Below are 47,216 nucleotides of genomic sequence, written 5' to 3'. Positions count from 1 at the left end.
GACCGCGACGAGGGGGACGGGGAACGGGAACGGGGAGGGACCGGGCTGCGGGCGCCCGATCCCTCCCCGAGGCGGAGGCTAGGCCTCCTGGTCCTCACGGCGACGGCTGCGGGCGATCAGGAGCGAGCCGAGGCCGAGGGCGACAGCACCTCCCGAGAGCAGCAGCCAGGAGCCGGTCTCCACTCCGGTGGAGGGGAGGCCGCCGGGGCCGGTCGGTGCGGTGATCGGCGCGGCCGTGGCGGTCGGTCCGGCCGTCGGCACGACGGTGGGCTCCGGGGTCGACGTGGGCTCCGGGGTCGACGTGGGCTCGGGGGTCGACGTGGGCTCCGGGCTCACGGTCGACTCGGGCGTCGCGGTGGGCTCGGGCGTCGCCGTCGGCTCAGGCGTCGCCGTCGGCTCGGGAGTCGCGGTCGGCTCCGGTGAGCCGGTCGGCTCCGGCGTCGGCGTGGGCTCCGGGGTCCCCGGCAGCTCGACGGCGGCGCCCTCCGGCGCCACGGCGAGCAGCGCCCGGGCGACGTCGCTGAACGCTCCGACCGGGTGGTTGCGGAACACCGGCGAGGTGCCGAAGAGGAAGCCCTCGGTGCCCGACTCCGTCGAGAACGAGACGGCCGAGGCCTGCCCGGCCGCGTCGCTCCGGGACTGACCCTCGGAGTCGACCCAGTGCCCGGCGACGAACGTGCCGTCCTCCGAGTAGCTCTGCTCGACCGCGACGGACGCGTCGAAGCCGGCGAACCACAGTGCCGGCGAGACGAACGCGGTGTCCTGCGGGTAGTCGCCGAGGACTCCGCCGGCGGGCGTCTCGACCGAGACGATGCCGTTGGAGCCGCTGGTGCCTGTCTGCGCGGTCAGCTCGGCCAGGCCGAAGTCGGACACGAAGGCCGCTCCTGCGCCGCCGCGGCCGACGACGTCGCCGCCCGCTGCGAGGAACTCCTCGACGACGGTGCGGCCCACGGCCTGCTCCGGGGTGAAGGAGAGGGCGCGTCCCACGTAGAGCACGTCGGCGCCCTCGAGGGTCGCGGTGCCCGCGGTGAGCGCGGCCGCGTCGACGGCGACCGCGTCGGCGAAGCCGAGCTTGGCCAGCGCGTCGCGGTCCTCGTTCGTGCCGGAGTAGGCGACGCGGAGGGCGTCGAGCGCCTTCCCGTCCTCGGCGCGCACGCGGTCGGCGGTGGTCGCCGTGAAGTCGACGCCGACGGCGGCGGCGGCTCCCTCGGCGGCCGCGAGCCCGGCGGCGTCTGCACGGAGGGCGATCGTGCCGTCCTCGAACTGCTCGAGGGCGACGCCGTCGGCCAGCAGCGCGTTGACGGCCTGGTACTCCAGGACGCCGCGCGGCTCGAAGGCGAGGTAGTCGGCGCCTGCCGGGACGGAGCCGACCGGAGCCACGGCGGTCACCGGCTCCAGATCGACGGCCGGGAGGGCGTCGGTGGTGGAGCCGATCGCCTGCACGTCGGCGCCCCAGAGGAGCGAGAGGCTCCAGGCCGAGACGTCGTACATCTCGGGCACGCGGCTCGAGATGTCGCTGCCGTCGGCGAGGAGGACGTTGGCGAGGCCGCGGACCGACTGGTGCATGTCGACCAGGTAGGTGCCCGCGGGGTAGGAGACTCCTTCGACGCTCGTGGCGGCCGTGGTCCGCGACACCTCGACGCCGTGGGCGAGCAGCTGCGCGACGAGGGTCTCGGCGTCCGAGACGGAGCGCTGCGTGCCGTCGACGGGGATGACGTAGGCGCGCGGGTACTCGGTCGTGTAGACGTCGGTCTCGTCCCAGATCTCGGTCCACTCGGTCGGCACGCCCGCGGGCAGGTCGGCCGCGGAGACGTCGGCGGGGATCTCGACGGCGGGGGCGCCGGTGACGCCGCGCTCGAAGATGGCGACCTGGTTGCTCAGGAGCGCGTCGCGGTTGGCCTCGATGTAGTCGACGGAGGCGTCCATGACGATCCCGGCGACCTCGACGTCGATGTCCGCGTTGGCCTGGCCCTGGGCGATCTCCTCCGGAGTGCTGTTGGCCGTGCGGCCGAGCGGAAGCTCCACCGTGTTGGTGATCGCGCCCTGGAAGGCGACGTACTGCGGGGCGAAGATGGGGGGCCAGTCGTCCCAGCCCGCGCGGATGTCGCGGTAGGGGATGAGGATCTTCCCGGTGTTGTCCGTCGTGGCGCTGCCGTCCTCGGCGAGGTAGGTGTTGCCGGGCACGTCGGCCTCGACGACGCGGCGCTCGATCTCGAGCGCGGTCGCGTACGCGTGCGGGAGGAAGAGGTCGTACTCGTAGTTCTCGCCGTGCGGCGGGCCGCAGGGCTCGACCTGGAGGATCCCGGTGTAGCCGTGGATGTCGATGAAGTACGTGGGCTGGAGCACGCTCGAGAGGTCGCGGATCACGGCCGCCTCGCTGGTGGCTCCGGTGATCATGTCGCGGTTCGGGTCGTAGCCCGCGGCGACGGCGCGCTGGCCGAGGGCGCGGCCGTCGGGGTTGTTGGTGACGGTGAAGTAGAGGCGGTTGCCCTCGAGCAGCGCCTCGGTCTCCGCGTCCTCGGCGGTGGCGACGCCCTCGATGTACTCGAGGATCGCGTCGCTGCCCTCCCACTCGTTGCCGTGGATGTTGCCGTTGAACCAGACCGGCACCTTGTAGCCGTCCATCAGCTCGGCGTCGGCGGCCGCGGCGGCGGGCTCGTACTTGAGCCGGTCGCGCCACTCGGCCTGCTGCGCCGTCTCGGCCTCGGTCTCGGGGGCGGTGACGGTGACCAGGTAGATGTCGCGGCCGAGGCCGGACTTCCCGACCACCTGGGTCGAGACCCGGTCGGAGCGGGCGGCGAGCGCGTTCAGCTGCGGCGCGATGGCGTCGTAGGGGGTGACTCCGCGCAGGAGCGAGGCGTCGGTCGGGTCGACGGGCACCTCGGTCAGCGGGGTCTGCTGCGGGTAGCTGGTCGGCACCGCGATCAGAGCGGACGGCGGACGCACGATGTCCACGCGGGTGTAGTCGGCGGGTGCTGCGGTCGTGGCGGTCGCCGGCGGGGCGACCAGGAGACCGCCGGCGGCGAGCGCGAGCGCGGCGCATCCGGAGGCGAGGGCGGTTCGAGATCTCAAGCGGAGTTCTTCCCTTGTCGAGGCGTGACGGAACGGATCGGGCCCCCGTCGGCGTCTGTATCTCCGAATCGGATGTGAACCCTCTCAGGAAGATAGAGGCTCCATGTTTCCGTCACGTGTCGGCCGGGTCACCTCCGTGAGATGCCTCTTCGGTACGCCTCGCCCGGCGACTCGAGTGCCCGAGTGGCATCCGGCGAGAGGAGGAAGGAGGGCCCGGTCAGAGGAAGAGGGAGAGGACGAGCGTGGCGCCGAGCGCGAGGACGGAGGCGAGGGAGACGCCGACGGTCACGGACTTGAGGGCGCCGCGGACCGACTGGCCGAGGAAGCTCTGCAGCAGCCAGAAGGTGTTCGAGGTGACGTGGATGCAGAACAGCGCGCCGGACCCTGCGGCGAGTGCGATCAGCAGCGGGTCGAGGCCGAGTGTCGCGGCGACCGGTGCGACGACTCCGGCCGCCGTGATCGCCGAGAGGGTGACCGAGCCGACCGCGATGTGCAGCACGGCCGCCATCACCCAGACGAGCAGCAGCGGCGCGGTCGCCGAGGTCGAGAAGTAGCCCTTCAGGATCTCGCCGAGGTCGCCCTGCGCGATCACCGCGGCGAGCGCCCCGCCGACGCCGGTGAGCAGGAAGATCTGCCCGCCGTCCTGGAAGCCCTTGGCGACCGCCTTCTCCATCCGCGCGGTTCCCACGGTGGACCGGCCGACCACTCCGGTGCCGATCACGGCGAGGAGGAGCGCGATGACGGGGTTCCCGAGGAACTGCAGCACCGGCAGCTCGATCCCGGAGACGGTGAGCACCGCCTGCGCGGCGATGAGCAGGAGGGCGAGGAGCATGGGCGCGAAGAGGAGCAGGAGCGGGCGCTCGCGGGCGGCGTGGGCGTCCTGCGCTCCGGCGGGACCCGCCGCGTCCTCGACGGACGAGCCGGACGAGCCGCCCGATGCCGCTCCGGCTCCGCTCGAGGACGCCCCGCCGCTCCCCCGCGCTCCGAACGACGGCAGCCGTCCGACGTCCGCGGCGGGCGACGCCCCCACCGTCGCGAGCCCGGTCGTGTCGTCGCGCACGACCAGCTGCTCGTCGCGCGCCGGGTCCCAGAAGCCGAGGCGGAACGCGAGCGACATCAGCAGGATCGTGACCACGACCGTCGGCGCCACCACCGCGAATCCGCCGAGCATCATCACGCCCAGCGGCACGCCGAGCAGCCCCGCGAGCGCGACCGCGGCGAAGCCGGGCACCATCATCACGATGCCCGTCTCGAGCCCGACGGCGAAGGTCACGGCGACGATGCCGGTGCCCGCGCGCCCCAGCCGCGGCGCGATCCGGCGGGCGAGCGGGGCCGCGATCACGATCAGCGCGTCGACGAAGATCGTCTGCAGGTAGGTGGCGAAGGAGAGGCCCAGCGCGTAGGGGATCCCTCGGCGGCCGAAGACGCGCAGCAGGCCCTCGACGAGCCGGACGACGGCGCCCATCTCGTTGAGCATCGCGCCGATGAGCACGCCCCAGCCGATCAGGAGGCCCGCCTCCATCATCACCTCGCCGAAGCCGGTGGTCATCGTGGAGACGGTGTCGACGGGGCCGAGCCCGGTGAGCAGGCCGATCGCGGCGGCTCCGACGGCCAGCGCCAGCACCGGGTTGAACCGGAAGCGCACGATCGCGACGACGACCGCGACGATCACGAGAGCGACGACGCCCAGGGTGTACCACTCGGGCATGACGTCCTCCTCCGCCCGCGACTGCGCGTGCCGTCACACCCTAGGGGACCGCCGCGCACCCCCTCGCCCCCGCCGGCACGGGGCCCTAGCGTGGACGCATGGCACTGACGCTCCCCGAGCCCCGACTCCCCTCCCTCCTCGACTCCCCCGTCCTGCGCTGGGGGGTGATCGCGCCCGGCTCGATCGCCGGCTCGTTCGTCGAGGCGCTGCAAAAGCACACCCGGCAGCGCGTGGTCTCGGTGGGCTCCCGCTCGCTGGAGCGCGCGGAGCGGTTCGCGAGCCGGTTCGGGATCGAGCGGGCCTCGGCCGGCTACGAGGCCGTGGTCGAGGATCCGGAGGTCGACGTGGTCTACATCGCGTCCCCGCACTCGGAGCACGCCCGCCAGGCGCTGCTCGCCATCGCCGCGGGCAAGCACATCCTGGTCGAGAAGCCGTTCGCGCCGACCCCGGGCGAGGCCGAGATGATCGTGCACGCCGCGCGCGACGCCGGAGTCTTCGCGATGGAGGCGATGTGGATGCGCTACCTGCCGCACATGGACGTCGTGCGGCAGCTGCTCGCCGACGGGGCGGTCGGCGCGCCCGCCGTCGTCTCGGCCGACTTCGGCGCCGCCTTCGACTTCGACCCCTCCAGCCGCATCTTCGACCCGGCGCTCGCGGGCGGCGGCCTGCTGGACGTCGGCGTCTACGCCTCCTCCTTCGTCTCGATGGTGGCGGGCACCCCGCAGAGCACCGTCGTCGCCGGCAGCATGACCTCGACCGGCGTCGACGCGACCGCGACGATCGTCGGCAGCCACGCGCACGGGGTGCAGTCGGTCGCCACCTCGACCGTGCTGGCCGACACCCGCCACGCGGCGAGCGTCGCGGGGCGGGCGGGGCGGATCGACGTGCACCCGTCGTTCTGGACGCCGGGCGGCGTGACGCTCACCCGCGGCTCCGAGAACGGGTCGTGGATCGACGAGACGCCGCTCCAGGGCGGCGAGGGCCTCGCCTGGGAGGCGCTGCACGTCGCGCAGTACGTGACGGAGGGGCGCACCGAGTCGCCGCTGCACCCGCTCGACGAGGTGGTCGCCGTGGTGCGGACCCTCGACGACGCGCGCCGCCGGCTGGGCGTCTCGGTGTAGGGCGGGCGGCGGGAGACCGCCGTCCCGGCCCTCAGCCCGCCGGCAGCTCGACGCGGAAGCTCGTGCGCCCCGGCTCGGACGCGACGATGACGCGCCCGCCGTGGGCGTCGACGACCGCCGCCACGATCGCCAGGCCCAGCCCCGTCGATCCGGTCGTGCGCGCTCGGGAGGAGTCGCCGCGGGCGAAGCGCTCGAACAGCACCGGCACCAGCTCCGGCGCGATGCCCGGGCCGGAATCGGTGACCGTCACGACTGCGATCGGCCGCCCCTCCGACACCTCCTCGGCGAGCGCCGCCACGACCCGGGTGCCGGGGGGCGTGTGCACGGTCGCGTTCCGCAGCAGATTGGCGACCACCTGGTGCAGCCGGAAGCCGTCGCCGCGGATCTCGATCGGCTCCTCGGGGAGCTCGAGGTCCCACTCGTGGTCGGGGCCCGCGGCGTGCGCGTCCGACAGCGCCTCGATCACGAGCAGCGTCAGGTCGACGGGCTCCTTCTCGAGGTCGCGGCCCTCGTCGAGGCGGGCGAGCAGGAGGAGGTCCTCGACCAGCGAGGTCATCCGGGTGGCGGCGGACTCGATCCGGTCGAGGGAGTAGGCCGCCGACTCCGGCAGCTCGGTCCCGCCGCGCCGGGGCAGCTCCGCGTAGCCGCGGATCGCCGCGAGGGGAGTGCGCAGCTCGTGCGAGGCGTCGGCGACGAACTGCCGCACCTTGTCCTCGCTCGCCTGCCGCGACTCCAGAGCACCGGTGACGTGGTCGAGCATGCGGTTGAAGGCGGCGCCGACGCGCCCGACCTCGGTGCGGGTGTCGGCGTCCTCCTCCGGGACCCGCTCGACCAGCTCGACGGCGCCGCGGTCCAGCGGCAGCTCGGCCACGCGGGTCGCCGTCGCCTCCACCCGCTCCAAGGGCCGCAGTGCCACGCGGATGATCGCGGTGGCGACGAGGGCGACCAGCAGCATCGCCAGCAGCACCACCACGACGACCACCCAGGTGAGGGAGGCGAGCGTCTCGGCGACCTCGCCCAGGGGGACGCCGACGACGACGACGGAGCCCTCGACCGCCGCCGCGCGCACGCGGTAGGTCCCGAGGCTCCCGGGCAGCTCGATGGTCGCCTCCTCGCCCCCCGCGGCGACGGCCGCCGCGAGCACCGAGTCGGCCGGGTCCGAGAACTGCCGGCAGACCCCGTCGGCGTCGACGTAGGCGCCGATGAAGGAGCCGTCCGAGCCCTGGACGGCGGTGATGGTGCTGAGGTTCTGGCTCGGGCCGCCGCCGAAGGATCCGCTCGGGCAGGTCGTGGCCTGCTCGATCGCGCTCGACCCGCCGAAGCGGCTCGGCCCGTCGAAGTCCTGGAGGCGCGTGACCGACTGGCTGAGCGACGCGTCCGTGCTGCCGTAGAGGATCGAGCGGGCGGAGAGCACGCTGACCGCTCCCACGACGCCCGCCGTCACCGCGACGAGCGCGACCACGGCGACGACCATCCGCCGCCGCAGAGTCCACGGCGCGCGCCGGCCGCGGCGGGAGCTGCGGAGGGCGGAGCGGGTCGCGAAGTCGCCGAGCGACGGGCGGCCGGTGCGGCTCACTGGTCGGCGGGCTTCAGGAGGTAGCCGGCGCCGCGCACGGTGTGGATCATCGGCGAGCGGCCGGCGTCGATCTTCTTGCGCAGGTACGAGATGTAGATCTCGACCACGCTCGACTTGCCGCCGAAGTCGTACGACCAGACCCGGTCGAGGATCTGGGCCTTGCTGAGCACGCGGCGCGGATTGCGCATCAGGAAGCGCAGCAGCTCGAACTCGGTGGCGGTCAGCTCGATCTCGTCGCCGCCCCGGCGGACCTCGTGGCTGTCCTCGTTCAGCACCAGGTCCCCCACGACGACCTCGGGGTCGTCCGCGTCGTTGGCGAGCAGGGTGCTGCGGCGGATGAGTCCGCGCATCCGGGCGACCAGCTCCTCGAGGGAGAAGGGCTTGGTGACGTAGTCGTCGCCGCCGGCGGTGAGCCCGGCGATCCGGTCGTCGAGCGCGTCCTTCGCGGTGAGGAAGAGGACCGGGGTCTCGCTGCCGTCCGCGCGGACCCGCTGCAGGACCTGGAGGCCGTCGATGTCGGGGAGCATCACGTCGAGCACGATCACGTCGGGCCGGAACTCGCGGGTGATCGTGATCGCGGCGCGGCCCTCGGCGGCGGTGCGCACCTCCCAGCCCTCGTAGCGCAGAGCCATCTGGAGCAGGTCGGTGAGGGTGCTCTCGTCGTCGACGACGAGGACGCGGATCGGCGTCCCGTCGGCCCGCTTCAGGCGGGTGCGCTGCGCGGGGGCGAGGTGCTTCGAGGGGACCGGGGTGCTCATGACTCCAGTATCGGGAGTTCCCTATGGATCGGCTATGACCGGCCGATGCCGTCGCTGTGCGCTCCCGATGCGTCCTCCGCGGGATCGGCGTCGAGCTCCTCCGGAGCGATCGCCGCGGTGCGCGCATAGCCGCGGACCCGCCGGTCGATGAAGGTCGCCACCCAGAGCAGGACGCCGATCACGAGCAGCACCCCCGCGATGCCGTACTGGGCGGTGTCGCGTCCCGAGGTGATCGGCAGCACCAGGTAGACGCAGGCGATCGTGCCCAGCACCGGCAGCACGGTGGGGGTCCGGAAGTGACGGTGCTCGACCGGCTGCCGCCGCAGCACCAGCACGGAGACGTTGACGACGGCGAAGACCGCCAGCAGGAGGAGCGACGTGGTCCCGCCCAGGAGCACCGCGATGGGGTCGGAGGGGTCGCGCGACACGTAGGCGGTGAGGAGCAGGGCGATCACCGTCGTGAAGATGATCGCGGCCCACGGCGTGCGCCGTCCGCGCAGCACGTTCTGCAGGAACGGCGGCAGCACGCCCTGGCGGCTCATCCCGTAGAGCAGGCGGCTGGCCATCATCATGTTGATCAGCGCGCTGTTGGCCACGGCGAAGAGCGAGATGAAGGGCAGGAGCGTCGAGATCGGGAAGTCGGGCGCCGCGGCCTCGACGACCGTGACGAGCGGAGTGTCGTTGCCGGCCAGCTCCCCCACGGGGACGATCGCGACGGCGAGCGTGGACACGAGCACGTAGACCACGGCGGTGATGCCGAGACCCGTGAGCATCACGCGCGGGAAGATGCGGCTGGGCTCCTTCGTCTCCTCCGCCATGTTCACGGAGTCCTCGAATCCGACCATCGCGAAGAACGCCAAGGAGGTCGCGGTGCTCACCGCGAGCAGCAGCGACTTGTCCTCCGGCGCCTCGAACGCGACCACCCGCGAGAAGTCGGCCTGCCCGCCGAACACGGCGAAGAAGCACACGAAGATCACGAGCAGCAGGCCCGAGAGCTCGATCAGGGTGAGCACCACGTTCAGCCCGACGCTCTCGGCGACGCCCCGCAGGTTCACCAGGGCGATGCAGACCATGAACACCAGCGCGATGCTCAGCCGCGTCCCCGCGCCGTCCCCGAGCCCGAAGCCGATCGCGAAGTTGCTCGCGAAGGCGCCCGAGGCGGCGGAGGCCGAGGTGATCCCGCTCGCCATCACGGTGAAGCAGACGAGGAACGTGACGAAGTGGATCCCGAACGCCTTGTGCGCGTAGAGCGCGGCGCCCGCCGCCTGCGGGTACTTCGTCACCAGCTCCAGGTAGGAGCAGGCGGTGAGCGTGGCGACGACGAACGCGATCACGAAGGGGAGCCACGCGGCCCCGCCCACCTCGGCCGCGACCTGCCCGGTGAGGGCGTAGATCCCGGTCCCGAGGATGTCGCCGACCACGAACAGCAGCAGCAGCTTGGGGCCGAGCACCCGCTTGAGCTCGGGCGGGGCGGACGTCTCTCTCGTGGCGGTCATCGTCGGCCCCTCCCGTTGCGGATGAGCGCGAGCCTACGACCGCGGGCACCGCCCCGGGAAGAGCGGGCGCCCGGAGAGCAGGAGCCGACGACACCCACCACTCTGCCGTCGCGCCGTGCGCAGCGCAGCCTCCACCTCGCCGGCGGGAGGCTGCGCGAGGCCGGCTGACCGGATGCTGCCACGGCCGGAGCCTGCCCGGACGTCCCGTGGGCCCCCGACCCTCCGCCCCGCGCGGAGCCGGGGGTCCGCCGCATGTCCGGATGCTGCCGTGCCCGGATGCTGATCTGGTGCCGCCGACGGGCCTCCGCGAGGCTCGGAGGACCACGACGAGAGGACGCACCATGACCGCCACTGCACCCGCCGCCAGCCCGCACCTCGGCCCCGTCGCCGCCGGAGGCGCCCTCGCCTGGGCCGCGCTGGCCGCGCTCCTCCTGCTCGGGGAGCCGCACCCCGCGGCGGTCCTCCTGCTCGTGCTCGCGGCCGCCGCCGCGACCTCGCTGAGCGTCGTCGCCGTCGCCCGCCGGCAGCCCCCCGCCCGCCGTACCGGAGTCGTGATCGGTCTCCTCGCCCCCCTCCTCGCGAACGCCGGTCTCACTCCGCTCGCCGCGCTGGTCGGCCCGGCCGTGTTCGGAGCGGTAGCGCTGGTCCTCGCCGGTGAGCTCGCCGTCGTCGCGGTTCTCGCGCGGCGGCGCTGAGTGCGCGCCTCCTACACTCGGGAGGGTCGGGAGAACGGGGGGCCGCCGGTGCTGAGCGAGAACGCGATCGCGCTGTACCTGCACGCGTCCGTGCGCGGAGACTGGTCGCTCGAGAGCGCGTCGGACGAGCTCGGCGTCACCGTCGACGGCCTCCGCGAGGCGCGTGACGAGCTGATCGGGCTCCGGCTGCTCGCTCCGCTGCACGCGGGGGCGGAGTCGCTCGCCACGGCCGCACCGGACATCGCCCTGGCCGAGCTGATCGCCGACGACGAGCGGCGCCTCCTCGAGCTGCAGACCGGGATCACCCGCCGCCGCAGCGAGCTGATGGCCCTCGTCCCCGCCTACCGGAGCGCCCGCAGCGCCCTCGCCGCCGCGGAGCAGGTGGAGGTGATCGAGGACCCGGCGACCGTCCTCCGGCTGCTCCTCGACCTGCAGCGCGGAGCCTCGGAGGAGGTGCTGATCGCCGCTCCCGGCACCAGCAGCGTGGAGCGGCACGAGGCGAGCGACGCCGTCGACCGCGAGCTGCTCGGGCGCGGCATCGCGAGGCGGACGCTGTACCACGACCGCCGCCGCGACAACGCGGCCCTCCGGCGCTCGGTCGCGGAGCTCGAGCCGCTGGGCGCGCGGTTCCGGACCCTCCCGGTGCTGCCCTTCCGGCTGGTGGTCTTCGACCGCTCCCTCGCGATCGTCGCCCGCTCCCGCGACGAGGACGACCGCGCCGCCCTGGTCGTCCGCTCCCCCGAGCTCGCGGCGACCCTGGCGCGCGTGTTCGACGCGGCGTGGGAGTTCGCAGCGCCCCTGCACGCGGCAGGTGCCGAGGAGGAGCCCTCCCTCTCCGCGGTGCAGCGGTCGATCCTGCAGGGCCTCGCCGCCGGGCTCACCGACGAGGCGCTCGCGGCACGGCTGGACCTCAGCGTGCGCACCTGCCGTCGGCACATCGCCGGTCTCTTCGATCTGCTCGGCGCCGAGAGCCGCTTCCAGGCGGGCGCGCTCGCGGCCCGGCGGGGCTGGCTGCCGGTCCGGCCGCGCTGACGCAGGCCGTCGGCGAGCTCAGCGCCGCGGAGCCGGGCGCCGTCCGTCGAGGGCCCGCTCAGCCCGCGTGCGCTCCGAGGAACGCGAGCGCCCGCGGCCAGGCGTCGGTCGCCGCCTCGGCCTGGTAGGTCTGCTCGTTCGCGTCGTTGAAGAAGGCGTGGCCCGCTCCCTTGTAGACGACGACCTCGACGTCCTTGCCCTCGGTCGCCTCGCGGATGCGCGGCACCTGCTCGACGAGGGGAGCGTCCTGATCGCCCAGGAACGCCAGCACCGGCACCTGCAGCGCTCCGAGCTCCTCGGCGGACGCGGTGACGTGCCCGTAGAACGGCACGGCCGCCGCCAGCCGCGGCTCGGCCAGCGCGAGCGCCCACGAGAAGGTGCCGCCGTAGCAGAACCCGGTGACGGAGACGCTGGTCGCGCCCTCCTGGCGAAGGAGCCGCTCGACGAGGGCGCGGAGGATCGCGACGGTGCGCGTCGCGTGCTCCGGAGTGAAGACGGGGGCGAAGAAGGTGCGCAGCTCGACCTGGCGCGGCAGGCGCCGCACCGGGTGGTCGTAGTCGGCGCGCTGCTCCTCGTCGAGCTGCTCGAGCAGGCCGCTGTCGGCCAGGAGCTCGGGGGCGACGACGCTGTAGCCCTCGGCCGCGTAGCGGTCGGCGACCGAGCGGATGTGCCCGTCGACCCCCCAGACCTCGTGGATCAGGATCAGCGCCCGGCCGCCCTCCCCGCTGCGGTACACCGGTACGTCGTGCTCGGCCAGGGTCCAGGTCTCATCGCTCGTGGGCATGCTCGCACCCTAGCCCCGGACCCCGGGATCACGCGTCGTCAGAAGTCGTACTCGCAGTTGCGGAGGTTCGCCACGTCCTCGGTGAGCGTCGGCTCCCCGCCGAGCAGGAACGCGTAGTTCTTCGAGTTGGAGGCCAGGAAGCGCAGCGTCGAGTCGTGCACGCAGTCGCGCTCGGTCAGCAGCACGGACGAGCCCAGGGCCGCCGCCGTCGTCGCTCCCGAGAGGGCGTCGGCGAAGGAGGACCCCGCGGCGAGGAAGACGCTGTCCTGCAGCAGCGACTGGGGGTAGGCGCTGTTCAGCTCGACGCTGGTCTCGTAGCGGTCGCGGCCGGCGATCCTCGAGACCGAGGGGGCGAGGCCGCGACGCTCGAAGTCCGCCACGTACGCGTCCCGGATCGAGGGGTCGCCGCCGAGGAACTCCACGTGCTCCGGCGCCAGATCGCGCACCGCGGTCGCGGTCGCGGAGTCGGCGCCCGAGGTCGCACCGTCGACCAGCAGCACGGGCTGCGCACGCCAGCCGGCGATGGGCGCGGCCGACAGGGCGTCAGGGAAGTTCGTGCCGGTCGCGACGAACATGTTCGAGTAGGGGCCGGTGCCGAAGGCGTCCGCGACGATCCGGCGGGAGGTGTCGTAGCGGTCCGTCCCGCCGATGCGCTCGGTGCCGCCGACGATCGAGCGGATCGCGGACAGGACCCCGGGGCTCACGCTCAGCTCGCTGCCGACGACCACGACCCGCTCCGGGCGGAGGCGGCGGATCTCGTCGGAGACGACCCGCGGCAGGCGGTCGGGATCGGTGAGCAGGAGCGCGCCTCCGAGGGCGGCGGCGGCCGGGCCGGCGCTCAGCGCATCCGGCCAGTTCGCCCCGCTCGCCACGTAGAGCACCGGGATGCCCGGGGAGAAGTAGCCCGTCGCCTCCACCGAGGTCGCGTAGCGGTCCGATCCGGCGAGGCGGCCGGTGTACTGCTGGTAGTCGCTGCTCAGCGAGAGGTCGATCCCGGCGGCCGATCCGCCCACCGGGACGCGCACGTCGCCAGCGTCGCCCGAGCGGAGGACGTGGTCCCAGTAGCTGTCGTCGATCACGTCGTCGCGGCTCGACGCCCGGACGAGGTAGTCGCCGGGGACGACCTGCTGGAACGAGTACGGGTTGTCGCCGCCCGTGATCAGGTCGAGCTCGCCGGTGCGGAAGTAGCCGTCGGTTCCCGGGTCGCGGTACCAGATGTCGACGCGCTGGTCGCCCGCGACGCCGCTCAGGCGTCCCTCGAGCGAGCCCAGCCGTGCGGTGCGCAGCTGCACGCCGGCCGCCGGGGCCTGGAGCGGCTCGGCGCTGCGGGCGACGGCGCTGCCGCCGGACCAGAGGTCGGCGTACAGGTCGGCGTCGTCCTTGATCAGCAGGTAGTAGGTCTGCCCGGCGGTGAGCCCGTCGATGCTGAAGGTGAGGTCGCCGGCGACGGAGTGGTTCCCGAGGAGCCCCGCCTCGCTCGACCAGACCTCGACGTTCAGGAGGGCGCCGCGGGGAGTGGTGGTCGCGATCGAGCCGTCGGCCTCCTCGACCACGACACGGCCGCTGATCGACGCCGCAGCGCTCGCACGGGCGGCGCTCGGCGCCTCGTCCGGCACGGCGGGCAGGGGGGACTCGGCGCTGGGCTGCCAGAGAGGCTGCCCCTCGGGGAGCACGATCGAGCGGGGCGCGTCGGAGGCGGCGCCGAATGCGGCGACGGGGGCGGCCGACGGCGCGGCCGCCGATGCGGCGGAGGCGAGCGGGCTGGAGGTGATCGCCAGGGCGGCGACGAGGACCGCGGAGGCGGCGGACCTCAGAACGAGCGGGGACACGGCGGAGTGCCTGCTTCCAGGAGGAGGTCGCCCTGCGGCCGACCCGGCGGAGGGGATCGCGCTCATGCTAGCGGCGGCCCGCGCCCCGTCGTCCTCCCCGATCAGGGGTCAGGAGACGGGCGGCGCGACGAGGATGTCGTCCCACTCCAGAGCACGCTCGAACCGGAAGCCGTGCCGCTCGTAGAGGCGGCGGGCGTCGCTGCGCTTCAGCACGTCGAGCCGGAAGGGCAGACCCGGCCGCGCCTCCTCCGCCATCACCCGGCGCAGGACGGCGCCGCCGACTCCGCGTCCCTGTGCGTGCGGCGCCAGGTAGAAGTGCTCGATCCAGACCGCGTCCGGCTCGACCCGCGCGGCGATGCTCCCGGCGAAGGCGCCGTCGAGCTCGATCACCCGGGTGAGCTCGGGCCGGTAGCCGTCGAGGAAGCGGTGCCGCACGCGGTGCTCGTCGTAGCGGTCGAGCGTCTCGAGCGACGGGCGCATGACGACCGCGCGCAGCTCGGCGATCGCTGCGGCGTCCTCCGCGGTGGCGGGGCGGAGCGACCAGCCGGCGTCGTCGGCCACGGTCAGCGGCCGCGGGGCTTGCGGGTGCGCCGCACCGCCGGCGCGGACGCCTTGGCGCGGGCCGGCTTCTTCTTGCCGCCGCCGGCCCTCTCCGCCTTCTCGCGCGCCTCCCGCGCCTTCGCCTTGGCGGCCTTCGCCCGCGACTCGACCTTCGGCGTCGCGGCGGTTCCGCGCGTGGTGTTCGCGCTGCGGCCGCGGACGACTCCGATGAAGTCCTCGACGTCGTCGCCCTTGTCGTCCGTCACCCAGGCGAGGCGGACGGAGGAGGGAGCGACGCCGGTCACCGGCACCGCGGTGACGTCCTTGCGGCTGTGCACGCGCGCCACCGACTGCGGCACGATCAGCACGCCCACGCCGGCCGCGACCTGCTCGACCGCGTCGTCGAGGCCGGCCATGCGCGGCAGCGGGCGCCGGGAGCCGTCCGCGAGCTCCTCGGCGACCGCGGCCCACTCCGGCACGTCCTCCGGATCCTGGAGGAGGTGCTCGCCGGCCAGCTCGGCGACGTCGAGCTCCTCCGCAGCGGCCAGGACGTGCTCGCGGCCGACGACGGCGACGGGCTGCTCGTCGTAGAGGTGGATGGAGCTGAGGGCGGAGGAGGAGACGTCGCCGCGGACGAACGACAGCTGCGCGCGGCCGTCGAGCAGCGCCTGCTCCTGATCGCGCTCGGCGACGACGGTGATGCGCAGCGGGAGATCGGAGCGGCGCTGGCCCCAGACGCGGGTCCACTTGGTGGGGGTGACGCCGGGCACGAGGGCGACGGCGAGCACGGGGCCGGCGGGGACGGCGTCCTCGGCGTCGGAGTCGGCGGCGTCGGAGTCGGCGTCGTCGGAGTCGGCGTCGTCGGAGTCGGCGTCGTCGACGTCGCTGTCCTCGGAGTCGAGGTCGTCGGAGTCGCCGTCCTCGGAGTCGCCGTCGGTGTCGTCCGACTCGGTTCCGGCTCCGGCGCCGACCGCACCCGATCCGGCCGACGCGTCGACAGCCGCCGCGTCCGCCTCGCCCTCCGGACGCCCCTCCGCCTCGGGAGCGGCCTGCGGGTCGACGGTCTCGGGCTGCTCGCTCATCCCCTCAGGGTAGGTGGTCCGCGCCGCGCCGGTAGGGTTGCCGCATGGCCAAGGCGACACAGACGATGAAGGCTGCGACCGCGGCGAAGAAGCTGCAGGTCTACCTGCCCGCGACCCCGAAGGAGTTCCAGGAGTCGGCGATCACGCGCGAGCAGTACGACGAGCTCGCCGCGAACCCGCCCGCCTGGCTCGTGCAGCTGCGCGAGGAGGGGCCGCACCCCCGCTCCGTCATCGCCTCCCGGCTGAACGTCTCCATCTCGGGGCTCGCCCGCGGCGGCGTCACCGAGGCGCTGACCACTCCCGAGATCCAGGCCCTGCTCGACGAGGTCCCCGAGTGGCTGCGCGTCGAGCAGAACCGCTACGCGGAGGTCCGCCGCGAGCAGGCCCGCATCAAGTCCGAGCGCGCCGCCAAGGCCGCCGACTGATCGCTCTCCCGCCTGCGGGACCCCGATCCGGCGCGGGCGACGTGGCCTGCGGACCGGAGCGGGATCCCGCCGAGGAGAGCCGCGCGGCTACTGGTTCGAGAACGCGGCGTCGAACGACGCGGTCGGGGTCCTCCAGAGCAGCGAGCGGATGAAGCCGACGGCCTCCTTCGCGCCGTGGAGGCGGTCCATCCCGGCGTCCTCCCACTCGATGGAGATCGGGCCGGAGTAGCCGATCGACTCCAGCGCGCGGAACGCGTCCTCCCACGGGACGTCGCCGTGCCCCGTCGAGACGAAGTCCCAGCCGCGGCGCGGGTCGCCCCAGGGCAGGTGCGAGCCGAGCACGCCGGCGCGGCCGTTCTTCGGGCGCAGGCGGGTGTCCTTGCAGTCGACGTGGTAGATCCGGTCCTTGAAGTCGACGATGAAGCCGACCGGGTCGATGTCCTGCCACATCATGTGCGACGGGTCCCAGTTGAAGCCGAAGGCCGGGCGGTGCCCGATCGCCTCGAGGGTGCGCACGCTCGACCAGTAGTCGTAGGCGATCTCGGACGGGTGCACCTCGTGCGCGTAGACCACGCCGTTCGCGTCGAACTCGTCGAGGATCGGGTTCCAGCGGGTCGCGAAGTCCTCGTACCCTTCGTCGATCACGGAGGCCGGCACCGGCGGGAACTGCGCCACGTAGGGCCAGATCTTCGAGCCGGTGAAGCCGACGACCACGTTCACGCCGAGCTTGCGGGCGACCCGCGCCGAGCGCTTCATGTCCTCGGCGGCGCGCTGCCGCACCCCCTCCGCGTCGCCGTCGCCCCAGGTGTAGTCGCGCACGAGTGCCTTGTGGCGGAAGTCGATCGGGTCGTCGCAGACGGCCTGGCCGGTGAGGTGGTTCGAGATGGCGAAGACCTCGAGGCCGTAGCGGTCGAGGATCTCCAGACGCGAGGCGGCGTAGGCGTCGTCCTCGTCCGCGCGCTTGAGGTCGAGGTGGTCGCCCGAGGCCGCGATCTCGAGTCCGTCGTAGCCCCACTCGGCGGCGAGTCGGGCGACCTCCTCGAAGGGCAGATCGGCCCACTGCCCGGTGAACAGCGTCACGGGGTGGGTGGCGGGGTAGGTCTTCTCGCCGCTCATGCGGCGATCTCCGTCCGGTCGTCGGCGGCGGGCACGGTCACCCAGGCGCCTGTCTCGGCCGCGTCGAGCACGGCCTCGGTGATGCGCGCCGCGCGGAGGCCGTCGGCGAAGGTCGGCAGACCCTCCACGTCGGCGCCCGCCACGGCGGCGTAGGTGTCGCGGGCGAACGCCGTGAAGGCGTCCTGGTAGCCCATCGGATGACCGCTCGGCACGATCGAGAGCCGGGCCGCATCGGGCGCGAGGATCGAGGCGTCGCGCGGCACCAGCAGGGCGCTGTCGCGCCGGCCGACCCACAGCGTCTCGGGGAGCTCCTGCTCGAAGCGCAGCGACTCCTCCAGCCCGGACACCTCGAGCACCAGCTCGTTGCGGTGGCCCGCGGTGACCTGCGAGACGAGGAGCGTGCCGACGGCGCCGCCCTCGAGCCGGACGATCAGGCCGGCCACGTCCTCGGTGCTCACCGGGCGGCCGCCGCGCTCGGCGTGGACGGTGCTCGTGATCGCGGCGAGCGAGTCGATCCGGTCGCCGGTGACGAACTCCAGCAGGTCGACCAGGTGCGAGCCGATGTCGCCGAAGGCGCGCGAGCGGCCGCCGGCGGCCGGGTCGACGCGCCAGTTGTCGTCGGAGGCGCCCAGCAGCCAGTCCTGGAGGTAGCTCCCGCGGACCGTGACCAGACGGCCGGTCTCGCCGGAGGCGACGCGGGCACGGGCCTCGCGCACCATCGGGTGGAAGCGGTAGGCGAACGGGACGGTCGCCACCACGCCGGCGGAGGACGCGGCCGCAGCGAGCGACTCCGCCTCCCGAAGCGTCGCGGCGAGCGGCTTCTCGCAGACCACGTGCTTGCCCGCCTCGATCGCCGCGAGCGCGAGTGCGGCGTGCGTGGCGTTCGGGGTGCAGACGTGCACGAGGTCGATGCTCTCGTCCTCGATCAGGGCCCGGGCGTCCGGGTAGGCGCGCTCGACGCCGAGCTCGGCCGCCGCCCGCTCGCCCTTCTCCGGGGTGGAGGAGGCGACTCCGGCGAGCACCGCTCCGGCGCTGCGGGCCGCGCGGCTGTGCACGGCCGCCATGAAGCCGCCGCCGAGCACGCCGACGCGCAGGGGCGCGGGCATCAGGAGAGGGTCGCTTCGGTCGGGTCCCAGCTCTCGGGCAGTGCGGGGCGGGGCGTCACGGAGCTGGTGACGAGGACCTTCTCGCCGGTCTCGGCGGCCTCGAGGAGCGAGAGCATCACGTCGGTGACGTGGTACGCGAGGTCTCCGGAGGCGGCCTCGGGGCGGTCGGCCCGGATCGCGCGGGCGAGCTCGAGCACGCCGGTGCCGCGGGAGGCGGTCGAGCCGGTCGCCGCGATGACCTCCGGCTCGGCGGACCCGCGGCGGTGCAGGGAGATCTCTCCGTCGTGCTGGTTCGGGTCGGGGAGGACGAGGGTGCCCTCGGAGCCGTTGATCTCGACGAAGCCGGTGCGCGGCAGGCTCGACTCGAAGCTCCACACGCCCTGGGCCGAGGCCCCGGACTCGAAGCGGAGCAGCCCGCCGATGTGCGTCGGGATGGTCACCGGGAACTCGGTGCCCTCCTTCGGGCCGGAGCCCACCACGCGGGTGGCGCGGGCCTGGGACGAGACGGCGGTGACGCTCTCGACGGGGCCGAGGTTCTGCACGAGCGTGGTGATGTAGTACGGGCCCATGTCCAGCAGCGGTCCACCGCCCTCGGCGAAGAAGAACTCCGGGTTCGGGTGCCACGACTCGGGGCCGGGGCCCTGGAAGAGGGTGAGGGCCGAGAGCGGCGTGCCGATGGCTCCGCTCTCGATCACGCGCTGCGCCGTCTGGAGGCCCGCGCCCAGGAAGGTGTCGGGAGCGGTCGCGACGCGCAGCCCCTTCTCCTTGGCCAGCGCGAGCAGCTCGATCCCGCTGTCGCGGTCGAGCGAGAAGGGCTTCTCGGTCCACACGTGCTTGCCCGCCTCGACCGCGCGGCGCGCGACCTCGACGTGCGCGGCCGGGATCGTGAGGTTGACGACGATCTCGATGCCCTCGTGCGCGAGGAGCTCCTCGACGGTGCCCGAGGCGGGGACGCCGAAGGCCTCGGCCTGGGTCCTCGCCCGCTCGAGGTCGATGTCGGCGACGAAGAGCACCTCGAGGTCGGGGAAGACGGTGAGGTTGGTCAGGTACTGGGTGCTGATGTTGCCGGCGCCGATGACGCCGACGCCCACGCGGCCGGTGCCGCTCATGCGCCGAGCCCCGAGACGTAGCGGTGGGCCGACTCCAGGCCCTCGAAGATGTCGCCGGCGTAGGCGTCGAACTCCAGCACGGGCAGGGCCTGCGGAGCGGCGGCGAGGATCGCCGGGACGTCCATCGCGCCCTCGCCCGCGGGCAGCTGCTCCTGGGTGTCGGCCGAGATCGGGCCGTCCTTCACGTGCAGGAAGCGCACCTGGTCGCCGAGGCGTCCGAGCACCTCGACCGGGTCGTCGCCGCCGACGGCCGCCCAGTAGGTGTCGAGCTCGAGGACCATGCGCGGGTCGAGCAGGCCCGCGAGGTGCTCGAAGGCGCTGCGGCCGTCGACCCGGTTCTCGAACTCGAAGGCGTGGTTGTGGTAGCCGAGCACCAGGCCGCGGGCGGCGGCGGAGTCGACCAGCGCGTTCAGCTCGTCGGCGATGCGGGCGACGTCGTCCGCGGTGGTCCAGCGGGTCGGGTCGACGAAGGGGTCGATCACGGTCTCGACGCCGAGCGAGGCGGCCGTGTCGAGGATCTCGTCGACGGTGGCGTCGCCCTGCGGGCCGAGGAGGCGCGCGTGGGCGCTGGGAGCGCGCAGTCCGCTGGCCGGGAGCGCAGCGCGGTAGGCGTCGGCCAGGTCGACGAACCCGAAGAGCTCGACCGTGGTGAAGCCGATCGCCGCGAGGCGGTCGAGGGTGGCGGGCAGATCGGCCGCGAGCGGCTCGCGCACCGAGTACAGCTGGACAGAGAGGTCTGGGGGTGTGGCCACCGGTGGGGCTCCTGATCGCATCGGAAGGTGTGCCTCGAACCCTACGCGGACTTTTGCTCACGGACAAGCAAAACTAGCCCTGCGCGCTCGCCAAGTCGGGCACCCGCCGCACAGAAGCACGGGCGCTGTGGTTGACTCTGGCCATGTCCCCGCGCCGCCGCATCACCGTCAGCGCGGTCGGCGAGCTGCTGCTCCTGCTGGCCGACGGCGCGCCCCGGACGCGGGCCGACGTGGTCGCCGAGACGGGCCTGCCGCGCGCGGCCGTCTCCGCTCAGCTCGACGTCCTCACCGCCTCCGGCCTGGTCGCCCGGCAGGACGACGCCCCCTCCTCCGGAGGCCGCCCCGCCGCCCGCGTGGCCTTCGACCCCCGGGCGCGCAGCCTCCTCGCCGTCGACCTGGGCGCCGCGCACGCCGTCGTCGCCCTGACCGACCTCGACGGCACGGTCCTCGCCCGCCGCCGCGAGAGCATCGCCATCGCCGACGGCCCCCTCGCCGTCCTCGGCCACGCCCTCGACGTCGCCGCGGCCCTGCTCGGCCGGACTCCGGCGGCCGGCCCGCTCGCGGGAGTCGGCGTCGGCGTCCCCGGACCCGTCGAGCACGCGACGGGCCGCCCGGTGAAGCCGCCGATCATGCCCGGCTGGGACCGCTTCGACATCCCGGAGTTCGTCGGCCGCCGCCTCCCCGTGCCCGTCCTCGTCGACAACGACGTGAACCTGCTGGCGCTCGGCGAGCACGCCGACCACTACGCCGACGTCGACGACCTCCTCTACGTGAAGGTCTCCACCGGCATCGGAGCCGGGATCGTCAGCGGCGGCGCCCTGCAGCGCGGAGCCCTCGGAGCCGCGGGCGACCTGGGCCACGTGCAGGTCCCCGGCGACCGCGGCGAGGCCGACCTCGAGGCGATCGCGAGCGGCTCGGCGATCGCCCGCCGCCTGACCGAGTCCGGGATCGACGCCGCCAGCACCTCCGACGTCGTCACCCTGCTGACCGGCGGGGACCCCACCACCGTCGAGCTCACGCGCGCCGCCGGCCGCGACATCGGCGAGGTGCTCGCCACCTGCGTGAACCTCCTGAACCCGTCCGTCATCGTCGTCGGCGGCAGCATCGCCCAGGCCAGCCACGAGGTCCTCGCCGGGGTCCGCGAGGTCGTCTACCGCCGCTCCCTCCCCCTGGCGACCCGCGCGCTCGACATCGTGCAGGCCGCGGCCCAGGGCGGAGGCGTCCGCGGCGCCGCCCTGATGGTCCGGCGCCACCTCCTCTCCCCCGCGCACGTCGACGCCTTCCTCGACGCCTGAGCCGCCGGCGCGAGCCGTCGCGCCCCGGTGAGACGCCGCGGGTCGGCGTGCCGATTCGACCGGGCGCCGCAGGGGGCAGAGAATGAATCGGTGCCCGACCTGCAGCTCTCCTTCCCCTGGGAGACGCAGCCCGTCTTCACGGACGCCGAGCCCCCGCACCTCCGGAGGGTCGTCGCCGACTCCTCGGACCGCGTCGCCTGGCACCGCGCCCGCTCGCGCGGCATCACGGCGACCGACGTCGCCCGCCTCTCCTCCCCCGCCGCGATCGGCAAGGCAGCGCTCGACAAGCTCTACGGCACCGGCTTCGGCGGCAACGCCTTCACCGACCACGGCCGCGCCCGCGAGCCCGAGATCGCCGCCTGGGTACGGAGCGAGCACGCGATCGAGCCCAGCAGCACCCTCTTCCACGCGAGCCAGGAGCGGCGCCACCTGGCCACGCCCGACGGCATCGGCCTCCGCGAGGACGGCCGGCTCGAGCTCTGCGAGATCAAGACCACGACGAAGCCGTGGCGGAGCATCCCGCGCCACTACCTGCGGCAGGTCTTCTGGCAGCAGTACGTCCTCGGCGCCGAGCGCACGCTCGTCGTCTGGGAGCAGCACCGCGACTTCGTGCCGATCGAGGGCGAGCCGAACTCCCGCTGGGTCGACCGCGACGAGGACGAGATCCACATCCTCGTGCGGCTGGCGGGGATGCTGATGGCCGAGCTGCACGAGCGGACGCGCGCCCGGTGACGGTCCTCCTCCTGCACGGCCTGGGCGGCGACCGCTCCCAGCCGCTGGGGCTGCTGCGCTCCGCCCTCCCCGCCGGCAGCGAGGTCATCGCTCCGGACGTCCGCGCCCACGGCGCCTCCGAGCTGCTCGGCGCGCCCGGCGACTTCGCCCTCGAGGCGCTGGCCGACGAGGTGACGGAGGAGGTCGTGCGGGCCGGAGCCGCGCACAAGCCGCTCACGGTGCTCGGCATCTCGATGGGCGCGGCGATCGCCCTGCGCCTCGCCGTCCGACGCGTGCTGCCGATCGACCGCGCCGTCTTCGTGCGCCCCGCCTTCACCGCCGAGCCGCTGCCCGAGAACCTCACCGTGTTCCCCGTCATCGCGCAGCTGCTGCACGACCACGGAGCGAAGCGCGGCGAGCGGATGTTCCGCGCCTCGGGCCTGTTCGCGCGCGCCGCCGAGGTGTCCCCCGCGTCGGCGGAGGCGCTGACGCTGCAGTTCCGCTCCCCGCGGGCGGCCGAGCGCGCCGTCCGGCTCGCCCAGATCCCGCGGAACGCCGCCTACCGCGACTCCGGAGAGCTGGGCGAGGTCATCGCGCGCACCCTGGTGATCGCGGCCGTGCGCGACCCCGTGCATCCGGTCGAGGTCGCGGAGGCGTGGGCTAGGGCTCTTCCGGATGCGGACTGCGAGCGGGTGCCGGCGCGGGACGAGGGCTTCGCCGCTCAGCAGGACCGGATCCGCGGGCACGTCCGCGGCTGGCTCGCTCAGCGCTGAGGTCCTCGAGCGCGAGCACCAGGCCGACGAACGCGAGCCAGAGCACTGCGATCGCCGTCGCCACGAACTCGAGCGTCCCGCCGAGCCGCAGCCACACGCGCAGGAGGGACAGCATCCCACCCGTCCCGGCGACGACCGCCACCGAGATCCCGGCGGCGAGCGAGAGCCGCGCGACCGCAGGGCGCCCCCGCACGGTCGCCAGCTGGAGCATCGCGGCGCAGGCGGCCCCGAAGCCGAGCACGGCGGCCGAGGTGTGGATGAGGTCCTGCCAGCGGAAGGCCGGCCCGACCGGCAGCGGGCAGCCCGCCGTGCAGGTCACCTGCGAGGCGAGCGCGAAGCAGGCGGCCGCCAGGAGGATCGCGCCCGCCGGGCGGAGGGCGGGCAGCAGGCGGGCGCGCACGGGCCAGGCGCCCGCGGCGATCAGCGCGCCGCCGGCCGCCACGAGCAGAAGGGCGGCCTCGAAGGCGCCCGCCGTCGGCAGGTCCGGCGCGCCCATCTCGCTGACGTAGACCCAGCGGCTGGTGCCGATGCTGATCCGGGCGGCCAGGAGGACCACGAGCCCGGCCAGGACAAGGAGGGCACCGCCGACCAGCAGGGTACGTCGGCGTCGCATCCCCTCATCGTGCCAGACCGGGCGCCCGCGGCTCCGCGCGCCAATCTTCTCCCGAGGGTGACACCCCCGTAACAGCGCCGACTCATTGCCTCGATTGACTGGTCGCGGCGTCGGATGCGGGGATCGGGGGCGACGTCCTCGGCACGCTCCACCCGCACGCCTCAGCGACAGGAAAGGCGACGATGCACACCAGCGCGCTCGGGCACGGCCTCGCGATCGGCGAGATCCCGGAGGAGGTCGTCCTCCCCGACACGATGACGGCGGCGGTGATCGACGCGCCGGGCGACGCCTCCGCCCTGCACCTGGCGACCGTGCCGACACCCTCCGCCATCAACGCCGAGTTCACCGTGAAGGTGGTCGCGGCCGGCGTGAACCCGCTCGACGCGAAGACGCGCGCGGGCCAGGGGGTCGCCTCGCAGATCGCCTCCTACCCCGCGGTCCTCGGCCACGACTTCTCGGGCGTCGTCGTCTCGAGCCCCTACCCGGCGCATCCGCTGCGGCCGGGCGACGAGGTCTACGGCTTCGTCATGGTGCCGCGCTACTCGGGCTCCTACGCGGAGTACGTCAGCGTGCCGAGCGTCTCCATCGCGCGGAAGCCGTCGACGCTCTCGCACGTCGAAGCGGCCGGCGTCCCGCTCGCGGCGCTCACCGCCTGGGGCATGGTCGTCGAGCTCGCCAAGGCGCACGAGGGCCAGCGGATCCTCATCCACGCCGGGTCGGGCGGAGTCGGCCACTTCGCGGTGCAGTTCGCCGCCTACTTCGGCGCCTCGGTGATCGCGACCGGCTCGACCCGCAACCTGCAGTGGCTGCACGAGCTCGGCGCCGCGCAGGTGATCGACCACACCGCCGAGCGCTTCGACGAGCTGCTGTCCGGCGTCGACGTGGTCATCGATCTGGTCGGCAACGTCCACGACGACACGGGCTCGCGCTCGCTGAGGGTCCTCCGCCCGGGGGGCCTGATCGTGAACGCGCCCACCGGGAGCTGGCCCGGGTTCTTCGAGGAGGCGGCCGCTGCGGGCGTCCGCGCCTCCACCTACCGCGTCGCTCCCGACGGGGCGACCCTCGGCGTGGTCTCGCGCCTTCTCGAGTCGGGCGACGTCCGCGTCTTCATCGACGGCATCTTCCCCCTCGCCCGCGCCTGCGAGGCGCACGAGCAGCTCGAGACGGGCCACACCCGCGGCAAGATCGTCCTCACCGTCTCCGAGGGCTGACCTCGGCGAGATGCCGCTCGGGTACGCCACCTGGAGCGCGTCGCGTGCCCGGGTGGCGTCTCGCGGGGAGGGTCAGGCGAGAGAGCGCTCGAGGACGAAGTCGTCCTCCCAGCGGTCGCCGACGAGGAAGCGCTTGCGGCCGACGACCGCGAAGCCGTGCTTGGAGTAGAACCGCTGAGCGCGCGCGTTCTCCTCGTTGACGCCGAGCCAGACGCCCGCGGCACCGTGATCCAGCGCCTCCTCGAGGGTCGCGGCCATCAGCGCGGCCGCCGCTCCGGAGCCGTGCCGGCCGGGCAGGAGGTAGAACTTGCTGAGCTCGACGGTCGGACGCAGCCGGATCGCCGCGACGACGTCGGCGTCGGCGGGCTCCCCGCGCACGAGCATCGCGTAGCCGGTCAGCGCGCCGGAGTCGTCGTCGACCAGGAGCGAGCGGAGCGGATCGGCGAGGTGGTCGCGGAAGCGCTCGACCGAGAGCACGGTGCGCACGAACTCGGCCTTCGCCTCCGCGGTGGTGTGCGGCGGGCAGGCCAGCGGGAAGGTCGCGGCGGCCAGCTCGGCCAGGGCCTCGGCATCGGCGGCCGACGCGCGGCGGACGGTCACGGGAGGCGCGGCGGAGCGGAGCGGCGGATCACCGGTCCAGTATGCCGGGACGACGAAGGAGGGGGCCCGCCGAAGCGGACCCCCTCCTCACGTCAGTGCGTGCTCGGCTCAGGCCAGGACGTTGACGTCCAGCGGGATGCCGGGGCCGAAGGTCGTCGAGACGGCGGCCTTCTGGATGTAGCGGCCCTTCGAGGAGGACGGCTTGAGGCGGAGGATCTCGTCGAGCGCGGTCTTGAAGTTCTCCTGGAGCTGCTCCTCGGTGAACGCGGCCTTGCCCACGACGAGGTGCACGTTGGCGTGCTTGTCGACGCGGAACTCGATCTTTCCGCCCTTGATCTCGGTCACGGCCTTCGCCACGTCCGGGGTCACGGTGCCGGTCTTCGGGTTGGGCATGAGGCCGCGGGGGCCGAGCACCTTTCCGAGACGGCCGACCTGGCCCATGAGCTCCGGGGTCGAGACGGCGGAGTCGAACGAGGTGTACCCGCCCGCGACCTTCTCGATGAGCTCGGCGCCGCCGACCTCATCGGCACCGGCGGCCAGCGCGGCCTCGGCGGCCGGACCGGTCGCGAACACGATGACGCGGGCGGTCTTGCCCGTGCCGTGGGGCAGGATGACCGTGCCGCGGACCATCTGGTCGGCCTTGCGGGGGTCGACACCGAGCTTGAGGGCGACCTCGACGGTGCTGTTGAACTTGGCGGAACCGGTCTCGCGGGCGAGCGCGACGGCCTCGTCGGCCGTGTAGAACTTGCCCTCTTCGAGCTTGGCCGCGGCGGCCCGGTAGGCCTTCGACTTCTGTGCCATGTTGTTTCTCCTTGAAACGAGAATGTGGTTCTAGAGCCTGGCGGGCTCTCCCACGGGGGTGATGGAGTTCTGGTGGTGCCGCGATCGCGGCCGTGACTGCTGCTCGCGGGAGGCGGAGAGGTCCTGCGGAGGCTTATCCGGACCGGGCGTGCGACCCCGCTGAGGGGCCGCCGTCGGGTTCTCGAGGCTTCCGCGGTGGGTCCGCGCCGGTGGGCGCGTCGCTCCCGCCGTCGAGCAGCGCGTCGCGCTACTCGACCGTGATGCCCATCGAGCGGGCGGTGCCGGCGATGATCTTCGCGGCGGCGTCGATGTCGTTGGCGTTCAGGTCGACCTGCTTCGCCTCGGCGATCTCGCGGACCTGCGCCTGGGTGAGCTTCGCGACCTTCACGGTGTGCGGGGTCGAGGAGCCCTTGGCGACGCCGGCGGCCTTCTTGATGAGCTCCGCCGCGGGCGGGGTCTTCAGCACGAAGGTGAACGAGCGGTCCTCGTAGACGGTGATCTCGACGGGGATGACGTTGCCGCGCTGCGACTCGGTCTGCGCGTTGTACGCCTTGCAGAACTCCATGATGTTGACGCCGTGCTGACCGAGCGCCGGACCGATCGGGGGCGCGGGGTTGGCCGCGCCGGCCTTGATCTGGAGCTTGATCAGGCCGGTGACCTTCTTCTTGGGGGCCATTCTGATTCCTTTTCTCAGGGTTCGAGCGGTCGGGGGCTCCCGGCCGCTCTCCCGCGCATCCGACGGTGCCGGATCGCGGTGGAGGAGGGTCGTCCGGCGCGCACAGAGGCGGGCGCCGACACGAAAACCCGTACGAGCTTACACGAGCGGGGCCACCCCCGACAGGGCGGAGGAGGGGCCGACGCCCGGGTGCGCGTGGTGCGGCGCCGGAGGGGGCGCCGCCCGGAACGGCGAACGCCCCCTCCGACACGCGGAGGAGGCGTTCATGCGGCGCGGAGGCGACGCGTCAGAGCTTGGTGACCTGGTCGAACGACAGCTCGACCGGGGTCTCGCGCTCGAAGAGCGAGACGAGCACGGTGAGCTTGCCGCTCTCGGGCTTGATCTCGCTGATCGAGCCGGGAAGACCCGCGAACGAGCCCTCCTTGATGGTGATGGTCTCGCCGATCTCGAAGTCGACCTCGGCGGGCAGCACGCGCTGGGCCTGCTTCTGGCCCTTGGCGCCGGAGGTCTTCGAGGGGGCGACGTCCTTGATCTCGACGAGGCTCTTCAGCATCGTGAAGGCCTCCTCGAAGCGCAGCGGGGTCGGGTTGTGGGCGTTGCCCACGAAGCCGGTGACGCCCGGCGTGTGGCGGACGACCGACCACGAGTCCTCGTTGAGGTCCATGCGCACCAGCACGTAGCCGGGGATGCGCACGCGGGTGACCATCTTGCGCTGGCCGTTCTTGATCTCGACCACGTCCTCCATCGGGACCTGGACCTCGAAGATGTAGTCCTCGGCCTCGAGCGAGACCTTGCGGTTCTCGATGTTCGACTTCACGCGCTTCTCGAAGCCGGCGTAGGAGTGGATGACGTACCACTTGCCCGGCTTGCCGCGCAGCTCGGTGCGGAAGGCCTCGTACGGGTCGATGTCGGCGAGGTCCTCACCGGCGGACTCGGCGTCCTCGGCGGCGACCTCGGCCTCGTCCTCGACGGCCTCGAGGGCCGCTTCGGCCTCCTCGACGGTGTCGATGTGCGCGGCCTCGTCGACCGCGGAGTCGGCCTCGGGGTCGTCGACGGAGCCGATGGCGTCCAGCGCGGCCTCGAGGTCGGAGGCGAGGTCGTCCTCGGACTCGTTCTCGTCGATGATGCTCAGCGCACCCTGCTCGGCGGGCTCGACGGCGTCCTCAGCCTGCGACTGGACGTCGCCCTCCTGCTCCTCCTCGACCTCCGACGACTGCTCGGCAGCCGTCGCCCAGTCGACGTCGTCGCGGTTTCTGTCAGACACTCGTCACAACTCTCTCTCGATCGATCGGTCGCGCCCCTCGGGGCGCGTCCCGCTGTCGCCGGCACCCTCCGCTCGCGCGGCCCGGATGCTCTCGGGTCAGGCGGCGGGTGTGCCGAACACGTACGTCACGGCCAGGGCGAACACCCAGTCGAGGAAGGACACCAGCGCCATCATGATGACGACGAAGATCAGCACGACCACGACGTAGTTGCCCAGCTCCTTGCGGGTGGGCGTCACGACCTTCTTCAGCTCGGCGATGACCTGCCGGATGAAGAGGGCGATGCGCGCGAACGGGTTGCGCCGCGCGGCTCGCTGCTGATTGGCGATCGCGACGACGTCCTCGCTCGGCTCGTCGACTGCTTTCCCGGCCACCTGCACGCACCTTTCCCGCACCGGAACCTCCGGTGTGGCCGACCGCCCGTCATGGGCGGCCCTGGACCGATGACCGCAGCGTCGCGGGGACCGCGTGCGACGGGCATCGATGTGCAGGGCGGACAGGGCTCGAACCTGCAACCTGCGGTTTTGGAGACCGCTGCTCTACCAATTGAGCCACCGCCCTATGGATGCCGTTGCGAGCATCCGAGGAGGAGACCGACCCGCCGCCCCACCGCCGCGACCCTCGCGGGCGCTGTGGATGAGGGCAGAGATCGACTACCTCGGACGAGTGTACGTGGACCCGCAGGGCGTGTCCAGCCGAGCGGCGGGGGGCCTCGGAGCCCCGTGCGCGCGCAGGATACGCTGGCCGTCGTGTCCTCCACCACGCGCATCTCCGCCCGCATCGCCGCCATCGCCGAGTCCGCCACTCTGAAGGTCGACGCCAAGGCGAAGGCCCTCCAGGCTCAGGGCCGCCCGGTCGTGTCCTACGCCGCCGGCGAGCCCGACTTCCTCACTCCCGAGCACATCGTCGAGGCCGCCTCGGCCGCCGTGCTCGACCCGAGGAACTACCGCTACACCCCCGCGGCGGGCCTCCCCGACCTCCGCGCTGCCATAGCTGAGAAGACGGCGCGCGACTCCGGATGGGCCGTCGACCCCTCGCAGGTCGTGGTCACCAACGGCGGCAAGCAGGCCGTCTACCAGGCCTTCCAGACCCTCCTCGACGACGGCGACGAGGTGCTGGTGCCGACCCCGTACTGGACCACCTACCCCGAGGCGATCAAGCTCGCCGGCGGCGTGCAGGTGGACGTGTTCGCGGGCGCCGACCAGGGCTACCTGGTCACGGTCGAGCAGCTGGAGGCCGCGCGCACCGAGCGCACCAAGGTGCTCCTGTTCGTCTCCCCCTCCAACCCCACCGGCGCCGTCTACTCGGCCGAGCAGACCCGCGAGATCGGCGAGTGGGCCGAGGAGCACGGCCTCTGGATCATCGCCGATGAGATCTACCAGAACCTCGTCTACTCCACCGGCGACCAGGACGACGCGAGCCCGCTCGAGCACGCGACCTCGATCGTCGAGGCGGTGCCGGCCCTGCGCGACCGGACGATCCTCGTCAACGGCGTCGCGAAGACCTACGCGATGACCGGCTGGCGCGTCGGATGGATGGTCGGCCCGGCCGACGCGATCAAGGGCGCCTCGAACCTGCAGTCGCACCTCTCGAGCAACGTCTCGAACATCTCGCAGCGCGCCGCGATCGCCGCCCTCACCGGCCCGCAGGAGCCGGCCGAGGAGATGCGCCTGGCCTTCGACCGCCGTCGCCGCACCATCGTCGCCGAGCTGAACGCGATCGACGGGATCGAGTGCCCCACCCCCGGCGGCGCGTTCTACGTCTACCCCGACGTGAACGGGCTCCTGAACCGCGAGTGGAACGGCACCACCCCGACGACCTCCCTCGAGCTCGCCGACCTCATCCTCGAGCAGGCCGAGGTCGCCACCGTCCCCGGCGAGGCCTTCGGACCGAGCGGCTACCTCCGCCTGTCCTACGCCCTCGGCGACGACGCGCTCCTCGAGGGCGTGCGCCGCTTGCAGCAGCTCTTCGGCACCGTCTAGCCCCTCTCCGCCTGCGCCGTCGATCGGCAGCGGCGGCTCGACGACGGGGGTGCGTCGCAGAGAGCGGGGTGCGCAGCGCGGACGACGATCCGTGACACGCGGATCGCCGATCGCCGCTCGACCGTGCCGCACGGTGACCGGCGGGTACTGCGACGGGCCTGTCCGACAGGTGAGGGCTGCCTGGCATCTCGGGGCGGGGAGGGCAAGAGGGAGGCGGAAATCGGGGATCACTGTCGCCGGAGGGGTGCGACAGGGCACGCTGTGACGATGAGCGAAGACCACGCCGTCCGAGTCCGCGACCTGCGGAAGGACTACGGGGGCGCTCCGGCGGTCGCGGGAGTCTCCTTCGACATCCACCGGGGCGAGACCTTCGCGCTCCTCGGCCCCAACGGCGCCGGCAAGTCGACGACCATCGAGATCCTCGAGGGCTACCGCGACCGCTCCGGCGGCGAGGTGTCGGTGCTCGGGGTCGACCCGCGCCACGGCGACCTGGCATGGAAGGCGCGTCTGGGGATCGTCCTGCAGTCCAGCGGCGAGTCCGGCAACGCGACGGTCCGCGAGCAGATCGCGCACTTCGCCAGCCTCTATCCGCGACCGCGCGACGTCGACGAGACCATCGAGGCCGTCGGGCTGACGTCCAAGGCCCGCTCGCGCATCGGGCGCCTCTCGGGCGGCCAGCGCCGCCGCGTCGACGTCGCCCTCGGCATCATCGGCCGCCCCGAGCTGGTGTTCCTCGACGAGCCCACCACGGGCTTCGACCCCGAGGCCCGCCACTCCTTCTGGGACCTGATCGCCCTGCTCAAGAGCGAGGGCACGACCATCCTGCTCACCACCCACTACCTCGACGAGGCCGCCCGCCTCGGCGACCGCGCCGCCGTGATCTCCGGCGGGCGGCTCCTGGCCATCGGCCCGATGAGCGCGATCGGAGGGGACGAGGCGCGCGTCCCGATCGTGCAGTGGCGCGAGGACGGCGTGCTGCACCGGCTGCGCACCACCGAGCCCGCCCGGACCGTCGCCGAGCTGCACGCCCGGATCGGGGAGCCGACGGCGCTCGAGGTCGTCCGCCCCAGCCTCGAGGACATCTACCTCGACCTCATCCGCGAGGACCGCGACGCGGTCGACCTGATCGGAGAGCCCGCGTGACCGCCGTCGCCACCCGCCCCCGCACCCTCTCCACTGGCCCGGGACGCACCGTCCGCCTCGGACTCGCTCGCGCCCGCTACGAGATCCGCTCGTACTTCCGCGCTCCGGACCAGGTGTTCTTCACCTTCCTCTTCCCGGTGCTGCTCCTGACGATCTTCTCGGTCGCGTTCGGCGACACCGCGGTGATGCAGGCGAACCCGCAGGACCCGGGCATCCCGATGGCCGAGTACTACGTGCCGGGCCTCGCCGCGGCCGGGATCCTGCTCTCGGGCGTCCAGAACCTGGGCGTCGACATCGCGGTCGAGCGCGGCGACGGCACGCTCAAGCGCCTCGCGGGGGCACCGCTGCCGGTCTTCAGCTACTTCATCGGCAAGTTCGGCCAGGTGCTCGTGACGAGCCTCGCGCAGACGGCCCTGCTGCTCCTCGTCGCGGCGACGGTGTTCTCGGTCGAGCTGCCCACCGACAGCGGGCGCTGGGCGACCTTCGCCTGGGTCTACCTGGCAGGAGTCGCGACGTCGGCCATCCTCGGCATCGCCGTCTCCGCGCTGCCCCGCTCGGGCAAGAGCGCGACCGCCGTGATCGTGCCGCCGCTGCTCGTGCTGCAGTTCATCTCGGGGTCGTACCTGTCGTTCACGACGCTGCCGGACTGGCTGCAGAACACGGCGAGCGTCTTCCCGCTCAAGTGGATCGCGCAGGGCATGCGCGCCGTGTTCCTGCCGAGCGGATTCGAGGAGGCGGAGGTGAACGGGTCGTGGGACCTCGGCGGCGTCGCGCTGGTGCTCGGGATCTGGCTCGTCGTGGGGCTCGTCGCCTGCCGCTTCGGCTTCCGCTGGATCCGCCGCGACAGCTGAGCCGGAGGAGGCCGCGGCCGGAGGGCGCGCGTCCCCGGGAGCGCGGCGCCTGCCGGCGCAGACCGCGCGGACTCAGACCGCGGTGCCGACCACGACGGGCTCGGGGTGCAGCAGCACGCCGAACTCCGCCAGGACGCGGCCCTGGACGTACCGGGCGAGCTCGGCGACCTGCTCGGCCGTCGCTCCTCCGCGGTTGGTCAGGGCGAGGGTGTGCTTGCTCGACACGGCGGCCCGCGAGCCGGGCAGGGCGAAACCGCGCGAGACGCCGGCGTGCTCGATCAGCCACGCGGCGCTGAGCTTCACCAGGCCGTCGGCGCGGGGAGGCACGGGCAGCCCGACGGGCGCTCCGGCCTCGACCGCGGCGAGCGGAGTGATGACGGGCGCCTCCGCCGTCGGCTCGACCGGCCAGCGCGGCGCCTCGGGCGGCAGGGAGTCGGCGAACGCGCTCGTGACGAGGGGGTTGGTGAAGAAGGAGCCGGCGCTCGCGGTGTCCGGGTCCTCCGGATCGAGGACCATGCCCTTGCCCGCACGCAGCGCCAGCACGGTCTCGCGCACCCGCGCGAGCGGCACGCGGTCGCCGAGCGCGACTCCGAGCGCCGACGCCAGCTGACCGTAGGCGACGGGAGTGCCGTCGCCCTCGGCGCCGACCTCCTCGAGCGCGAACTCGACGGCCAGCACCGCGCCCCGGCGGCCCTGCTTGATCACGGAGGTGCGGTAGGCGAACTGCAGCTCCTCCGCCGTCAGCCGGACGGGCTCGCGGGCGCCCTCGTCGAGGAAGTCGACCGCGACCAGCGTGTCCGAGAGCTCCTGGCCGTAGGCTCCGATGTTCTGCACCGGCGACGCACCGACCGTGCCGGGGATGCCGCTGAGGGCCTCGAGGCCCGCCCAGCCGCGCTCCACGGTCGTCGCGACGAGGCCGTCCCACGACTCGCCCGCCTGCACCCGCAGGAGCACGCGCCCCGGCTCGTCGGAGGGGAGCCGCTCGACGCCGGTGGTGCGCACGCGCACGACCGTGCCCTCGACCCCGTCGTCGCCCACGAGGAGGTTGGAGCCGCCGCCGAGCAGCAGCCACGGCTCGTCGTCCGACCACAGGCCGACGAGCGTCTCGACCAGCTCCGCCTCGGTGGCGGGCTCGACGAGGCGCTCGGCGGGTCCGCCGACGCGGAGGGTGGTCAGGGCGGAGAGCAGCGGCGCGGAGGTCACGCGAGTCGGACCCGTGCCTGGGCCTTGCCGAGGACGGACTGGCCCTCGACCGAGACGGCGAGGTCGACGCGGACCCAGCCCTCCTCGGCGTTCACAGCACCGATCCTGGCGACCACGTCGATCGCGGCGCCGTCGCGCGGGTCCACCACGACGGGGCGGGTGAAGCGCACCTGGTAGTCGACCACGCGTCCGGGGTCGCCGACCCAGTCGACGACGACCTGCACCGCGGTGCCCATCGTGAGCATGCCGTGCGCGAGCACGCCGGGCAGGCCGACCTCGGCGGCGACGTCGTCGCGGTAGTGGATGGGGTTGAAGTCGCCCGAGGCGCCCGCGTAGCGCACCAGGGTGCCGCGGTCGATCGGGAAGCGGCTCTCGGCGACGACCTGGCCGACGCTCAGCTCGGCGAGAGCGGGCAGTGCGGTGCTCATTCGTCTCCCCTGACCACGAGGGTCGAGATCGCGGTGACGACGTGCTCGCCGCTCGCGTCGACCATGCGGGACTCGGTGGTGACCATCGAGTGGGCGCCGAGCTTCTTGATGGCGGCGACCGAGAGGGTCGCGGTCAGCTCGTCGCCGGCGACGACCGGACGGGACAGCACGAAGCGCTGGTCTCCGTGCACGACGCGGCTGAAGTCGATCCCGCCGTCGGGCTCGGCGAGCAGCTGCTGGAGCGTGAACTCCTGCACGACGACGGCGAAGGTGGGCGGAGCGACGAGGTCGGGGTGCCCGGCGGCGCGGGCGGCCTCGACGTCGTGGTGCAGGGGGGAGGTCGCGGAGACGGCGCGGGCGAACTCGCGCACCTTCTCGCGCCCCACCTGATAGGGCTCCGTGGGCGCGAAGACGCGCCCGACGAGTTCGGGGTTCACTGGCACCCGGCCATACTAGGCGCTGCCGTCGCGGGGCCCTCGGGGCTCCGGAGGCGCCGCCGGTGGTCACCCGGGTATGACCACCGGGAATTTCCCATCCGTGTATGGCTGACCCGCGGCCGAACTTCTCCGAAGCTGGCGGGCATGTCGACACCCACTCCCGAGCGCGACTGGGCGACCTACGCCCGCGAGCTCGGCACCAACATGCACCGGGCCCGCATCGCCAAGGGCGCCAGCCAGGAGCGGATCGCCCACGCGGCCGGGCTCGCGGGCTACACCTACCAGAAGTTCGAGAAGGGCGAGTCGAAGCCCGGCTCGCCCGCGAACCCCACGCTGCACACCCTCCTCGCGCTCTGCGAGGCGCTCGAGATCGAGCTGACGGACCTCCTGCCGCCCGACCCGCCGCGCACCTCACGCGGCGCCGAGTAGCCGGAGCACCGCGCCGGCCAGCCGCGACCCCGAGCTGAGATCGAGGTCGACCTCGCCGAGCCCGTCGGCCTCCAGGCGGAGCCTGTCCTCCCCCGACTCCCCCGGGCGGCACAGGGAGACGTGCACCGTCGCGCCCGCGGCCCCGTCTCGGCCCGCCCAGAGCACCACCGGGACCGAGCTCGCCGCGGAGCGGTGCAGCCGCTCCGCCGCTGCGACCAGCTCGTCGTGCTCGCCCGCGCACCAGCGCGGGCACCCCTCGTCGTTCCTGCCGTCCATCCGCTCCTCCACGTTCCGCACCCCTCGGTCGAGGAGACCAGCCCACCAGGCGGTACCGACACCGAGGGCCCGCCGCGCCCCGATCCCGACCGGGGTGTGGACAGGAGACGGTCGTCCGCCCGTTGTGGAGGAGCGAGGACCAGGATCCCATACGCAGGTGGTGCCACCAGGGGTCCGGCGCGAAGCACCGGCGCGGTGTCAGCGGTGGACGATCAGCCAGGTCGCGATCGCCGTGGTCGAGCCCGTGTTGACCATGCGGTGCGGCCGCTCGCACGGGAACGTGATGGCGTCGCCCGGCCCGAGGACGACCGTCTCGTCCTCGAACTCGACCGTCAGCTCCCCGAGCGTCACCGTCCCCATCTCGAACCCGTCGTGGCGGAGCAGCTGCCGGTGCGCCGTCGAGGTCGAGCCCGGCGGGTAGGTCGACTCGAAGAAGTCGACGGCGTCCAGCGGACGCGGCGCCAGACGGCGGAACAGCACTCCGCCCTCGAGCGCCACGGGCGCCGACTCGCGCGCCCGGACGACCGCGGTCTCGACCGGCGCCGACGCGCCCTGGTCGAACACGGCGGACAGCGGGACCCCCAGCGCGTCCACGAGGGCGATCAGCCGGCCGACCGAGGGCTGCATCGCTCCGCGCTCGATCTGCGAGACGGCGCTCACGGAGATGCCGAGTCGCCCGGCGAGGGCCTTCAGCGACAGGCCCGCCGAGAGCCGCAGCTCCCGCAGTCTCGCGCCGAGCCCGGCCCCGTCCGCGATCGCCCGGGCGGCCGCCTCGTCGGGCGCGGTGTCGTCGGAGGGCATGGCCCGTCCCCTCTCGCGGATCGTCACACAGCCGTAACGGAGCCGAAACGAGCGGCGGCCTCCCGACTCGTAGCGTGGCCCGCGTGAAGTGATGACTTCACTCGGAACGCTCTCCGCGACGCCCCGCCTCCTCGGCCGGACGTCCCGACCACCCTGACACATCCGCTCCGTGCCGCTCTGCGCACGACCGCCCGAGAGGTGGATCCACCCATGTCCGACCGCGTCACCGCACCCCCCGTCGATCCGGATCCCGCCGCGGCGGCGAGCGCCGCCTACGACGACCGCCTCTCCAACGAGGACCTCGCCCCGCTCCGGAAGCAGCGCTGGTCGAGCTACAACATCTTCGCGTTCTGGATGTCGGACGTGCACAGCGTCGGCGGGTACGTGACCGCGGGCTCGCTCTTCGCGCTGGGCCTGGCCGGCTGGCAGGTCCTCGTCGCCCTGGTGGTGGGCATCGTGATCGTGCAGGTCTTCTGCAACCTCGTCGCCAAGCCCAGCCAGGTCACCGGCGTGCCCTACCCCGTCATCAACCGCGCGATCTTCGGCATCCGCGGCGCGAACATCCCGGCGATCATCCGCGGACTGATCGCGATCGCCTGGTACGGCGTGCAGACCTACCTGGCGGCGCAGTCGCTGAACATCGTCTTCCTCAAGTTCTTCCCGGGCATGGCCGCCCTGAACACGCCCGAGGCGTCGTTCCTCGGCCTCTCGGCTCTGGGCTACCTCTCCTACGCGATCCTCTGGGTCGCGCAGGCCGCGCTGTTCTGGCGGGGCATGGAGTCGATCCGCCGCTTCATCGACTGGGCGGGACCGGCGGTCTACGTGGTGATGCTCGTGCTGGCCGTCTACCTGGTGTCGCAGGCGGGCTGGGAGAACATCTCGCTCACCCTCGGCTCCGGCGAGCCGCTCGACCTCGCCGCCGCGGTGCCGGTGATGATCTCGGCCGTCGCCCTGGTCGTCTCCTACTTCTCGGGCCCGATGCTCAACTTCGGCGACTTCTCCCGGTACGCCCGCAGCTACGGCGCCGTGAAGCGCGGCAACCTGCTGGGCCTCCCGATCAACTTCCTCTTCTTCTCCCTCCTCACCGTGATCACCGCGTCGGCGACCGTGCCGGTCTTCGGCGAGCTGATCACCGACCCGATCGAGACCGTCGAGCGGATCGACACCTGGTTCGCCGTGCTCTTGGGCGGGCTCACGTTCGTCATCGCGACGATCGGCATCAACATCGTCGCCAACTTCATCTCCCCCGCGTTCGACTTCTCGAACGTCAACCCGAAGAAGATCAGCTGGCGGATGGGCGGCATGATCGCCGCCGTCGGCTCGGTGCTGCTCACCCCGTGGAACTGGTACTCGAACGACACCGCCATCCACTACACGCTCGGCATCCTCGGCGCGCTGATCGGACCGCTGTTCGGCGTCCTCATCGCGGGCTACTACCTGATCAGCCGCCAGCGCGTCTGGGTGGACGACCTCTACACGATGAGCGAGAAGGGCCGCTACTGGTTCTCGCGCGGCTTCAACCCCAACGCCGTCTGGGCGACCGTGATCGGCGGAGTCCCCTCCGTCGCCTCGGTGCTCGTGCCGCGCTGGATCGCGGAGGCGGGAGGCGCGGAGTTCACCTGGCTCGGCGACTACAGCTGGTTCCTCGGCTGCGGGCTCGGCTTCGTCGCGATGGCCGTGCTCGAGCGGCGCGCGCCGCGGATCGGGCGCCTCGACGAGGACCTCGAGAACGTCAGCGACGGCTCGACCGTCTGATCCGGCCGGCACGGAGGAGGGATCCGCCCCGGCCGCTCCGCATCGCGCGGGCCGGCGGCCGGGCGGGTCCCTCCCCCTCCCGGCACCCGAACCGAGGAACCACCATGCGCATCACCGTCGTCAACCCGAACACCAGCACCGCGATGACCGCGGCGATCGGCCGGGCCGCCCGCTCCGTCGCCTCGCTCGGCACCGAGATCACGGCCGTCACCCCGCCGATGGGTCCGGCGTCGATCGAGAGCCACTACGACGAGGCGCTCGCCGTGCCCGGCGTCCTGCACGAGATCGCCCGGGCGGAGGCGGCCGGCAGCGACGGCGCGGTCGTCGCGTGCTTCGGCGACCCGGGCGTCGACGCCGCGCGCGAGATCGCGAGCGGCCCGGTCGTGGGGATCGCCGAGGCCGCCATGCACATGGCCGCGCTCGTCGGCCGGGGCTTCAGCGTGGTCACCACGCTCTCGCGCACGAGCGGCCGCGCCTGGGACATCGCCCGCCGCGCCGGGTTCGGCGACGCCTGCCGTCAGGTGCGCGCCTGCGACATCCCCGTGCTCGAACTCGACGACCCCCGCTCCGACGCCCGCCGCGCGATCCTGGCGGAGTGCGCCGAAGCGCTGGCCGTCGACGGGTCCGACTCGATCGTGCTGGGCTGCGCGGGCATGGCCGACCTGTGCCGCGACCTCTCACGGGAGCTGGGCGTGCCCGTGATCGACGGCGTCGCCTCGGCGGTGCGCCTGGTGGAGGGGCTCGTCGCGATGGGCGTCAGCACCTCGCGGCGCGACGAGTACGCCGCGCCGCGGACGAAGGCGATGGCGGGGCTGCTCGCTCCGTTCGAGCGGGTCTGAGGCTCCGCGCCCCGTGCGGCCGAGTGTTCTGCAGGACCGCCGGCCCGGGCCCACCTGCGAGGATCGGGGGATGAGCGTCCTCCGCGATCTCGGCCTCGGTGCCCGGCTCTTCCTCCGCGGCTTCCGCACCTGGGTCCGCTCGCCGCGGGCGATGCTCCTCGGCGCGATCCCGCCCCTGATCGTCGGCCTGGTCTACGTCGGCGTGCTGGTCCTGGTGCTCACGCGGGTGCAGGACGCGGTGACCGCGCTCACCCCGTTCGCCGGCGGCTGGGACGAGGGCACGGCCGCCACCGTCCGCCTGGTGCTCTCGATCGCGGTGGTCGGCGCCGTGCTCGCCCTCGGCGTGGTCCTCTTCGCCGCGGTGACCCTGCTGGTCGGTGACCCCTTCTACGAGCGGATCTGGCGGCGGGTCGAGGACGACCTCGGCGGCGTGCCCGACGAGCGCGAGAGCACCTTCTGGCAGGGGGTCGGCCGCGGCCTCCGCGACTCCGCCGTGCTGGTCGCCACCTCCCTCGGGATCGGCGTGGTCCTGGTGCTGCTGGGCCTGGTGCCGCTGGTCGGCTCGATCGTCGGCCTCGTCGCGGGCGCCCTGGTCGGCGGGAGGGCCCTCGCGCTCGAGCTGACCGGGTTCGCGGGCGACGCCCGGGGGCTCTCCCTCCGCGACCGCCGCCGCCTCCTCGGCGAGCACCGCGCGGTCTCGCTCGGCTTCGGCATCGCCGTCTACCTGGCGTTCCTCGTCCCCGGGGGCGCGGTCGTCGCCACCCCCGCCGCGACGGCCGGCGCGACCCTCCTGCTCCGGACCCTGCGGGGCGAGCCGACCGAGCGGCCGGCCGCCTGACACCGCTTGGCCGCCGCCCGGCTCTCCCCTAGACTCGCCGCGTGCGCACGTCGATCCGAAGCCCCTGGTGGCCCGCCTCCTAGGCGGACCGACGCGCAGACCCCTCGCACGCGACCGCCTCCTCCGGGCGGTCGTTCTGCATGTCAGGGCCCGGGTGGGGCACGACCCGATTCAAGGACCACGATGACCTCGCTCCTCTCCCGCATCCTCGCCTCCGACGGGACGCTGCCGTTCGCGGTGGTCCTCCGCCAGGGCCGCGACGCCGTCGACGTGTTCACGGGCGACGTCCTCGACGTCGAGGGCCTGGCCGACATCCCGCTCGACGGCGACGACGTGCTGACCCTGGTGCCCTACCGGCAGGTGCGCGAGCGCGGCTTCGCGGCGAAGGACGACGGAGCCCCGCTGCGCAACCTCGTGGTGCGCGAGCGCGAGAGCGTCCCCCTGGCCGAGGTGCTGCGGCTCCTGCCCGCGCGGGAGATCCCGGTCGAGGAGCGCGGCTTCGACGTGCCGGACGACGAGTACGCCGACATCGTCCGCCGGGTGATCGAGGACGAGATCGGCCGCGGCGAGGGCGCCAACTTCGTCATCAACCGCGCCTTCGTCGCGCAGACCGACGCGCCGCCCGTCGAGGCGGTCCTGGCCTGGTTCCGCCGCCTGCTCACCGACGAGTCCGGCGCGTACTGGACCTTCGCGATCCACACCCCCGGCGTCGACGGCGCGCAGACGGTCACCGCCGTCGGCGCGACCCCCGAGCGCCACGTCTCGGTGCGCGACGGCGTCGCCATGATGAACCCGATCAGCGGCACCTTCCGCCACCCCGCGGCCGGACCCACCGGGGAGGAGGTGCTCGCGTTCCTCGCCGACGTGAAGGAGAGCGAGGAGCTCTTCATGGTCGTGGACGAGGAGATGAAGATGATGAGCGCGGTCTGCCCGGACGGCGGCCGCATCCTCGGGCCGTTCCTCAAGCAGATGTCGCGGCTCAGCCACACCGAGTACCTGCTCGAGGGCCGCACCGGACTCGACGTGCGCGAGGTCCTGCGGCTGACGATGTTCGCGCCCACGGTCACCGGCTCGCCGATGGAGAACGCGTGCGCCGTGATCGCCGAGTACGAGAAGGAGCCGCGCGGCTACTACTCCGGCGTGCTCGCCCTCTTCGAGCCGGAGGAGCACGGCTACACGGTCGACGCCCCCATCCTCATCCGCACCGCCTACCTCCGCGCGGACGGCCGCCTCACCGTGCCGGCCGGCGCGACGCTCGTGCGCCACTCCACCCCCGAGGGCGAGGTCGCCGAGACGCGTGCGAAGGCGTCGGGCGTCCTCTCCGCCCTGGGCCTGCTGCCGCACCGCGAGGTGCCGCCGGCCATCGACCTGAACGCGCAGCCGGGCGTGCAGGAGGCGCTCGAGGCGCGCAACGAGCGGCTCGCCTCGTTCTGGCTCCGGCCCCAGGCGCCCGAGCACATCGCCGGCCTCGCCGGGCACACCGCGCTGATCGTCGACAACGAGGACCAGTTCACGACGATGCTCGCCCACCAGCTGCGCCACCTCGGGATGGACGCCCGGGTCGAGCGCTGGTCGGAGGTCGCCGACGTGCTGAGCGACGACCTCGTCGTCTTCGGCCCCGGCCCGGGCGACCCCCGCGACGACTCCGACCCGCGGATCGCGCACCTGCGCTCGCTGATGACCGCGCGGCTCGAGGCGGAGCGGCCGATGCTCGCCGTCTGCCTCAGCCACCAGATGCTGTCGCTGCTGGCGGGCCTCCCGGTCGAGCCGCTTCCCGCGCCCCGCCAGGGCGTGCGCTTGGCGGTGGACGTGTTCGGCGAGGACGCCGCGATCGGCTTCTACAACACCTTCTCCTCCGTCGCCCCCGGCGTCGCGCGCACGCCCCGGCTGGGGCTCGAGGTCTCGGTCGACCCGGAGACGGGAGTGGTCAACGCCCTCCGCGGCGAACACGTCGCGTCGGTGCAGGGGCACCTGGAGTCGGTGCTCTCCTCCGACGGCCTGCGCACCCTGGAGCGGCTGGTCCGCACCGCGACCGCTCAGCCCGCGCGCGCATGAGCGGCCTGCGGCTGATCGCGTCGCCCGCCTACCCGGCCGAGCTGCAGGAGGCGGTGGCCGCCGCCGTGCGCGCGGCGGCCGAGGCGGCGCGCGGCTGGTACGGGCGCGGCGACAAGATCGCGGCGGACGAGGCGTCGGTCGCGGCGATGCGCGCCGTGCTGGCCGACGCTCCGTTCGACGGCGTCGTCGTGATCGGCGAGGGCGAGAAGGACGAGGCCCCGATGCTCGCGAACGGCGAGCGCCTCGGCCGCGCCTCCGCTCCCTCCTGCGACGTGGCGGTCGATCCGCTCGACGGCACCCGGCTCACGGCGGAGGGGCTCCCCGGCTCGGTGAGCGTGATCGCGCTCGCCCCCCGCGGCACGCTGTTCGACCCGCGCGACGTGTTCTACATGGACAAGCTGGTCTGCTCTGCAGCGGGCCGGGGCGCCGTCTCGCTCGACCTCCCTCCCGCCGAGAACGCCGCACGGCTGGCGGCGGCGCTCGGGAAGCCCGTCGCGGAGCTGGTCGTCGTCGTGCTCGACAAGCCGCGTCACTCCGGGCTCATCGCGGCTCTGCGCGCGGCCGGGGTCGCGCTCGAGCTGCGCGGCGAGGGCGACGTGTCGGTCGCGATCGAGGCGGCCGATCCCGCGGGCCGCGTCGACCTCGTCCTCGGCATCGGCGGCACCCCGGAGGGAGTGGTCGCCGCGTGCGCCGTCCGCGCCCTCGGCGGGGTCATGGAGGGGCGCCTCGCCCCCCGGACCGCACCGGAGCGCGCGAACGCCCTGGCCGCCGGCCACGACCTCGACCGTCTGCTGACCCTGGAGGACCTGGTCTCCTCGGACGACGTGCTCTTCGCGGGCTGCGCGGTCTGAGACCTCTCCCGGCAGAGGGCGCGGCCCGCCCCGCTCCGGAGCCGGGGCGGGGGTGACGGATGTCACGGCACCTCGGTGACAGAGGAGCGAGGCACTGCGGCGACCCCCTCGACAGGCTGAGGGCATGACCTCGACCGACCTCGCCGTGCAGGCGACCGCCCTCACCAAGAGCTTCGGCTCCGTCGCCGCCGTCGCCGGAGTGGACCTCACCGTCCGGCCCGGCGAGATCGTCGCCTTCCTCGGTCCCAACGGCGCGGGCAAGACCACGACCCTCGACATGCTCCTGGGCCTCTCGGCCCCTGACACCGGCGAGGTCACGGTGTTCGGACGCTCGCCGCGCACGGCGATCGCGCACGGGCTCGTCTCGGCCGTCCTGCAGACCGGCGGCCTGCTGAAGGACCTCAGCGTCCACGAGACACTGGAGCTGACCGCGAGCCTCTTCGCGGACACCCGGCCGATCGACGAGGTGCTGGAGCGCGCGGGGATCGCCGACCTCGCCTCCCGCCGCGTGGGACTGTGCTCCGGCGGTCAGCAGCAGCGGCTCCGGTTCGCGATGGCGCTGCTGTCGGACCCCGGCCTGCTCCTGCTCGACGAGCCGACCACCGGCATGGACGTCGAGGGGCGCCGCGCGTTCTGGCAGGCCATCCGCACCGACGCGGCGCGCGGGCGCACCGTCCTCTTCGCCACGCACTACCTCGAGGAGGCGGACGAGTACGCCGACCGCATCGTCCTGATGAGCCGAGGCCGGATCGTCGCCGACGGGACCACGAGCAGCATCAAGAACCTCGTCTCCGGCCGGATCGTCCACGCGACCCTGCCCGGCGCCGACCTCGCCGCCCTCGCCGCGCTCCCCCGGGTCTCCAGCGTCGAGGCCCAGGGCGACCGGATCACGGTGCACACCGACGACTCCGACGCCCTCGCCCGCCACCTGCTCACCCGCACCGGTGCCCGCGACGTCGAGATCACCGCCCAGAACCTCGAGAGCGTCTTCCTCGCCCTCACCTCCGAAGGAGCCTCCGCATGACCGCCACGACCCCCGCCGCCGACCGCGTCCGCCTCGACCGCCGCTCGCCGGCGCTCGGCGGCTTCACCACGACCTACCTGCGCATCGAGATCCTGCGGCGGCTGCGGAACCGGCGGACCCTCTTCTTCACCCTCCTCTTCCCGGTCCTGATGTTCTTCATCGTCGGGTACCCGCTCCGCGACGAGCCGCTGACCGCGACTCCGATCGCGGCGGGCGGCGTCTCGATCGCGGCCTTCATCATGGTGTCGATGGCGATGTACGGAGCGATGATGTCGGCCACGCAGACCGGGGCGGCCGTCGCCGTGGAGCGCGCGCAGGGCTGGAGCCGGCAGCTGCGGCTCACCCCGCTGAACCCCGTGGTCAACGTTCTGATCAAGATGATCGCCGGGATGGCGCTGGGCCTGCTCGCCGTCGTCGCCACCTATGCGGTCGGCGCCGCCAGCGGCATCGAGCTCTCGGCGGTGCAGTGGGTCGCGACCGGACTGACGGGCTGGCTGCTCGCGAGCGCCGTCTTCACGACGCTCGGCCTCATGGTGGGCTACATGGTGCCGGGCGAGAACGCGGCACAGATCACGAGCCTGGTCATCGTGGTCCTCGCGTTCCTGGGCGGCCTCTTCTACCCGGTGAGCAGCATGCCCGGATTCCTGCAGAGCATCGCCGCCCTGACGCCGGTCTACGGGATCAGCGAGCTCGCGCGAGCGCCGCTGACCGGCGAAGGGTTCGACCTCGGCGCTCTGGTCGACGCACTCGTGTGGCTCGGTCTGCTCCTCGGCGGGACGGTGTTCTTCTTCCGCCGCGACACGAAGCGGGTGTGACGGATGCGCCACCGCGGTCGGCTCCGTCCTAGGGTGAGCGCGTGAGCAGCACCACCGCCTCCGGGCACGGCGAGACAGGGTGGCCGATCCGCCCGGCCGCGGCGGGCGCCGACCCGGGAGCGACCCTGCGCACGGCTCTCTGGACCCCGCGTGCGCTGCGCTGGTACGCGGGAGCGGTCTTCTCGCTCTTCTGGGTGTACTCGACCGTGCCGTCGGTCCTCGACGATCCGGAGTGGCCCCGCCGCGTCGTCGGCGTCACCCTCATCGCCGCTTTCAGCGCCGGATTCCTCGTCGCACCGCCGCTCGCCTGGACCCTCGCGACGCGGGGCCGGCTGCTGATCTGCCTCGGACTGCTCGCCTTCTCCTTCACCCTCCTCCCCTGGCTCGGGCGGGACGTGACGGGGCTCTGGACCTACGTCGGAGTCCTGGTCGGCATGTGCGTGTTCACCTGGCGCCTCACGGCCACCCTGATCGGAGCCCTCGCCTCCGTGACGCTCGCCGTCCGCCTCGAGAGCGACGGCGTCACCGAGACCGCCTTCGTGGTGCCGGTGATCATCCTCTCCATCTCCCTGATGATGGCCACCTTCGCGCGCACGATCGCCACCGTCAACCAGCTCCGCGACACCCGCGCCGAGCTGGAGGTCCTGACGGCCGAGCGCGAGCGGAGCCGGGTCGCCCGCGACATCCACGACATCCTGGGCCATTCGCTGACGGTGATCACCGTGAAGTCGGAGCTGGCCGGGCGCCTCCTCGACGCCGACCCGGAGCGGGCGCGGGCCGAGATCGCGGACGTGGAGTCGCTCGCGCGGGGCGCTCTCGCCGACGTCCGCGCGACCGTGTCCGGCTTCCGGGCCACGACCGCGAGCGGAGCGCTGGCCGCCGCGCGCGGCGCTCTCGCCGCGGCGGGGATCTCCGCCGACCTGCCCTCCTCCACCGACACCGTGCTCCCGCAGCATCGCGAGCTGGTGGGGTGGGTGATCCGCGAGGGAGCGACGAACGTCGTCCGCCATTCGAGCGCCTCGCGCTGCCGGATCCGCCTCACCGCCTGCGAGGTCGAGATCGCGGACGACGGAGTGGGTCCGCAGCCGGGAGCAGCGGGCTCGACCGGACTGGCCGGGCTCCGCGAGCGGGTCGAGGCGGCGGGCGGCCGGCTCTCCGTCGGGACGAGCGAGCTCGGGGGCTTCCGCCTGGCGGCTACCCTCCCCGGAGGCGGACGGTGAGCGCTCTGCGCCTCCTGATCGCCGACGACCAGGCGCTGGTGCGGGGCGCACTCGCCGCCCTGCTCTCGCTGGAGTCCGACATCGACGTGGTGGCGGAGGTCGGCCGCGGGGACGAGGTGGTCGCCGCGGCGCTCGCCTCGACGCCGGACGTCGCGCTGCTGGACATCGAGATGCCGGGGCTGGACGGGATCGCCGCCGCCGCGCTCCTCCGCGAGGCGCTGCCGGCCTGCCGCGTGCTGATCGTGACGACCTTCGGCCGTCCCGGCTACCTCAGCCGCGCGATGCAGGCGGGGGCATCGGGCTTCGTGGTCAAGGACACGCCCTCGGCTCAGCTGGCGGACGCCGTGCGGAGGGTCGGGCAGGGGCTGCGCGTGGTCGATCCCGCGCTCGCTGCGGAGTCGCTGGCGCAGGGAGGCACGCCCCTGACCGAGCGGGAGGCCGACGTGCTCGCCGCCGCGCGCACCGGAGGCTCGATCGCCGATCTCGCCCGGATGCTGCACCTCTCGCCGGGGACCGTGCGGAACCACCTCTCGGCGGTGATCGGCAAGACGGGCGCCCGCAACCGGGCCGACGCCCTCCGGATCGCGGAGCGCAACGGCTGGCTCTGAGAGTCCGGCCCGGCGGCACGATCACGGCGCTCCGCTCCGGAGCCGACCGCAGCGGAGCGCGACAGGAACGCCGAAGGCCCCGGCTCGACGCGCGAACCGGGGCCTTCTCGCTGTAGCGGGAGCGGGACTTGAACCCGCGACACCACGATTATGAGCCGTGTGCTCTAACCACCTGAGCTACCCCGCCGCGCGTTCTTCGCAGGTCTGGCCTGCGGGGAACGGAGCCCCCTGTGGGAATCGGACCCACTACCTCTTCCTTACCAAGGAAGTGCTCTACCAATGAGCTAAGGGGGCGCACCTGCGGGTCTGACAGCCCCTCTCGGGGCGTGCCCGCGATTTGGCACCGTTAGACGATAGCACCTCCGCGGAGCGTCGATGACCGCGGGGGACGCGCCCCCGCGGCCGCCCGTCTGCGGCTACGCCCGGCTCGCCTCGTCGAGCGCGGCGAGCTCCTCGGCGCTCAGCTCGAGGGAGGCCGAGGCGATCAGCGCCGGCAGCTGCTCCATCACGCGGGCGCTGGCGATCGGCGCGACCACTCCGGGCTGCGAGCGGAGCCAGGCGAGCGCCACCGTCGCCACCTCGGCGCCGTGCGCCTCCGCCGCCGCATCGAGCGCCGCCAGCACCCGGCGGCCGCGACCGTCGAGGTAGCGGGAGGCACCATCGGCGCGCGGGCCCTCGGGCGTCGATCCGTCGCGGTACTTGCCGGTCAGGAAGCCCGACGCCAGGGCGGAGTAGGGGACGACGGCCAGCCCCGCCTCGCGGGCGAGGGGCAGCAGGTCGGCCTCGATCCCGCGCTCCACGAGGTTGTAGTGCGGCTGCAGCGCGACGGGCGCGTGCAGGCCCTCCTCGCCCGCGATGCGCAGCCACTCCGCGACGCGATCGGCGCTGAAGTTCGACACTCCGATCGCGCGGACCAGGCCCTGGTCCACGAGCTCCGAGAACACGGCGGCGATGTCGGCCATCGGCACGGCCTCGTCGTCGAAGTGGGCGTAGTAGAGGTCGATCCGGTCGGTCGCGAGGCGCTCGAGGGAGGCGCGGGCGGCCGCGCGCACGGTGTCGGGCGCGAGGCCGGTGAACTGCGGGTGGCGACCCGCCTTCGTCGCGATCACCACGTCGTCCCGGTCCCCCGAGCGCTGCGCGAGCCACTCGCCGATGATCGTCTCGGACTCGCCGCCCGTGTTGCCCGGGACCCAGGCGGAGTAGGCGTCGGCGGTGTCGATGAAGTCGCCGCCCGCGGCCGTGTAGCCGTCGAGGACGTCGAAGGAGGTCTGCCGGCCCGCGGTCCAGCCGAAGACGTTGCCGCCGAGCGAGAGCGGGAAGACGTCGATGCCGGAGTCGCCGAGCGGCGAGCGGGTGACGGAGGAGGATGCTGCGCTGTCGATGGTCATCCCCCGATTCAAGTCCCGCACCCCGCCCCGATCGACCCCCCTCCCGCGCATGCGCGGCAAGGACTCAGGCTGTCAGCGCCGCGGGTAGTCGGCGTAGGCGAAGCGCGTCGAGTCCGGCGCCCAGCCGGAG

At 73.4% G+C, this 47,216-nt stretch carries 47 protein-coding genes and 3 tRNA genes (1 of these 50 only partly in view); 21 read left to right on the top strand and 29 right to left on the bottom strand.

The window, feature by feature from the left end:
• Nucleotides 1–78: 78 nt before the first annotated feature.
• Nucleotides 79–3,072, bottom strand: coding sequence for a M14 family zinc carboxypeptidase (locus tag C5C25_RS04250; RefSeq protein WP_104249816.1), 2,994 nt, complete (start codon nt 3,070–3,072; stop codon nt 79–81).
• A gap of 217 nt (nt 3,073–3,289) precedes the next feature.
• Nucleotides 3,290–4,780 (bottom strand): GntP family permease, encoded by a 1,491-nt coding sequence (locus tag C5C25_RS04245; protein WP_104249815.1) that lies wholly within the window; start codon nt 4,778–4,780, stop codon nt 3,290–3,292.
• 98 nt (nt 4,781–4,878) lie between these two features.
• On the opposite strand from C5C25_RS04245, the gene C5C25_RS04240 reads away from it, so the two are divergent.
• Nucleotides 4,879–5,901, top strand: a complete 1,023-nt coding sequence (locus C5C25_RS04240) for a Gfo/Idh/MocA family protein (RefSeq protein WP_104249814.1) — start codon at nt 4,879–4,881, stop codon at nt 5,899–5,901.
• 31 nt (nt 5,902–5,932) lie between these two features.
• On the opposite strand, the gene C5C25_RS04235 is transcribed toward C5C25_RS04240, so the two are convergent.
• Genes C5C25_RS04235 through C5C25_RS04225 form a run of 3 tightly spaced genes read right to left on the bottom strand, consistent with a single transcriptional unit; the run spans nt 5,933 to nt 9,731 of the window.
• Nucleotides 5,933–7,477, bottom strand: coding sequence for a cell wall metabolism sensor histidine kinase WalK (locus C5C25_RS04235; protein WP_219814375.1), 1,545 nt, complete (start codon nt 7,475–7,477; stop codon nt 5,933–5,935).
• On the bottom strand, nt 7,474–8,235 hold the full coding sequence (locus tag C5C25_RS04230) for a response regulator transcription factor (protein ID WP_104249813.1): 762 nt from the start codon (nt 8,233–8,235) through the stop codon (nt 7,474–7,476). The genes C5C25_RS04235 and C5C25_RS04230 overlap by 4 nt, the downstream gene beginning before the upstream one ends.
• Nucleotides 8,236–8,267: 32 nt before the next feature.
• The gene (locus tag C5C25_RS04225; protein WP_104249812.1) at nt 8,268–9,731 is read right to left on the bottom strand and encodes an APC family permease; all 1,464 of its coding nucleotides are present in this window, start codon (nt 9,729–9,731) and stop codon (nt 8,268–8,270) included.
• A 341-nt stretch (nt 9,732–10,072) separates the two neighbouring features.
• Here C5C25_RS04225 and C5C25_RS04220 point away from each other — a divergent pair, with 341 nt between their 5' ends.
• Complete coding sequence (locus tag C5C25_RS04220; protein WP_104249811.1) at nt 10,073–10,426, top strand: hypothetical protein; 354 nt, start codon at nt 10,073–10,075, stop codon at nt 10,424–10,426.
• A 48-nt stretch (nt 10,427–10,474) separates the two neighbouring features.
• Nucleotides 10,475–11,458, top strand: coding sequence for a LuxR C-terminal-related transcriptional regulator (locus C5C25_RS16760; RefSeq protein WP_104249810.1), 984 nt, complete (start codon nt 10,475–10,477; stop codon nt 11,456–11,458).
• Nucleotides 11,459–11,516: 58 nt separating this feature from the next.
• On the opposite strand, the gene C5C25_RS04210 is transcribed toward C5C25_RS16760, so the two are convergent.
• From C5C25_RS04210 to C5C25_RS04195, 4 genes are all read right to left on the bottom strand, one after another.
• A complete protein-coding gene (locus C5C25_RS04210; protein ID WP_104249809.1) occupies nt 11,517–12,242 on the bottom strand; it encodes a dienelactone hydrolase family protein in 726 nt (241 codons plus the stop codon).
• A gap of 38 nt (nt 12,243–12,280) precedes the next feature.
• Nucleotides 12,281–14,071 (bottom strand): cell wall-binding repeat-containing protein, encoded by a 1,791-nt coding sequence (locus C5C25_RS04205; RefSeq protein WP_104249808.1) that lies wholly within the window; start codon nt 14,069–14,071, stop codon nt 12,281–12,283.
• Nucleotides 14,072–14,179: 108 nt separating this feature from the next.
• Complete coding sequence (locus C5C25_RS04200; RefSeq protein WP_258061255.1) at nt 14,180–14,632, bottom strand: GNAT family N-acetyltransferase; 453 nt, start codon at nt 14,630–14,632, stop codon at nt 14,180–14,182.
• Nucleotides 14,633–14,634: 2 nt separating this feature from the next.
• Complete coding sequence (locus C5C25_RS04195) at nt 14,635–15,693, bottom strand: LysR substrate-binding domain-containing protein (RefSeq protein WP_104249807.1); 1,059 nt, start codon at nt 15,691–15,693, stop codon at nt 14,635–14,637.
• 44 nt (nt 15,694–15,737) lie between these two features.
• Here C5C25_RS04195 and C5C25_RS04190 point away from each other — a divergent pair, with 44 nt between their 5' ends.
• Nucleotides 15,738–16,118, top strand: coding sequence for a DUF5997 family protein (locus tag C5C25_RS04190; RefSeq protein ID WP_104249806.1), 381 nt, complete (start codon nt 15,738–15,740; stop codon nt 16,116–16,118).
• Nucleotides 16,119–16,205: 87 nt separating this feature from the next.
• Here the strand turns inward: C5C25_RS04190 and C5C25_RS04185 are convergent, their stop codons facing one another.
• The 4 genes from C5C25_RS04185 to C5C25_RS04170 are packed head-to-tail and all read right to left on the bottom strand — an operon-like array spanning nt 16,206 to nt 20,201.
• Entirely contained in the window at nt 16,206–17,234 is a 1,029-nt protein-coding gene (locus C5C25_RS04185) for a sugar phosphate isomerase/epimerase (protein ID WP_181133627.1), read from the bottom strand.
• Entirely contained in the window at nt 17,231–18,340 is a 1,110-nt protein-coding gene (locus tag C5C25_RS04180; protein ID WP_104223640.1) for a Gfo/Idh/MocA family protein, read from the bottom strand. Before C5C25_RS04180 ends, C5C25_RS04185 begins: the two co-directional genes overlap by 4 nt.
• Nucleotides 18,340–19,449: a Gfo/Idh/MocA family protein gene (locus C5C25_RS04175; protein ID WP_104249805.1), complete on the bottom strand. Its 1,110-nt coding sequence runs from the start codon at nt 19,447–19,449 to the stop codon at nt 18,340–18,342. Before C5C25_RS04175 ends, C5C25_RS04180 begins: the two co-directional genes overlap by 1 nt.
• Nucleotides 19,446–20,201: a sugar phosphate isomerase/epimerase gene (locus C5C25_RS04170; RefSeq protein ID WP_258059739.1), complete on the bottom strand. Its 756-nt coding sequence runs from the start codon at nt 20,199–20,201 to the stop codon at nt 19,446–19,448. Before C5C25_RS04170 ends, C5C25_RS04175 begins: the two co-directional genes overlap by 4 nt.
• Before the next feature lie 143 nt (nt 20,202–20,344).
• Between C5C25_RS04170 and C5C25_RS04165 the strand changes: the two genes are divergently transcribed.
• The 3 genes from C5C25_RS04165 (at nt 20,345) to C5C25_RS04155 (ending at nt 22,980) form a co-directional block, all read left to right on the top strand.
• Nucleotides 20,345–21,496 carry an ROK family transcriptional regulator gene (locus tag C5C25_RS04165; RefSeq protein WP_104223637.1) on the top strand — a complete coding sequence of 384 codons (1,152 nt, stop codon included), beginning with the start codon at nt 20,345–20,347 and terminating at the stop codon, nt 21,494–21,496.
• 99 nt (nt 21,497–21,595) lie between these two features.
• Nucleotides 21,596–22,228, top strand: coding sequence for a YqaJ viral recombinase family protein (locus C5C25_RS04160; protein WP_104249837.1), 633 nt, complete (start codon nt 21,596–21,598; stop codon nt 22,226–22,228).
• A complete protein-coding gene (locus tag C5C25_RS04155) occupies nt 22,225–22,980 on the top strand; it encodes an alpha/beta fold hydrolase (protein WP_181133626.1) in 756 nt (251 codons plus the stop codon). Before C5C25_RS04160 ends, C5C25_RS04155 begins: the two co-directional genes overlap by 4 nt.
• Here C5C25_RS04155 and C5C25_RS04150 read toward each other — a convergent pair.
• Entirely contained in the window at nt 22,868–23,593 is a 726-nt protein-coding gene (locus C5C25_RS04150) for a DUF998 domain-containing protein (RefSeq protein ID WP_104249803.1), read from the bottom strand. The genes C5C25_RS04155 and C5C25_RS04150 overlap by 113 nt on opposite strands.
• A 182-nt stretch (nt 23,594–23,775) precedes the next feature.
• Between C5C25_RS04150 and C5C25_RS04145 the strand changes: the two genes are divergently transcribed.
• The gene (locus tag C5C25_RS04145; protein WP_374952914.1) at nt 23,776–24,804 is read left to right on the top strand and encodes an NADP-dependent oxidoreductase; all 1,029 of its coding nucleotides are present in this window, start codon (nt 23,776–23,778) and stop codon (nt 24,802–24,804) included.
• Between the two features lie 72 nt (nt 24,805–24,876).
• Here C5C25_RS04145 and C5C25_RS04140 read toward each other — a convergent pair whose 3' ends face one another.
• The 6 genes from C5C25_RS04140 to C5C25_RS04115 form a co-directional block, all read right to left on the bottom strand.
• Nucleotides 24,877–25,404 (bottom strand): GNAT family N-acetyltransferase, encoded by a 528-nt coding sequence (locus C5C25_RS04140; protein WP_104249802.1) that lies wholly within the window; start codon nt 25,402–25,404, stop codon nt 24,877–24,879.
• Nucleotides 25,405–25,512: 108 nt separating this feature from the next.
• The gene (gene rplA, locus C5C25_RS04135; RefSeq protein ID WP_104223633.1) at nt 25,513–26,205 is read right to left on the bottom strand and encodes a 50S ribosomal protein L1; all 693 of its coding nucleotides are present in this window, start codon (nt 26,203–26,205) and stop codon (nt 25,513–25,515) included.
• A gap of 247 nt (nt 26,206–26,452) precedes the next feature.
• Complete coding sequence (gene rplK / locus C5C25_RS04130) at nt 26,453–26,881, bottom strand: 50S ribosomal protein L11 (RefSeq protein WP_104223632.1); 429 nt, start codon at nt 26,879–26,881, stop codon at nt 26,453–26,455.
• 286 nt (nt 26,882–27,167) lie between these two features.
• Nucleotides 27,168–28,145, bottom strand: coding sequence for a transcription termination/antitermination protein NusG (nusG, locus tag C5C25_RS04125; protein WP_104223631.1), 978 nt, complete (start codon nt 28,143–28,145; stop codon nt 27,168–27,170).
• 96 nt (nt 28,146–28,241) lie between these two features.
• The gene (gene secE, locus C5C25_RS04120; protein ID WP_068208793.1) at nt 28,242–28,517 is read right to left on the bottom strand and encodes a preprotein translocase subunit SecE; all 276 of its coding nucleotides are present in this window, start codon (nt 28,515–28,517) and stop codon (nt 28,242–28,244) included.
• Between the two features lie 114 nt (nt 28,518–28,631).
• Nucleotides 28,632–28,704: transfer RNA gene (locus tag C5C25_RS04115), tRNA-Trp, on the bottom strand.
• Nucleotides 28,705–28,883: 179 nt separating this feature from the next.
• Here C5C25_RS04115 and C5C25_RS04110 point away from each other — a divergent pair.
• From C5C25_RS04110 to C5C25_RS16750, 3 genes are all read left to right on the top strand, one after another.
• Entirely contained in the window at nt 28,884–30,125 is a 1,242-nt protein-coding gene (locus tag C5C25_RS04110; protein WP_374953347.1) for a pyridoxal phosphate-dependent aminotransferase, read from the top strand.
• 267 nt (nt 30,126–30,392) lie between these two features.
• Nucleotides 30,393–31,268, top strand: coding sequence for an ABC transporter ATP-binding protein (locus C5C25_RS16755; protein ID WP_104223630.1), 876 nt, complete (start codon nt 30,393–30,395; stop codon nt 31,266–31,268).
• The gene (locus tag C5C25_RS16750; RefSeq protein WP_104223629.1) at nt 31,265–32,119 is read left to right on the top strand and encodes an ABC transporter permease; all 855 of its coding nucleotides are present in this window, start codon (nt 31,265–31,267) and stop codon (nt 32,117–32,119) included. The genes C5C25_RS16755 and C5C25_RS16750 overlap by 4 nt, the downstream gene beginning before the upstream one ends.
• Nucleotides 32,120–32,191: 72 nt before the next feature.
• Here the strand turns inward: C5C25_RS16750 and C5C25_RS04095 are convergent, their stop codons facing one another.
• Genes C5C25_RS04095 through C5C25_RS04085 form a run of 3 tightly spaced genes read right to left on the bottom strand, consistent with a single transcriptional unit; the run spans nt 32,192 to nt 34,193 of the window.
• Nucleotides 32,192–33,322 (bottom strand): UDP-N-acetylmuramate dehydrogenase, encoded by a 1,131-nt coding sequence (locus C5C25_RS04095; RefSeq protein ID WP_104223628.1) that lies wholly within the window; start codon nt 33,320–33,322, stop codon nt 32,192–32,194.
• Nucleotides 33,319–33,750: a MaoC/PaaZ C-terminal domain-containing protein gene (locus tag C5C25_RS04090; protein ID WP_104238284.1), complete on the bottom strand. Its 432-nt coding sequence runs from the start codon at nt 33,748–33,750 to the stop codon at nt 33,319–33,321. The genes C5C25_RS04095 and C5C25_RS04090 overlap by 4 nt, the downstream gene beginning before the upstream one ends.
• The gene (locus C5C25_RS04085; RefSeq protein WP_104227045.1) at nt 33,747–34,193 is read right to left on the bottom strand and encodes a MaoC family dehydratase N-terminal domain-containing protein; all 447 of its coding nucleotides are present in this window, start codon (nt 34,191–34,193) and stop codon (nt 33,747–33,749) included. Before C5C25_RS04085 ends, C5C25_RS04090 begins: the two co-directional genes overlap by 4 nt.
• A gap of 138 nt (nt 34,194–34,331) precedes the next feature.
• Here C5C25_RS04085 and C5C25_RS04080 point away from each other — a divergent pair, with 138 nt between their 5' ends.
• Nucleotides 34,332–34,616 (top strand): helix-turn-helix domain-containing protein, encoded by a 285-nt coding sequence (locus C5C25_RS04080; RefSeq protein WP_104223625.1) that lies wholly within the window; start codon nt 34,332–34,334, stop codon nt 34,614–34,616.
• On the opposite strand, the gene C5C25_RS04075 is transcribed toward C5C25_RS04080, so the two are convergent.
• Complete coding sequence (locus tag C5C25_RS04075) at nt 34,599–34,892, bottom strand: DUF6907 domain-containing protein (protein ID WP_104249801.1); 294 nt, start codon at nt 34,890–34,892, stop codon at nt 34,599–34,601. The two genes, C5C25_RS04080 and C5C25_RS04075, sit on opposite strands and share 18 nt — an antisense overlap.
• Before the next feature lie 198 nt (nt 34,893–35,090).
• Nucleotides 35,091–35,693, bottom strand: a complete 603-nt coding sequence (locus C5C25_RS04070; RefSeq protein WP_104249800.1) for a helix-turn-helix domain-containing protein — start codon at nt 35,691–35,693, stop codon at nt 35,091–35,093.
• Nucleotides 35,694–35,903: 210 nt separating this feature from the next.
• Here C5C25_RS04070 and C5C25_RS04065 point away from each other — a divergent pair, with 210 nt between their 5' ends.
• The 9 genes from C5C25_RS04065 (at nt 35,904) to C5C25_RS04025 (ending at nt 45,698) form a co-directional block, all read left to right on the top strand.
• Nucleotides 35,904–37,448 carry an NCS1 family nucleobase:cation symporter-1 gene (locus C5C25_RS04065; RefSeq protein WP_104249799.1) on the top strand — a complete coding sequence of 515 codons (1,545 nt, stop codon included), beginning with the start codon at nt 35,904–35,906 and terminating at the stop codon, nt 37,446–37,448.
• 104 nt (nt 37,449–37,552) lie between these two features.
• Nucleotides 37,553–38,287, top strand: coding sequence for an aspartate/glutamate racemase family protein (locus C5C25_RS04060; RefSeq protein ID WP_104249798.1), 735 nt, complete (start codon nt 37,553–37,555; stop codon nt 38,285–38,287).
• Nucleotides 38,288–38,357: 70 nt separating this feature from the next.
• Nucleotides 38,358–39,125, top strand: coding sequence for an EI24 domain-containing protein (locus C5C25_RS04055; protein ID WP_104249797.1), 768 nt, complete (start codon nt 38,358–38,360; stop codon nt 39,123–39,125).
• 183 nt (nt 39,126–39,308) lie between these two features.
• Nucleotides 39,309–41,180: an anthranilate synthase family protein gene (locus C5C25_RS04050; RefSeq protein WP_104249796.1), complete on the top strand. Its 1,872-nt coding sequence runs from the start codon at nt 39,309–39,311 to the stop codon at nt 41,178–41,180.
• Nucleotides 41,177–42,031: a fructose-bisphosphatase class II family protein gene (locus C5C25_RS04045; protein ID WP_104249795.1), complete on the top strand. Its 855-nt coding sequence runs from the start codon at nt 41,177–41,179 to the stop codon at nt 42,029–42,031. The genes C5C25_RS04050 and C5C25_RS04045 overlap by 4 nt, the downstream gene beginning before the upstream one ends.
• Nucleotides 42,032–42,155: 124 nt before the next feature.
• Nucleotides 42,156–43,055, top strand: a complete 900-nt coding sequence (locus C5C25_RS04040) for an ABC transporter ATP-binding protein (RefSeq protein WP_104249794.1) — start codon at nt 42,156–42,158, stop codon at nt 43,053–43,055.
• Nucleotides 43,052–43,870, top strand: coding sequence for an ABC transporter permease (locus C5C25_RS04035; RefSeq protein WP_104238293.1), 819 nt, complete (start codon nt 43,052–43,054; stop codon nt 43,868–43,870). Before C5C25_RS04040 ends, C5C25_RS04035 begins: the two co-directional genes overlap by 4 nt.
• 41 nt (nt 43,871–43,911) lie before the next feature.
• Nucleotides 43,912–45,090 carry a sensor histidine kinase gene (locus C5C25_RS04030; RefSeq protein ID WP_258069332.1) on the top strand — a complete coding sequence of 393 codons (1,179 nt, stop codon included), beginning with the start codon at nt 43,912–43,914 and terminating at the stop codon, nt 45,088–45,090.
• Nucleotides 45,087–45,698 carry a response regulator gene (locus C5C25_RS04025; RefSeq protein WP_181074522.1) on the top strand — a complete coding sequence of 204 codons (612 nt, stop codon included), beginning with the start codon at nt 45,087–45,089 and terminating at the stop codon, nt 45,696–45,698. The genes C5C25_RS04030 and C5C25_RS04025 overlap by 4 nt, the downstream gene beginning before the upstream one ends.
• 113 nt (nt 45,699–45,811) lie before the next feature.
• On the opposite strand, the gene C5C25_RS04020 is transcribed toward C5C25_RS04025, so the two are convergent.
• The 4 genes from C5C25_RS04020 to C5C25_RS04005 form a co-directional block, all read right to left on the bottom strand.
• A tRNA-Met gene (locus tag C5C25_RS04020) sits at nt 45,812–45,885 on the bottom strand.
• A gap of 35 nt (nt 45,886–45,920) precedes the next feature.
• Nucleotides 45,921–45,992 (bottom strand) — tRNA-Thr (locus C5C25_RS04015).
• Between the two features lie 122 nt (nt 45,993–46,114).
• Nucleotides 46,115–47,086 carry an aldo/keto reductase gene (locus C5C25_RS04010; RefSeq protein ID WP_104249793.1) on the bottom strand — a complete coding sequence of 324 codons (972 nt, stop codon included), beginning with the start codon at nt 47,084–47,086 and terminating at the stop codon, nt 46,115–46,117.
• A 72-nt stretch (nt 47,087–47,158) separates the two neighbouring features.
• Nucleotides 47,159–47,216, bottom strand: partial view of a PD40 domain-containing protein gene (locus C5C25_RS04005; RefSeq protein ID WP_104249792.1) — the final stretch only. Its footprint extends 833 nt past the window's final position; 58 of the gene's 891 nt are visible here — the last part of the coding sequence; its start codon lies beyond the right edge, outside the window; its stop codon occupies nt 47,159–47,161.

Source organism: Rathayibacter sp. AY2B9 (assembly GCF_002931595.1).
Lineage (GTDB): Bacteria > Actinomycetota > Actinomycetes > Actinomycetales > Microbacteriaceae > Rathayibacter.
This window is presented reverse-complemented; position numbering and strand designations above follow the sequence as displayed.

Coding starts and splice junctions, on each gene's coding strand:
- C5C25_RS04190 (WP_104249806.1), top strand. CDS start 15,738: ATGGCCAAGGCGACACAGACGATGAAGGCTGCGACCGCGGCGAAGAAG.
- C5C25_RS04240 (WP_104249814.1), top strand. CDS start 4,879: ATGGCACTGACGCTCCCCGAGCCCCGACTCCCCTCCCTCCTCGACTCC.
- C5C25_RS04185 (WP_181133627.1), bottom strand. CDS start 17,234: ATGAGCGGCGAGAAGACCTACCCCGCCACCCACCCCGTGACGCTGTTC.
- C5C25_RS04075 (WP_104249801.1), bottom strand. CDS start 34,892: ATGGACGGCAGGAACGACGAGGGGTGCCCGCGCTGGTGCGCGGGCGAG.
- C5C25_RS04245 (WP_104249815.1), bottom strand. CDS start 4,780: ATGCCCGAGTGGTACACCCTGGGCGTCGTCGCTCTCGTGATCGTCGCG.
- C5C25_RS04070 (WP_104249800.1), bottom strand. CDS start 35,693: ATGCCCTCCGACGACACCGCGCCCGACGAGGCGGCCGCCCGGGCGATC.
- C5C25_RS16755 (WP_104223630.1), top strand. CDS start 30,393: ATGAGCGAAGACCACGCCGTCCGAGTCCGCGACCTGCGGAAGGACTAC.
- rplA (WP_104223633.1), bottom strand. CDS start 26,205: ATGGCACAGAAGTCGAAGGCCTACCGGGCCGCCGCGGCCAAGCTCGAA.
- C5C25_RS04010 (WP_104249793.1), bottom strand. CDS start 47,086: ATGACCATCGACAGCGCAGCATCCTCCTCCGTCACCCGCTCGCCGCTC.
- C5C25_RS04195 (WP_104249807.1), bottom strand. CDS start 15,693: ATGAGCGAGCAGCCCGAGACCGTCGACCCGCAGGCCGCTCCCGAGGCG.
- C5C25_RS04060 (WP_104249798.1), top strand. CDS start 37,553: ATGCGCATCACCGTCGTCAACCCGAACACCAGCACCGCGATGACCGCG.
- C5C25_RS04080 (WP_104223625.1), top strand. CDS start 34,332: ATGTCGACACCCACTCCCGAGCGCGACTGGGCGACCTACGCCCGCGAG.
- C5C25_RS04210 (WP_104249809.1), bottom strand. CDS start 12,242: ATGCCCACGAGCGATGAGACCTGGACCCTGGCCGAGCACGACGTACCG.
- C5C25_RS04230 (WP_104249813.1), bottom strand. CDS start 8,235: ATGAGCACCCCGGTCCCCTCGAAGCACCTCGCCCCCGCGCAGCGCACC.
- C5C25_RS04050 (WP_104249796.1), top strand. CDS start 39,309: ATGACCTCGCTCCTCTCCCGCATCCTCGCCTCCGACGGGACGCTGCCG.
- C5C25_RS04065 (WP_104249799.1), top strand. CDS start 35,904: ATGTCCGACCGCGTCACCGCACCCCCCGTCGATCCGGATCCCGCCGCG.
- C5C25_RS04035 (WP_104238293.1), top strand. CDS start 43,052: ATGACCGCCACGACCCCCGCCGCCGACCGCGTCCGCCTCGACCGCCGC.
- C5C25_RS04045 (WP_104249795.1), top strand. CDS start 41,177: ATGAGCGGCCTGCGGCTGATCGCGTCGCCCGCCTACCCGGCCGAGCTG.
- rplK (WP_104223632.1), bottom strand. CDS start 26,881: ATGGCCCCCAAGAAGAAGGTCACCGGCCTGATCAAGCTCCAGATCAAG.
- C5C25_RS04145 (WP_374952914.1), top strand. CDS start 23,776: ATGCACACCAGCGCGCTCGGGCACGGCCTCGCGATCGGCGAGATCCCG.
- C5C25_RS04150 (WP_104249803.1), bottom strand. CDS start 23,593: ATGCGACGCCGACGTACCCTGCTGGTCGGCGGTGCCCTCCTTGTCCTG.
- C5C25_RS04180 (WP_104223640.1), bottom strand. CDS start 18,340: ATGCCCGCGCCCCTGCGCGTCGGCGTGCTCGGCGGCGGCTTCATGGCG.
- C5C25_RS04165 (WP_104223637.1), top strand. CDS start 20,345: ATGTCCCCGCGCCGCCGCATCACCGTCAGCGCGGTCGGCGAGCTGCTG.
- C5C25_RS04225 (WP_104249812.1), bottom strand. CDS start 9,731: ATGACCGCCACGAGAGAGACGTCCGCCCCGCCCGAGCTCAAGCGGGTG.
- C5C25_RS04220 (WP_104249811.1), top strand. CDS start 10,073: ATGACCGCCACTGCACCCGCCGCCAGCCCGCACCTCGGCCCCGTCGCC.
- C5C25_RS04040 (WP_104249794.1), top strand. CDS start 42,156: ATGACCTCGACCGACCTCGCCGTGCAGGCGACCGCCCTCACCAAGAGC.
- C5C25_RS04175 (WP_104249805.1), bottom strand. CDS start 19,449: ATGAGCGGCACCGGCCGCGTGGGCGTCGGCGTCATCGGCGCCGGCAAC.
- C5C25_RS04055 (WP_104249797.1), top strand. CDS start 38,358: ATGAGCGTCCTCCGCGATCTCGGCCTCGGTGCCCGGCTCTTCCTCCGC.
- C5C25_RS04090 (WP_104238284.1), bottom strand. CDS start 33,750: ATGAGCACCGCACTGCCCGCTCTCGCCGAGCTGAGCGTCGGCCAGGTC.